General features: G+C 64.0%; 45 protein-coding genes and 1 pseudogene (1 of these 46 running past the window's edge). 18 read left to right on the top strand and 28 right to left on the bottom strand.

Translation table 11 applies throughout. The annotated features are described in order from the left end of the window. Positions 1-399: 399 nt before the first annotated feature. Positions 400-1,440: an arginine N-succinyltransferase gene (locus GE027_RS14555; protein ID WP_153557940.1), complete on the bottom strand. Its 1,041-nt coding sequence runs from the start codon at positions 1,438-1,440 to the stop codon at positions 400-402. Positions 1,441-1,623: 183 nt separating this feature from the next. On the opposite strand from GE027_RS14555, the gene GE027_RS14560 reads away from it, so the two are divergent. After that, positions 1,624-4,209 (top strand): DUF3656 domain-containing U32 family peptidase, encoded by a 2,586-nt coding sequence (locus tag GE027_RS14560; protein ID WP_153557941.1) that lies wholly within the window; start codon positions 1,624-1,626, stop codon positions 4,207-4,209. 106 nt (positions 4,210-4,315) lie between these two features. On the opposite strand, the gene GE027_RS14565 is transcribed toward GE027_RS14560, so the two are convergent. Genes GE027_RS14565 through GE027_RS14575 form a run of 3 tightly spaced genes read right to left on the bottom strand, consistent with a single transcriptional unit; the run spans position 4,316 to position 8,808 of the window. Next, on the bottom strand, positions 4,316-4,771 hold the full coding sequence (locus GE027_RS14565; RefSeq protein ID WP_153557942.1) for an SRPBCC family protein: 456 nt from the start codon (positions 4,769-4,771) through the stop codon (positions 4,316-4,318). A gap of 13 nt (positions 4,772-4,784) precedes the next feature. Further along, positions 4,785-5,405 carry a class I SAM-dependent methyltransferase gene (locus GE027_RS14570; protein ID WP_153557943.1) on the bottom strand — a complete coding sequence of 207 codons (621 nt, stop codon included), beginning with the start codon at positions 5,403-5,405 and terminating at the stop codon, positions 4,785-4,787. A 4-nt stretch (positions 5,406-5,409) separates the two neighbouring features. After that, a complete protein-coding gene (locus tag GE027_RS14575) occupies positions 5,410-8,808 on the bottom strand; it encodes a DUF4332 domain-containing protein (RefSeq protein ID WP_153557944.1) in 3,399 nt (1,132 codons plus the stop codon). 348 nt (positions 8,809-9,156) lie between these two features. On the opposite strand from GE027_RS14575, the gene recG reads away from it, so the two are divergent. Further along, on the top strand, positions 9,157-11,358 hold the full coding sequence (gene recG, locus GE027_RS14580; RefSeq protein WP_153557945.1) for an ATP-dependent DNA helicase RecG: 2,202 nt from the start codon (positions 9,157-9,159) through the stop codon (positions 11,356-11,358). 549 nt (positions 11,359-11,907) lie between these two features. Here the strand turns inward: recG and GE027_RS14585 are convergent. The 7 genes and pseudogenes from GE027_RS14585 to aroF all read right to left on the bottom strand — a co-directional run bounded on the left by GE027_RS14585 (position 11,908) and on the right by aroF (position 16,621). Next, positions 11,908-12,456, bottom strand: coding sequence for a flavoprotein (locus GE027_RS14585; protein ID WP_153557946.1), 549 nt, complete (start codon positions 12,454-12,456; stop codon positions 11,908-11,910). Next, positions 12,453-12,716 (bottom strand): DNA-directed RNA polymerase subunit omega, encoded by a 264-nt coding sequence (locus tag GE027_RS14590; protein ID WP_153557947.1) that lies wholly within the window; start codon positions 12,714-12,716, stop codon positions 12,453-12,455. The genes GE027_RS14585 and GE027_RS14590 overlap by 4 nt, the downstream gene beginning before the upstream one ends. Continuing rightward, positions 12,701-13,338: pseudogene (gene gmk / locus GE027_RS14595) on the bottom strand (guanylate kinase). The gene GE027_RS14590 and the pseudogene gmk overlap by 16 nt, the downstream one beginning before the upstream one ends. Continuing rightward, on the bottom strand, positions 13,313-14,197 hold the full coding sequence (locus GE027_RS14600) for a YicC/YloC family endoribonuclease (protein WP_153557948.1): 885 nt from the start codon (positions 14,195-14,197) through the stop codon (positions 13,313-13,315). The pseudogene gmk and the gene GE027_RS14600 overlap by 26 nt, the downstream one beginning before the upstream one ends. 47 nt (positions 14,198-14,244) lie before the next feature. Then, positions 14,245-14,769 (bottom strand): preprotein translocase subunit SecG, encoded by a 525-nt coding sequence (gene secG, locus GE027_RS14605; RefSeq protein WP_153557949.1) that lies wholly within the window; start codon positions 14,767-14,769, stop codon positions 14,245-14,247. Positions 14,770-14,828: 59 nt separating this feature from the next. Further along, positions 14,829-15,584, bottom strand: a complete 756-nt coding sequence (gene tpiA / locus GE027_RS14610) for a triose-phosphate isomerase (RefSeq protein ID WP_153557950.1) — start codon at positions 15,582-15,584, stop codon at positions 14,829-14,831. Next, positions 15,581-16,621 (bottom strand): 3-deoxy-7-phosphoheptulonate synthase, encoded by a 1,041-nt coding sequence (gene aroF, locus GE027_RS14615; protein ID WP_153557984.1) that lies wholly within the window; start codon positions 16,619-16,621, stop codon positions 15,581-15,583. Before aroF ends, tpiA begins: the two co-directional genes overlap by 4 nt. A 245-nt stretch (positions 16,622-16,866) precedes the next feature. On the opposite strand from aroF, the gene GE027_RS14620 reads away from it, so the two are divergent. The 6 genes from GE027_RS14620 (at position 16,867) to GE027_RS14645 (ending at position 21,215) form a co-directional block, all read left to right on the top strand. Further along, entirely contained in the window at positions 16,867-17,286 is a 420-nt protein-coding gene (locus tag GE027_RS14620) for a heavy-metal-associated domain-containing protein (RefSeq protein WP_153557951.1), read from the top strand. A gap of 55 nt (positions 17,287-17,341) precedes the next feature. Next, on the top strand, positions 17,342-18,178 hold the full coding sequence (locus GE027_RS14625; RefSeq protein ID WP_153557952.1) for a sirohydrochlorin chelatase: 837 nt from the start codon (positions 17,342-17,344) through the stop codon (positions 18,176-18,178). A 117-nt stretch (positions 18,179-18,295) separates the two neighbouring features. Beyond that, positions 18,296-18,874: a DJ-1/PfpI family protein gene (locus GE027_RS14630; protein ID WP_261344055.1), complete on the top strand. Its 579-nt coding sequence runs from the start codon at positions 18,296-18,298 to the stop codon at positions 18,872-18,874. Positions 18,875-19,074: 200 nt separating this feature from the next. Then, positions 19,075-20,076: a sugar phosphate isomerase/epimerase family protein gene (locus GE027_RS14635; protein ID WP_153557953.1), complete on the top strand. Its 1,002-nt coding sequence runs from the start codon at positions 19,075-19,077 to the stop codon at positions 20,074-20,076. A 27-nt stretch (positions 20,077-20,103) separates the two neighbouring features. Then, entirely contained in the window at positions 20,104-20,304 is a 201-nt protein-coding gene (thiS, locus tag GE027_RS14640; protein ID WP_153557954.1) for a sulfur carrier protein ThiS, read from the top strand. Positions 20,305-20,306: 2 nt separating this feature from the next. Further along, positions 20,307-21,215 (top strand): thiazole synthase, encoded by a 909-nt coding sequence (locus GE027_RS14645; RefSeq protein ID WP_153557955.1) that lies wholly within the window; start codon positions 20,307-20,309, stop codon positions 21,213-21,215. 114 nt (positions 21,216-21,329) lie between these two features. On the opposite strand, the gene GE027_RS14650 is transcribed toward GE027_RS14645, so the two are convergent. Together GE027_RS14650 and GE027_RS14655 are read right to left on the bottom strand one after the other, a co-directional pair. Continuing rightward, on the bottom strand, positions 21,330-22,229 hold the full coding sequence (locus tag GE027_RS14650) for an ATP-binding response regulator (RefSeq protein ID WP_153557956.1): 900 nt from the start codon (positions 22,227-22,229) through the stop codon (positions 21,330-21,332). Positions 22,230-22,316: 87 nt separating this feature from the next. Beyond that, on the bottom strand, positions 22,317-23,273 hold the full coding sequence (locus tag GE027_RS14655; RefSeq protein WP_153557957.1) for a coiled-coil domain-containing protein: 957 nt from the start codon (positions 23,271-23,273) through the stop codon (positions 22,317-22,319). 296 nt (positions 23,274-23,569) lie between these two features. Here GE027_RS14655 and GE027_RS14660 point away from each other — a divergent pair, with 296 nt between their 5' ends. Next, positions 23,570-24,367, top strand: coding sequence for a hypothetical protein (locus GE027_RS14660; RefSeq protein ID WP_153557958.1), 798 nt, complete (start codon positions 23,570-23,572; stop codon positions 24,365-24,367). A 229-nt stretch (positions 24,368-24,596) separates the two neighbouring features. Here GE027_RS14660 and GE027_RS14665 read toward each other — a convergent pair whose 3' ends face one another. Next, positions 24,597-25,367 carry a hypothetical protein gene (locus tag GE027_RS14665; protein WP_153557959.1) on the bottom strand — a complete coding sequence of 257 codons (771 nt, stop codon included), beginning with the start codon at positions 25,365-25,367 and terminating at the stop codon, positions 24,597-24,599. A 99-nt stretch (positions 25,368-25,466) separates the two neighbouring features. Here GE027_RS14665 and GE027_RS14670 point away from each other — a divergent pair, with 99 nt between their 5' ends. The 3 genes from GE027_RS14670 to GE027_RS14680 all read left to right on the top strand — a co-directional run bounded on the left by GE027_RS14670 (position 25,467) and on the right by GE027_RS14680 (position 28,205). Continuing rightward, positions 25,467-26,201, top strand: a complete 735-nt coding sequence (locus tag GE027_RS14670; RefSeq protein WP_153557960.1) for an RsmE family RNA methyltransferase — start codon at positions 25,467-25,469, stop codon at positions 26,199-26,201. Positions 26,202-26,617: 416 nt separating this feature from the next. Next, complete coding sequence (locus tag GE027_RS14675; RefSeq protein ID WP_237607555.1) at positions 26,618-27,097, top strand: EVE domain-containing protein; 480 nt, start codon at positions 26,618-26,620, stop codon at positions 27,095-27,097. A gap of 103 nt (positions 27,098-27,200) precedes the next feature. After that, positions 27,201-28,205, top strand: a complete 1,005-nt coding sequence (locus tag GE027_RS14680; RefSeq protein WP_237607556.1) for a hypothetical protein — start codon at positions 27,201-27,203, stop codon at positions 28,203-28,205. 246 nt (positions 28,206-28,451) lie between these two features. Here the strand turns inward: GE027_RS14680 and GE027_RS14685 are convergent, their stop codons facing one another. Together GE027_RS14685 and dnaG are read right to left on the bottom strand one after the other, a co-directional pair. Continuing rightward, positions 28,452-30,062, bottom strand: a complete 1,611-nt coding sequence (locus tag GE027_RS14685) for a sigma-70 family RNA polymerase sigma factor (protein ID WP_153557988.1) — start codon at positions 30,060-30,062, stop codon at positions 28,452-28,454. A 155-nt stretch (positions 30,063-30,217) separates the two neighbouring features. Further along, positions 30,218-32,419 carry a DNA primase gene (dnaG, locus tag GE027_RS14690; protein ID WP_237607557.1) on the bottom strand — a complete coding sequence of 734 codons (2,202 nt, stop codon included), beginning with the start codon at positions 32,417-32,419 and terminating at the stop codon, positions 30,218-30,220. 311 nt (positions 32,420-32,730) lie between these two features. Here dnaG and GE027_RS23440 point away from each other — a divergent pair, with 311 nt between their 5' ends. Together GE027_RS23440 and GE027_RS14700 are read left to right on the top strand one after the other, a co-directional pair. Continuing rightward, positions 32,731-33,156: a hypothetical protein gene (locus GE027_RS23440; protein WP_237607558.1), complete on the top strand. Its 426-nt coding sequence runs from the start codon at positions 32,731-32,733 to the stop codon at positions 33,154-33,156. A gap of 177 nt (positions 33,157-33,333) precedes the next feature. Then, on the top strand, positions 33,334-34,308 hold the full coding sequence (locus GE027_RS14700; protein WP_153557961.1) for a serine O-acetyltransferase: 975 nt from the start codon (positions 33,334-33,336) through the stop codon (positions 34,306-34,308). A 454-nt stretch (positions 34,309-34,762) separates the two neighbouring features. Here GE027_RS14700 and GE027_RS14705 read toward each other — a convergent pair whose 3' ends face one another. Next, the gene (locus GE027_RS14705; RefSeq protein ID WP_153557962.1) at positions 34,763-37,603 is read right to left on the bottom strand and encodes a 2-oxoglutarate dehydrogenase E1 component; all 2,841 of its coding nucleotides are present in this window, start codon (positions 37,601-37,603) and stop codon (positions 34,763-34,765) included. Between the two features lie 346 nt (positions 37,604-37,949). After that, positions 37,950-38,381: a cytidine deaminase gene (cdd, locus tag GE027_RS14710; RefSeq protein WP_153557963.1), complete on the bottom strand. Its 432-nt coding sequence runs from the start codon at positions 38,379-38,381 to the stop codon at positions 37,950-37,952. A gap of 172 nt (positions 38,382-38,553) precedes the next feature. On the opposite strand from cdd, the gene GE027_RS14715 reads away from it, so the two are divergent. Continuing rightward, complete coding sequence (locus tag GE027_RS14715; RefSeq protein ID WP_237607559.1) at positions 38,554-39,804, top strand: S1C family serine protease; 1,251 nt, start codon at positions 38,554-38,556, stop codon at positions 39,802-39,804. Positions 39,805-39,900: 96 nt separating this feature from the next. Here the strand turns inward: GE027_RS14715 and GE027_RS14720 are convergent, their stop codons facing one another. The 5 genes from GE027_RS14720 to GE027_RS14740 form a co-directional block, all read right to left on the bottom strand. Beyond that, on the bottom strand, positions 39,901-40,905 hold the full coding sequence (locus GE027_RS14720; RefSeq protein ID WP_153557965.1) for a PIN/TRAM domain-containing protein: 1,005 nt from the start codon (positions 40,903-40,905) through the stop codon (positions 39,901-39,903). Between the two features lie 117 nt (positions 40,906-41,022). Further along, complete coding sequence (locus GE027_RS14725; RefSeq protein WP_153557966.1) at positions 41,023-42,192, bottom strand: right-handed parallel beta-helix repeat-containing protein; 1,170 nt, start codon at positions 42,190-42,192, stop codon at positions 41,023-41,025. 94 nt (positions 42,193-42,286) lie between these two features. Next, positions 42,287-43,555: a protein kinase domain-containing protein gene (locus GE027_RS14730; protein ID WP_153557967.1), complete on the bottom strand. Its 1,269-nt coding sequence runs from the start codon at positions 43,553-43,555 to the stop codon at positions 42,287-42,289. Positions 43,556-43,564: 9 nt separating this feature from the next. Continuing rightward, complete coding sequence (locus GE027_RS14735) at positions 43,565-44,599, bottom strand: type II secretion system F family protein (RefSeq protein ID WP_162006744.1); 1,035 nt, start codon at positions 44,597-44,599, stop codon at positions 43,565-43,567. A 160-nt stretch (positions 44,600-44,759) separates the two neighbouring features. Continuing rightward, positions 44,760-46,169, bottom strand: a complete 1,410-nt coding sequence (locus tag GE027_RS14740) for a redoxin domain-containing protein (RefSeq protein ID WP_162006745.1) — start codon at positions 46,167-46,169, stop codon at positions 44,760-44,762. Positions 46,170-46,429: 260 nt separating this feature from the next. Here GE027_RS14740 and GE027_RS14745 point away from each other — a divergent pair, with 260 nt between their 5' ends. Beyond that, entirely contained in the window at positions 46,430-47,584 is a 1,155-nt protein-coding gene (locus GE027_RS14745; protein ID WP_153557970.1) for a DegT/DnrJ/EryC1/StrS family aminotransferase, read from the top strand. Positions 47,585-47,931: 347 nt separating this feature from the next. Here GE027_RS14745 and GE027_RS14750 read toward each other — a convergent pair whose 3' ends face one another. After that, positions 47,932-48,822 carry a WecB/TagA/CpsF family glycosyltransferase gene (locus tag GE027_RS14750; protein WP_153557971.1) on the bottom strand — a complete coding sequence of 297 codons (891 nt, stop codon included), beginning with the start codon at positions 48,820-48,822 and terminating at the stop codon, positions 47,932-47,934. 156 nt (positions 48,823-48,978) lie between these two features. Here GE027_RS14750 and GE027_RS14755 point away from each other — a divergent pair, with 156 nt between their 5' ends. Both GE027_RS14755 and GE027_RS14760 read left to right on the top strand, forming a co-directional pair. Then, positions 48,979-50,205: an alkaline phosphatase family protein gene (locus tag GE027_RS14755; protein ID WP_153557972.1), complete on the top strand. Its 1,227-nt coding sequence runs from the start codon at positions 48,979-48,981 to the stop codon at positions 50,203-50,205. Between the two features lie 135 nt (positions 50,206-50,340). Beyond that, on the top strand, positions 50,341-52,641 hold the full coding sequence (locus GE027_RS14760) for an AMP-binding protein (RefSeq protein WP_153557991.1): 2,301 nt from the start codon (positions 50,341-50,343) through the stop codon (positions 52,639-52,641). Between the two features lie 790 nt (positions 52,642-53,431). Here the strand turns inward: GE027_RS14760 and GE027_RS23600 are convergent. From GE027_RS23600 to rlmN, 4 genes are all read right to left on the bottom strand, one after another. Then, positions 53,432-54,586, bottom strand: a complete 1,155-nt coding sequence (locus tag GE027_RS23600) for a prepilin peptidase (protein ID WP_315852916.1) — start codon at positions 54,584-54,586, stop codon at positions 53,432-53,434. A gap of 355 nt (positions 54,587-54,941) precedes the next feature. Beyond that, entirely contained in the window at positions 54,942-56,075 is a 1,134-nt protein-coding gene (ispG, locus tag GE027_RS14770; protein ID WP_153557973.1) for a (E)-4-hydroxy-3-methylbut-2-enyl-diphosphate synthase, read from the bottom strand. A gap of 43 nt (positions 56,076-56,118) precedes the next feature. Next, complete coding sequence (locus GE027_RS14775; protein WP_153557974.1) at positions 56,119-57,285, bottom strand: hypothetical protein; 1,167 nt, start codon at positions 57,283-57,285, stop codon at positions 56,119-56,121. A 106-nt stretch (positions 57,286-57,391) separates the two neighbouring features. After that, a protein-coding gene (gene rlmN / locus GE027_RS14780) for a 23S rRNA (adenine(2503)-C(2))-methyltransferase RlmN (RefSeq protein ID WP_153557975.1) crosses the window boundary here: on the bottom strand, positions 57,392-57,671 show its end. Its footprint extends 797 nt past the window's final position; the window shows 280 of its 1,077 coding nt (coding positions 798-1,077); its start codon lies off the right edge, out of view — the gene reads right to left on this strand; it ends in the stop codon at positions 57,392-57,394.

Here is a 57,671-nt window from a genome sequence, read left to right on the forward strand (position 1 = left end):
TGCTGACTCCGGCGGAATCTGTGTACGGCTCGGAGCGATAAAAGACAACGTTTTCTCCCCTCTCCCCCGCTGCGCCGCGAGCGTCAGCGAGTGAAGCAGTGGTGGGAGAGGGGCCGGGGGTGAGGGGGCTCGGGTGCAACAGAATGACTGTTTGTGTACGCCTTTCCGATTCCCGCACCGCATCGAGATACGGAAATGGTGCTGCTCTGCTGGTCCCCCTCACCCCCAACCCCTCTCCCCCGAATCCTGACTCGCTTAGGCTCGCCAGGCTTCGGGGGAGAGGGGAGTAAACGTCTTTTTTTATGCATAGATTCCGCCGGAGCCAGCAAATCTCAAATCTCAAATCTCAAATCTCAAATCTCGACTCACCCCAAACTCTGGCGCGTTCGGCTACCGCAACTACCCATGGGGGCTCAGGCACCAGACGCTTTGGCCCTGCTCGATGCCCAGGGCGGCGGCCGTGGCGGGCGCGATCGCCAAATGCTCCGCCTCCTCCGGCTCGGCGACCGGAGCCAAAACGGCCCGGAACCCGTCTTGCATGCTGCTGACGATGTGCTGCGGCGCCGACGGATCGACGGCCCCGTCCAGCACGGCGGTGCGGCGGCGGCAGCGACGCACCGCGGCGATCTGGTCCACCGGACACTGCAGCACCGGGCCGGCGTCGAAGATGTCGATCAGATCGGTGGTCGCGAATCCTTCCTGTTCGAGCAGCGCGACGGCCGGCCGCGTCTCCTCGTGCACCTGCCCCACGGTCTCTCGAGCCTCCGCGGGCAGCAGATCCAGATACAGCGGGTAACGCGGCATCAGGTCTTCGATAAACGTCTTGGAAACGGTGCTGAGCGCGTCGGCTTGGGGAAAGTCGATGCCGAAGAAGGGACGCATCACGTGTTCCCAGAACGGACTGTAGCCGTGCACATCACAGCGGCCTCGCATTTCGGCGATGACGCGGTTGGAGAATCGATGGGGCCGCTGGGCCAATAGCGCGAAGCGCGACAGCGATAGCAACCGCCCGCGGCCCCGGCCCCGGTACGCCCTCAGCAGAAACAGGCTGCCGATCTCGCTGGGCCCGTCGTAGATGCGTTCCAGGTGCAGGGCCGTGTGCTCGCGCACCGTGTGCTGGAGGCCCGGCCGCTGCAGGCCAGCCGTACTGTGGTAATCGGTTCGCAGCCGGTAAGCGTAAAACGGTTCGTAGCCGCCGGTCTTGGCGTACAGCGTGGCCGTGCCCACCAATTGCCCGCTCTCGCTGTCCTCCATCACCAACACGTACGGCTCCCCCGAGGGCGACTCGCTGCGGCGGGTAAACGCGAAATGCGAGCGTTCGATGCGCTCGAGCAACTGAGCCTTGTTCAGCTGCAAACTGGTCAATCCCAGCGTGGCTTGGCCGGTCAACGCCGACAGCGCCGGCAAGTCGCTCAACTGGACGGCGCGAACGATTTCCATAACCGTAGCTGCTGACAGAAAAGGATGGTCTGGGACGACAAACGAAGGCGACCGGGCGAGGCCGCCCTGGCGAGGCACAAAATGCCCGTTTTGGCTCTGTCTGAAAACGCGAGCCTAGCGATACTATAGAACAGTTCTGGCCGCCGCTGGCCGTCCCGCAGCTCCGCGTACCTCCGAACCGCTATGTCGCCCGCTGAATCGCCCTCGCCTGAATCGCCCACGCCTGAATCGCCCACGGCCAAACTGCCCAGACCCGAGCTGCCCAGGCCCGAGCTGCTCGCCCCGGCAGGCCAGTGGGATTGTTTGACGGCGGCCATCGAGAACGGTGCCGACGCGGTGTACTTTGGGCTGGACTGCGGCTTCAACGCCCGGGCCCGCGCCAGCAACTTTCACGTCGACGAACTGGACCGCGTGGTCGAAACCCTGCATCGTCGCGGCGTGGCGGGCTATGTGACGGTCAACACGCTGGTCTTTGCCGATGAACTGCCGCAGTTGGAAAAGGTCCTGCGGCGCATCGCTCGCTCGGGCGTCGACGCGATCCTGGTGCAGGATTTTGGTGTGGCTCGGCTGGCTCGCGAGGTGTGTCCGGATCTGGACATCCACGCATCGACTCAGATGACGCTGACCAGTGCGGAAACCATCGCCGTGGCCCAGCGGCTGGGAATCAAGCGTGTCGTGTTGGCTCGCGAAATGTCGCTCAAGGAAATTCGACAGGTCCGCGGGGCGACCGAGATGCCGCTGGAGGTCTTCATCCATGGTGCGTTGTGCGTGGCCTATTCCGGGCAGTGTCTGACCAGCGAATCGCTGGGCGGCCGCAGCGCCAATCGCGGCCAGTGCGCCCAGGCCTGCCGCTTGCCGTACGAATTAATTTGTGACGGCGAGGATCGCGATTTGGGCGACGTCCGCTACCTGCTCAGCCCCCAAGACCTGGCCGGCTATGCGGCGATCCCCGACCTGATCGATGCCGGCGTATGCTCTCTGAAGATCGAAGGACGACTAAAAACACCGGAGTACGTTGCCAACATCACGTCGCACTATCGCGACGCCATCGACCAGGCCATGCAGTCGCGTGCGGTCAACCTGTCGCCGCAGGCCGTGGACGAGATGGAGCTTTCCTTTTCCCGTGGTTTTTCACTCGGTTGGTTGAACGGTTGCGATCACAAGATGCTGGTACCCGGCGAAGATTCGGCAAAACGCGGTATCCTTCTGGGCGTTGTCAAACGCGTTACCAATCGTTCGGTGGTGCTGGAGTTGTGGCGTCCGCTGTCGTTGGGGGACGGCTTGGGGTTCGAAGGCGGGCGCGAAGACGGCACGCAGCAAGGCGGTCGTGTGTTCGGTTTGCAGCGCGGTGGCAAAGCGGTCCAGCGGGCCGACGGTCAGGATCGCGAGGTCGAAGTGTTGTTCGGCAAGGGCGGCATCGATTTCAACCAGCTGTACGTCGGACAACGGGTGTGGAAGTCGGACGATCCGGATCTGAACCGGCGGCTGCGCAAGTCGTATCAGAATGAGGATCCGCAAACCCGCCGCCCGATCGATCTGGAAGTCCACGCGGTCGCCGGGGAACCGCTGCGAGTGACGGCCCGCGACGCTTTTGGACGCACCGCCACGGCGGTCGGTGACGCGGCTCTGGAGGTCGCGCGCAACCGAGCGGCCGACGAAGCCGCGCTGGAAGAAAAACTGGGGCGGCTGGGCGGCACGCCGTATCGTCTGGGCCGGCTGGCCGCTCGCATTCAGGGCGGTCCGATGGTTCCGGTCAGCCTGCTGAATCAACTTCGCCGCGCCCTGGTCGCCGATCTGCAGCAGCAAGCCGCGACGCCGCCCCCGCGGCAAGTCCGCGAGGGCGTGCTGGCAGACCTGCGGGCGACCGCCGAACCGACGCGGCAGGCAACGGATGCGTCGGCCGAGAGAGGGCCGCGGCTGGCGGTGATGTGCCGCAATCTGGAACAGTTGGCCGCGGTCGCCCAAGCGGGGATCGAAACCCTGTACGTCGACTTTCACGACGTCCGGCAGTACGGCGAAGCGGTCAGCATCGCGCACGCCAACAACGCTCGACTGGCCATCGGTTCGGTGCGAATCCAGAAGCCCGGCGAGATGGGGCTGCTGAAAGTCCTGCGTCGTCACCAGCCCGATGGCATCCTGTGTCGCAATCTAGCAGCGATTCAATTTTGTCAGGATGAAGGCATCGAAGCGATCGCCGATTTTTCGATGAACATCGTCAATGATTTGTCGGCTCGTTGGATGCGGTCGTTGGGCGTCAGCCGGATCACGCCGTCCTACGATTTGAACCGCGAACAATTGATGGACTTGGTCGACGCCGTACCGGCGGAGTGGTTGGAGATCGTGATCCACCAGCACATGCCGATGTTTCATATGGAGCACTGCGTGTTTTGTTCGGTGATGTCGCCGGGAACCAACAAGACGAATTGCGGTCGTCCCTGTGACCGGCACGTGGTGCAGCTTCGCGATCGGATCGGCACCGAACATCCCCTGCATGCCGACGTGGCCTGCCGCAATACGCTGTACAACGCTGTGCCTCAGAGTGCGGCGGAAGCCACCGGCGAGTTGGTCGCCGGCGGCGTGCGGCAGTTCCGTATCGAGTTGCTGGAACAGTCACCGGCCGAAGCCGTTTCGATCGTCAATACCTATCGTCAGCTGTTGGCCGGCGAGAAGAGCGGATCGAATGTGTGGCAAGAATTAAAAGCGCTCAACCGAGTCGGCGTCACCCGCGGCACGCTGGAAGCCAAACGCAATCCCCTGGCGATCATCTAAGCACGTCGGAAAGATGGAACCGTGGGCTAGCGCCCTTCGGCTGATGGGAAAAACCGTGGACTGGTGCCCAGACACATAATGCGATCCTTTCGCTGATCGGCGAGTTCTACTGCGAGGGGGCGCTGGCGTGACCGCTTTCGAGTTTTTCCTTCAGGCTTCGCAGTTCCTTGGCAACAGCGTCACAGCCCTGTTTGTTCATGAGCCAGCCGAACAAAAAGAACACGATCCTGAGGAAGCCCTTGCCCGTGACGGTGGATTCCTGAGTCACTCGCGTGCGACCGTTTAAGTCGTCGAAGCGATACTCGGCCTCGATGTCGAAGCTCTTTCCGGTTAGGTGGATCGCGGATTTGGTGGGCGGTTCCCAAACCGTGATGACGCCGTCGAATTCCATCCGGCGTCCTCTCTCTTCGGTGACGCAGCGAAACGTCGTGCCAACGCCATCGTGGTCCTCGAGCACTTCACTCTCGACGACCGTCAGGCTCCACTCCGCGACCTTGTCGTTGGTGTAGGCGAAGACTTCATCGATGGGCCGATCGATCTCGATACTGGCTAGACTGTGCATGTGCCAATGGACCTTAGCGTTTTTGGTGGACTTGGATGTCGTAGGGGCCGCGGAAGCTGACCAAGAGCGCTCCGGCGGCGGCGTGCCGCAGAAACACCTGTTCAAAAAAATCCGCTTCGCCGGGCCAAGGATACGCGAAGACGACGTCGAAGTCGTCCAGCGCCAGGTCCAAGCGATCGTAGAGGGACTCGGCGGCGTGCCCCAGCGAGGGCAGATAGGGATCGTCCGCCAGGCGTTCGGCGCGGCGGGGCAGAAAATTGCCGTGCTGCAGTTCGACCGGTTGTTGCCAGAGGGCGACGATCTGGCGGGCTTCTTCGAGCAGAGCCGCTTCGGCTTCCACGGCCACGACGTCCCAGCCCAAGCTGGCGGCCACGCAGGCGTTGACCGCCAAGCCGCAGCCCCACTCGATAAATCGGTTGCCCTGGGGCAAGCGAGCTTCGGCGATCCAGTGCAGCGTTTGATAGACCAGACGATGGTCGCTGGCAACAAACTGTTCGACCTTGGTCGAATCCAGCCGGTCGTGAAAGGCTTGGGTGACCGCAAACGACCGATCGAGCAATCGCCCGACTTCCGAAGAAATCGGGCGATCGGCCAGGTTCTCCGGCACTTCGATACGATGCAGTCGCGGCCTCACCGAATCAGGCGGCGCGCAGTTCGCGATGGTGGCCGGCGTACTCGATCCACGCGGTGATCTCCTCGAGGTCCGGGGCATCGGAGCCGCGGAGGATTCGTTTGCCGGCGGTGGTATCGACCACGGCGGTGATCTCCGAGAGCAGGGTCTGCGGATCGTAGCCGATCAATTGTTCCGGTTCGTAGATCCCGGCGGCGACCAACAACTGGGCGTCGTGCCCACGCAGCATCGGGATCCGGCAAACCAGCGCGGACTGACGTTGCCACGAGCGGACTTCTTCGCCATCGATGCGACGATTGTTCAATTCCATCGCCACCTGTTCGGCGTCGGCTGTGAGCAGGTCGTCGACCGTGTACAGGCCGATCTTTTCCAGCTTGTTCGCCGTGCGTGGTCCGATCGTCGGAGCGTCGACGATGGGGCTTTTGCGTTCCAGATAGAAACGCCATTGCCGCTCGGTGCCCGACGTCGCCGAGGCGACCTCGGTTTCTTCCGTCGCCCGCGGCGACATGCTGACGACGTCCTGAGCGATCTCGTGGCGCTGGCCGGATTCGCTGCTGCGGCGTCGACGGCGTTGGCTGCGGAGACGTTCTTTGCGCGAACGTGACGAGCCCGCAGGGCGGTCCTGCGTACCGTCGTAACCGCTGCGGTCAAAGCCTTCGGCGTCCCGCGCGGCCGGGGCGAAGCGGTCGGCTTCGGCGGCCGGACGCGGCGCTCCGCTCAGCGATGCCGACGCGCGGTTGTTGTTCGTGCTCGGCGAGTTCTGGTGCCGCGGGGCGCGGCGACCATGCCGACCTTCGCGAGCCACCGAACGGTTCGCTGCGGCGATCCAGCTGGTGATCCGCGACAGTTCGCTGCTGCTGCCGCTGCGGAGGATCTGACGACCTCGCTCGGTCGCGAAGAACGCTTCGACTTTCTCGAGCAGTTCGCCCGGATGCATGCCGGCCAGGCGTTTGGGATCGGTGATGCCGCAGCCGACCAGCACGCGAGCGTCGAAGGCGCGCAGCTGGGGCACGCGGCACATCAGTCGAGCTTCATTCTGCCAGCGCCGCACGGCGTGTTCGTCCACCTGTGGCATTCCCAGCGAGTCGGCCAAGCGAGCCGGATCGGCCGCCATCAGTTGGCCGATTCGCGACATACCGACGTCGCGCAGACGGGCCGCCGCGACGGCATCGACCGATGGGGCCTGATCGACGGGGCTGTCGGCAGTCAGGAAGAACGGACTGGGAGCCGCATCGCGGCGCGGCGACGTATCGGCGGGCCCGGCGGAAGCGGCCGGTTCGTAGCGGCGAGCCGAGAAGTTTTCGGGATTGGGATACGCCGAGTAGACTTCCAGCGGCGGTGTGGTCGTGCGAGGCGCCGGATCGGCGGCGAAGCCGATGTAGGCTTCGCGCCAAGCCATGTCCAGATCGCGGTTGATGTCCAGCGGGGCGTACCGCGGCGCCGACGGCTGGATGACGGTGCGGTGTCCCTGCGAGCGCAGGTGGTGGATCGTGCCGCCGCGAAGCGACACGCGGTCGGCCACTTGGCGGCTCCGCGTCAGCAGGATCGTTTGATGCCCGGCATCGGCAAAGTCCAAGACGGTTTCCAACCAACGCGGCAACGCGGCACTGTACTCGTGCCGGTACTCGCCATAACCGTCGTCGTAACGGACGGTCGTCTGAGAAAGCGAATCGAGCAGGCTGGGCGTTTCGATCAACAGCGGTACGCCGTGGCCGCGGCGGGCCAGTTCGTCGACGGCGGCCAGCCGAATCGCCAAGGCGGCGATGTAACGATCGTCGTTGGGCAGGTAGTTGTCGCTGCGGCCGTCGATCGAGATGCCCTGGCCGATCGCCGGTTCGTAATGCGTCCCGGCGACCGTCGGTTCGGCGCCGCGCCAACGGATGTCCTGGTAACGACCGCCGGACAGTCGCTGCAGCCAATGGCTGGCACGCGGGGCGAGCGACGATTGATGCGTGGTGACCGGACGACGCAGGCGGGCGATCTGCTGCAAGCAGGTTTCCCGCTGACGCAGGTAGTCGCCGCGGCGGGTGTCGCGGGCCAGCAGGTCGCGGACGTGATCCAGTTCCCGCACGATCGCGGCACGCTCTCGCAGCTGCGGCCGCGGGGTTCGTTCCGGCAACCGGGCACGCTCCGAACGCAGCCGGCGCAGTTCGGTGAGGCTGGTTTCCAGGCGGTTGAGCGTACCGTCCAGCTCGCGGGCGGTCTCCGTGCGGTCGTTCTCCAGGCGTGCGATCCGCCGCTCGTGGGCGTCCCGATCACACCACTGCGCGGAGCAGCCTTCGCTGAGCAACCACTCGTACAGGTGCGGATGGTCCTGGCACTGCCGCCAGTCGCCGAAGGTGGCCTCGATCTGCTCGTGCGAGACGTGGTGTTCGGTGGCGATCCGCTTGAGCATCTCGCTGCGATGGCGGACCAGGTGATCGATCTCCCGCTGGGTCGCTTCCAGTCTCGCTTCCAGGGCATGCAGCGATTCTTGTTCAGGCGTCGCGCCACAGCGGCAGCCCGATTCGTGCTGGAGGTCCGCGTCGAGGCGATCGCGGAGCTGGCGGATGTCCCGCAGGGTGCGTCCCCAGCGGAGCAGTTGACCGTCCAGGTCTTCCAGTTGCCGGCGATGGGTTTCGGCGATCGCCCGGCGGGTGGAATCGACGCGAGGGACGCCCGCGTCGGCCTTCAGTTCGGCGTCGATCTCGGCCAGAACGCGTCGCAATTCGACCTCCTGCTCACGCAGCCGCCGGATATCGCTGTCGACATCGGCTTCGCACTCCAGCAGCCGCAGCCGCTGGGCGTCGTGTTCGGCGCACTGTTCCTGCTCGGCGGCCAAGCGATCGATCTGGGCCAGTTCGGCAATCAATTCCGTTCGGCGTCGCTCCAGGCCGGGAATCGGTTCGGCGTCCGGTTCCAGGTCGGCCAGCAGGCGATCGAGTTCGGCGATACGACGTTCGAGACGGGTGATTTCGCCGTAGTGCGTCGGCGCGGCCATCACGGTCGTGTCCAAGCCGGCTCGCTGGGCCGCGACGACGGCCGAGAGGATCGACTGATGGTTGCTGGTGGTGACGATTCCGTCGATGATCGCCGGCGACCAGGTTTCGAAACCGGTGTGGGAGGCCGGCTGGGACGAGAGCGAACGGCCGCCTCGCGGTTCCAGTTGGGTGCTGTAGCGTCCATCGGAATCGCGAACGCAGTGCCAGAGGCCATCGCGGGCGGCCCACACGACGCGTCCCCGCTGGGGGTCGGCCAGATTGCTCAACCGACGATCGCCCTGCATCATCTCGCGCAGGAAACGCAGGACCGTGGTTTTACCCGAGCCGGAGGGGCCGAGAACGGCGTTCAGTTTGGGAGAGAAGGGTCCCAACTGCACTCGCTGCAGCGGTCCCTGTTGGTCGATATCGATCCGTTCCAAATACATGTGTCTGGCTCCTCCTTGGCCGACAAAGGACTGGGGTGCCACCCGAAACGTCGCAGCCAGCGGCGACCGGGGGGCGGTCGAGTCAGCTAGCACGCGGGAAGGCGGCCTCATGCGGGTCTGGAACGGAACCGTTCGTTGGGTCGATGGCATCGGAATCCATTCCGTCGGGGTAGGCTAGCGAAAGCGCCAACGGCGGGGATAGAGCGATCCGGGAAAATTTTGTCATTTTGATTCAAGTCGTCCGAGCGGACTTGCGCCGTAGCTGAAGTCGCCAGACTTTGGATGGTTGCTGGTGTCTGGTTGCGGTATAAAACACCGATTCCCTTCGCCGCTCTTTCGTTGACTGCGATGTCCGAACACTCCACTGCCCCGCCGGCTGACTCGTCCGATTCCGCGGCACCGCTGCAGCTGTCCAGCGACTTGCAGTACTTGCCGGGCGTTGGGCGCGATCGAGCTCGCTTGCTCGCCCGGCTCGGCTTGCGGGCCGCCGGCGATGCCCTGTTCTTTTTTCCTCGCGACTACGAGTTTCCCTCGGCCCTGACGCCCCTGAACCAGCTCCGCGAGGGCGTTCCGGCAGCGATCGTCGGGACGATCGCCGAGATGGAAATGCGGACCGCGGCGGGCGGACGCACGACGCTGGGCATCCTGATCGAGAACGAACTGGGCGCGGTGCGAGTGATGTACTTCAACCAGCCCTATCGCCGCGAAAACCTCCAGCGCGGCATGCGCGTGTTGGTTTCCGGGACGCCAAAACTGTCGGGATTGCGGATGCAGTTCACGCATCCCCAGCTGACGCCGCTGGCCCTGGACGAGCCGCCTCCGGCAGGCCAGATCCTGCCCCTGTACCCGTTGACCGAAGGCATCAAGCAGCCGCAGCTGCGACGCGTGATCGCCGCGGTGGCCGGCGAGCTGGCCGGTCAGGTCCCGGAGGTGCTGCCGGAGGAGCTACGCCGAGACGCGGGAGAACGGCTGGGAACGCCGCTGCCGGAGATCGGCGAAGCCCTGCGCCAGATCCATGTGCCGGACAACCGCGAGCGTTTGACGGCCGCTCGCATGCGGCTGGTGTTCCAGGAATTGTTCGTGCTGCAGTTGGCGCTGGCGCTGCGCCGGCGGCGGCTGACCACCGACTTGGCCGCTCCGCCCCTGTCGCCCAGCCCCGCCATCGACACCCGCATCCGTAAACGCTTTCCCTTCGCCCTGACCGGCGACCAACAGCGGACGATCGACGAGGTGGGGCGCGACATGGCGCGGCAGTTCCCGATGAACCGCTTGGTGCAAGGCGACGTCGGCAGCGGCAAAACCGTGATCGCGCAGTACGCCATGCTGTTGGCCGTGGCCCACGGGCATCAAGCCGTCATGATGGCCCCGACCGAGATCCTGGCTCGCCAACACTTCGCGACGCTACAGAGAGCGATGGCGGGCAGCCGCGTGCGGTTGGGTTTGTTGACCGGGACGCTGCGCTCCGCCGAGCGACAGCAGGTTTTGGACGCGATCGCCGCCGGCGACGTCGATGTGGTCGTGGGCACCCAAGCCCTGCTGTACGGCGACCTGCAGGCGGCGAAGCTGGGGTTGGTGGTGATCGACGAACAGCACAAGTTCGGTGTGGGCCAGCGGGCGGCGCTTCGCAGCGGTGGGCTCGACCCCCATTACCTGGTCCTGTCCGCCACGCCGATTCCCCGCACCATGGCGATGACCCTGTTCGGCGACCTGGACGTCAGCACGCTCCGCGAAAAACCGCCGGGACGCAAAGCCGTCAACACCTACCTCGCCCGCGACGGTTGGCGCGACCGCTGGTGGCAGTTCGTGCGGCAGCGGCTGGACGAAGGCCGCCAGGTGTACGTCGTGACGCCACGGGTGCGCGACGGTGGCGATGAGCAGACGTCCGACGAAGAAACGCTCGGAGCGGATGACTTCGCCGGCGACAATGGTGCTGCGGATAACGTTTCGGCGGCCGAGGTGGTGTACGACCAGCTTCGCGAAGGACCGCTGGCCGATTACCGCGTGGGGCTGCTGCACGGGCGGATGAGCGCTGCCGAGAAGGAAGCCGCGATGCAGCGGTTTGCCGAGGGCCGGACCCAGGTATTGGTCAGCACGACGGTGATCGAAGTGGGGATCGATATCGCCAATGCCACGGTGATGACGATTCTGGGCGCCGAACATTTTGGGCTGGCCCAGCTGCATCAGCTCCGCGGACGCGTCTCGCGGGGGCCGGTGGCCGGGCACGTGTGCGTGTTCACCGACGCCGAAGGATCGCCCGAGGAGAACGAGCGGTTGCAGGTATTTGCCGACACGTCCGACGGATTCGATTTGGCCGAAGCCGATTTTCGGCTCCGCGGTCCCGGCGACTTGCTGGGCACGCGGCAAAGCGGGATGCCACCGATGCGAATCGCCGATCTGCAGCGCGACCAGGCCATCCTGCAGGTGGCTCGGCAATTGGCTCAGGAGATCATCGACGCCGATGGCGACCTGTCCGACCCCGCCTATGCGGCGCTAAAGAAACAAGTCCTGCGCCGCTACGGCAAAGTGCTGGAACTGGGCGACGTGGCGTAGGGTTGTTGGTTGTTGGTTGTTGGTTGTTGGTTGTTGGTTGTTGGTTGTTGGTTGTTGGTTGTTGGTTGCCGTAGCTGAACTCGCCAGAGTTTGGAAGTTCGAGTTTGAGTGGCGAGTGGCGGTTTAAATCGTGCTCGTGCTCGTGCTCGTGCTCGTGCTCGTGCTCGTGCTCGATTTGCGATTTGCGATTTGCGATTTGAGATTTCCTGGTTCTAACGGAATCTATGTAAGGGGTGCGAAGCTCGGGCGCAGCAGCCACGCCAGTGGCGACATGTGGTAGCCCCAGACGCGAGCCTGGGGTGCCGCCCCCACACCCGCGCGCCAGTCCCAGAGGGACGACACGAATTCCAGGGCCAGACTTCCTGTCGCCCTTCCAGGGCTTTTGTTCGTGGTGTTTACGTTTCCCCAGGCTCGCGCTTTGGGGCTACCACAATCAATCGCTCCGCGATTTAGGAACATTCGTTCCCATACATCGAATCAGCAAATTGACAATTGGCGGTTTGCAATCAGCGTTTGGGACGCTTGCTGTCCAAACTCGGGCGAGTTCGGCTACGGCTCGCTGAGCAGGGCTTCGGCGGCGGCTTGGATCGCCTCGGGTTCGCTCATCCGGCCCGCGCCGCGCTCGCGGCAGCTCAGCCAGCCCTCGTCGGGACCGACGAAGTGGACGCCGTCGGCGCGGAGCTGGGCGACGTTGCGCTGGACGGCCGGCTTTTCCCACATCACGTTGCTCATCGCCGGCGCCAGCAGCGCCGGGCACGCGGCCTGCAGCCAAAGGGTGGACAGCAGGTTGTCGGCGATCCCGTGGGCGAATTTCGCCATCAGATCGGCCGTGGCCGGGGCGACGATCAACAGGTCGGCGTCCTGGACGACTTCGATGTGGGCGCCCAGGGGATAGCGAGCCGGATCGAAGCTTTCGCCGGCCACCGCAGCGCCGCTGAGGGCCGAGAGCGTCGAGGCGCCGATGAAGTGCTGGGCCGCGGGCGTCATGACGACGCGAACCCGATGCCCGGACTGGACCAATTGGCTGACCAGCGTGGCCGTTTTAAACGCGGCAATCCCCGCGCCCACGCCCACGACCAGTTTGCCAACGCGGCTCATAAGTCCATCGATTCCAGATCCGGACCTTCGCTGGCGGAAGCCATCTCTTCCAGCGAAATCACTTGGTTGTCCATGTTCAGCATGATTTTGTCCTGCATGATTTCTTGCAGCACGATGGACATTTTGTCATGCGTGTCCACGTTGACCAGGGCGCGGCTGCCCTGATTCAGCTGGACCATCCGCTTTTGGATCAGCGTGCTCAGCTTGAAGCGGCCGCCGACTTTCTTGACGATCTCTTCTTCTTTCAGTTCTTCCAGCATGGCGTCAGCCGTCCTGATATTGTTTGAGAATGGTGCAGATCTCGTCGACCGCCCGTTCGACTTGATCGTTGATGACGAGGTGTTGGTAGTACGGCAGGGCTTCGTATTCGGCGTCGGCGGTGGCCAGTCGAGCCGCGATCTGAGCGTCGGTTTCGGTCTTGCGAGTCCGCAGACGTCGCTCCAGTTCCTGGCGGTCGCCGGGGTGGATGAACAGCGTAATCGGATCCAAGTCGCAGCGCATCACCTCGAGAGCGCCTTCGACGTCAATCTCCAAAATTACCCAGTTGCCGGCTTTTAGGCCAGAGGCAACCGGCTGGCGGAGGGTTCCATACCAACGGCCGAGGCCGAAAACCTCCTTGCATTCCAGGAAGGCGCCCTCGCTGCGCAGCTGGGCAAAACGCTCGGGCGTCAGGAACTGGTACTCGCGTCCGTCGACTTCGCCGGGCCGCGGATGACGCGTGGTCGCCGAGACGCTCAACTCCAGCGGCAGCGGGCACTTCTGCAGCAAGCGCCGGACAACCGTCGATTTTCCAGCACCGCTGGGGCCGGATATGACAATTAAACGGCCCAGGGCGGTCTGCCGCACCTGCTCGGGTTTACTCAATGTTTTGGGCCAATTCACGCATCCGCTCCAAAGCGCATTTCATTTCAACGACGTGTGCGGAAATTTCGCTGTCCGAGGCTTTGCTGCCGATCGTATTGGTTTCGCGAAACATTTCCTGAATAACAAAGTCTAGCTTACGGCCGTTGGCGCCCGGGGCCCCCAGATGAGCGGTGAAAGCGTCCAGGTGCGCCTCCAGACGAGTGGCTTCCTCGCTGATATCGCTGCGATCGACAAACAGCTGGACCTCGCGAAGAATATCCAGCTGGGCGACTTCCAGGCCCTTTTCGGCCAGGTAAGCGTCGACGCGGCTCTGCAAGCGATCGCGATAGGCGGCCACAACCTGGGGAGAGCGAGCGACGATGCCCTGGAGGTGTTGGGCGATCGTGCGGCAATCGGCCTCCAGCGATCCCTGCATCGCCTGGCCTTCTTGGTCGCGCATCTCATTGAGGTTCTCGATCGCCGCTTCGAGCACCGTCTGCAGCTCCGACCACAGCGCCTGCTGGTCGTCCTCTTCCGCGTCCCGTTCGCGCACCGCCCCGGGCAGGAGCGCCAATTGGGTCAGGTCGATGGGCGCCGCGGCGTACAGTTCGCCGTGCAGCTTGTCCAGTTGCTGGTAGTAGCCTTTGACGACCGACGCATCGATCTCGTAGCGACTGGCCTGGTCGGTGCGCTCGCGTCCGGCTCGGCACTGCACCGACCCGCGGTGCAGACGCCGCCGCAGCAGCGCTTCAACGCGCGCCTCCAGCCCGCCGAGCGTCTCGTCGAGTCGCGTGGTCAGTTTCAAGCCGCGGTTATTGACCGTTCGCAATTCGACACTGATCAGGCCGAACTCGCCGCTTTGGCGGGCCTGACCCTGGCCGGTCATGCTGCGTGGCATCGCGTTGCCTCGTCGTCCGCTGGGGGGCTCGTTGCCTGGATCACGACTCAGGGTTCGGAGGTTTCGCTTTCGGGGGCTTCGTCGGCCTCCGCGGCGTCGTCACCCGCGGCGTCGTCACCCGCAGCATCGTCGCTAGCGGCGGGGGTCAGCGTGACGTCGTCGGCATCGCCCGCCGCGTCGGCGTCGTCCGTTTCGAGAGCGCCGAGGCCGGGTTCGCCGAGGTCGGTATCGGTGGGTGAGGGGAACGAGAGGGTCGTCGCGTCTTCGGGTTCACGGCTGATCAGCCCGGGAACGTCCTCATCGAGGTCGTCTTCGGTCAACTGCGGTTCGCCCAGCGAGGCGGTTGCCACGGCGCACAGTCCGATCCAGACCAGGGCCACGACGCTGGTGATCTTGGTGAACATGTCGCCGGCTTTGCTGCCGAAGGCGCTCTGGCCGCCGGGGCCGCCGAGGGCGCCGGTCAGACCGCCCCCGCGTCCGCGTTGGACCAGGACCAATAGAATCAGGAAAATCGACAACAGCGACATGGTCCATCCCAGGAACATGCCGACGAATCCGAAAACAGGCGTCATGACGAAAGGGCTCCCCTGTGGCAGGGATCGATGGGATGCGGGACGGTTTGGTTTAAACGTTAGGCTGCAGCAATGATTTGCAGGAAGTCTTCGGCTTTCAAGCTGGCGCCGCCGACCAGGGCACCGTCGATGTTCTCTTGGCCGAGCAATTCCTTGGCGTTGGCCGGTTTGACGCTGCCGCCGTACTGTAACCGGATTTGGCCGGCCACGTCTTCGCCAAAATCTTCGGCCAGCAGTTTGCGGATGAAGGCGTGCACGGCTTCGGCCTGTTCGGGGGTGGCGGTCAGCCCCGTGCCGATGGCCCAGACCGGTTCGTAGGCGATCACGATGCCGGCGGCCCGAGCTTCGTCCAGTCCGGCCAGCGAGCCCTTGACCTGCTCGCGGACGACCTGTTCGGTTTCGCCCGTTTCGCGTTGCTGCTGGGTTTCGCCCACGCACACGATCGGAATCAGGTTGCCGGCCAGGGCGGCGTGCAGTTTCTTGCTGACGTCCGCATCGGTTTCGCCGAACAACTGACGGCGTTCGCTGTGGCCGAGGATCACATAGCCGCAGCCGATATCGGTCAGCATTGCCGCGTTGACTTCGCCGGTGAAGGCTCCGTCGCCTTCGGCGCACAGGTTCTGGCCGCCCAGGGCGACATGGGTGCCGACGACGCATTCTTCCACCGCGGCCAGGTACACCGACGGCGGGCAAAGGACGACTTCGACATCGGTCGAATCGCTCAATCCGTCGACGACGCCTTTCGCCAGGGCGGCGGCGGAGTCGCGGCGGGTGTTCATTTTCCAGTTTCCGGCGATCAGGGTGCGACGGGTCACGCGGCGGCCTCGGGGTTAGGTGGTGAGATGGTTTTGCCAAGCAGTTCGGCCATGCTGCGCATGCGCTGGGCCAGTTCGGCGTATTGATCCGGCAGCAGCGCCTGGGGGCCGTCACTCTTGGCGACTTCGGGTTGGTCGTGAACTTCGATATGAACCCCATCGGCACCGGCGGCCAATCCGGCCAGGGCACAGGGCGGAATCAGGTCCGGTCGCCCGGTGGCGTGGCTGGGGTCGACGATCACCGGCAGGTGGGTCAGCCCGGCCAGGACCGGAACGGCGGCCACATCGAATAGGTTGCGAGTGCAACTGTCAAAACTCTTGATCCCCCGCTCGCAGAGGATCACGTTGGGATTGCCCTGGGAAAGCACGTATTCGGCGCTCATCAGCAGGTCTTGGATCGTGGCGCTCATGCCCCGCTTGAGCAGGACCGGCCGCGACGATTTGCCGACCTCGGTCAGGAGCACAAAATTCTGCATGTTTCGGGCTCCCACCTGCAACACGTCGGCGTACTCGCTGACGACCTCGACGTTGCGGGGGTCGGTGACTTCGGTGACGACGGGCATGCCGTATTTCTGGCCGACGTCGCGAAGGATTTTCAGGCCCTCAACGCCCAGCCCCTGAAAGGCGTAAGGGCTGGTGCGGGGTTTGTAGGCGCCGCCGCGAAACAGATTCGCTCCGGCCGCGCGGGTGGCTTTGGCGATCCGGTCCATCCGCTCCGGTTCCTCGACCGAGCAGGGGCCGGCGATCATGCCCAAGTGACCACCGCCCACCTTCACGCCGCTGATGTCGATCACCGAGCGCTGCGGATGGGCTTCCAGGGAAGCCAATTTGTAGGGCGGCAGGACGGGAATCACCTGAGCGACCCCGGGGATCGAACGCAGGGAATCTTCGGAAATCTTGTCTTCGTCACCGATAATGCCAACAATCGTGCGGTAGGTGCCACGGCTGAGGTGCGCCTGCAGCCCTAACGCTTCGACGCGTTCGACGACGTGGTCGACCTGTTCTGTAGAGGCACCGGTTTTGAGGATCAGGATCACGGCGTTTTTGGGCGGATTAGGGGAGTGTTTGCGATAATGCTCGGGCGGATATAATGACGCCTTGGCCATCGATGTCATAGGTTCCCGCGGCACGGTGGGGAGCCTAGTGGGTCGTATAAACGGCGTAATGTAGCAGCGCAGCGGTAAATCCGTCGAGGCCGCCGCCGGCTGGCCGTCACAACCGGCCGCAGACCACCTTTGTCCCGTGTCCGATTTTTTTCTTTCCGCCAACGAGGACCCCTCCCATGCGTCTTGCCGCCTATATCGTGGCCATCCTGGTCGCCGCCGGACTGATCTATTACGTCAGCCAGAGGCCCCAAGGGCCACCGGTCGCCGAGAGTTCACCAGCCGAAGTGGCGGTCGACGCCGCGGATCAAGCCATGGTCGACCAAGTTGACGGCGAAGCCTCCGCCGCAGCCGGTCCGACCCAGTTGGTGACCCTCAGCGTGCCCAAGATGCACTGTGCCGTGGGTTGCTACCCGACCGTCAAGGAAACGCTGGAAAACGAGGCCGGCGTGGTCGAAGTCGAATTGGCCGAGCAGAAGGAAGAAGGCGTGATCGACAATCGCCAGGTCAACGTCAAGGTCGCCGACGGGTTTGACCCCCAGTCCGCGATCGAGGCCCTGGCCGAAGCCGGCTTTGGCGACTCCAGCAAAGTTAATTAGGTCCTGCCGAGTAGCTTTCGGCGGGCCGTCGACCCCCCAGTCGCAGACCTCTTCCATGAACGCTCGCCACGCTGACTCGCCCGGCGGTCTGTTGATCGTCGGGCACGGAACCCGCTGTGAGCAGGGGGCCGCGCAGTTCGCTCAGCTGATCGAACGGCTGCGGGGGCGGCTGCGGCAGCGGATCGATGACCGCCCGGTCGAAGGCTGCTTTCTCGAGCTGCGGCCTCCCGATATCGCCGAGGCGTGGCAGCGGCTGGTCGCGCAGGGCGTCCGGCGCATCCACGCGGTGCCGCTGCTGTTGTTTTCCGCCGGGCATGCCAAGCGAGATATCCCCGCGGAGCTGCATCGTTGTGCGTCCGCAACGCCCGGCGTCGCGTTGGACTTTGGCCGCGCCCTCTCGCGGCGTCCCCAGGTGATCCGCCGCAGTTGCCAGCGGGTGCTGCAGGCGGCTGAGAGATTCGCCGGCGCAGCGGGCTCGGGCCGCGAGGGCGAGTCCGGCAAGGCGGGGCGTTCGGTGCTGGTGATGGTCGGCCGCGGGACCCCGGATGTGTGTGCCCAGGCCGATATGCGACTGTTTTCGGAGTGCGTCTTTCGCACGCTCCGCGATCACCATGCCGCCGGCAATCGCGGCGGATTCGCGGCGGTTCGTACGGCGTTTTATGCGATGGCCCAGCCCGCCCTGCCGGGCGTGCTGGACGCGGTCTGCCGCCGGTATCCGGACGCCTCGGTCGTGGTCCAGCCGCATCTGTTGTTCGCCGGTCAGCTCGAGCGAGCGATCGAAGGCCAGGTCGCCGAAGCGCGGCGGCGCCATCCCGGCTGTCGCCTGGTGGTCGGCCGTCCGCTGGGGCCGCACCGCCTGATCGTCGACGCGCTCAGCTCATGTGGTTGTTAGTTGTCGGTTTTTGGTTGATGATCGTCGTAGCTGAACTCGCCAGAGTTTGGGGATAGGTTTTAGTGGCGAGTGGCGAGTAGATTTGAGACCCAGCAACCAGCTTGAGGCTAGAGAACATTGAGCCCTTCCAAACCCAAAGTCTTGATCATCATCGGCGATGCGGCCGAGACGCTGGACACGATGTACCCGTTTTACCGTTTGCAAGAAGCCGGGTTTCAGCCGGTCGTGGCCGCGCCGCAGCGGCGGCGGTATCAGATGGTCATGCACGAGGTCAAACCGGGCTGGACGATCACCAAGGAGTGGGAGGGCTACACGATCGAAGCCGATATCGCCTTCGCCGACGTGGATCCCGAACAGTACGCCGGAATCCTGTTCTCCGGCGGTCGCGCTCCGGAGTACATCCGTTACGACGAGGATCTGGTGCGGATCACCAAACATTTCTTTGCCGCGGACAAACCCATCGCCAGCGTGTGTCACGGCGTCGAGATCCCAGCCTATGCCGATTGTGTGCGCGGCCGGCGGATGGCGACGGTCGCCAAGTGCCGGTTCGACTTGGAGGTCTGCGGCGGCGTGTTCGTCGACGAGCCCTGCGTGGTCGACGGCAACCTGGTCTCCGGGCGAACATTCCACGACAACGGACACTACGTCGGGCCCTGGATCAAGTTGTTGGAGAAAGCCTGTCAGCCAGTGGCATAGGCTTCCAGCCTGTGAAAGTAGCACGGCTGTCTCAGCCGTAAAAAAACCGCTTCTCGGCTGGGACAGCCGAGCTACTCTGTGGCATAGGCTTCCAGCCTGTGAAGAAACCAGTGGCATAGGCTACCGTCCTTGAAAGGCGCCCCCGGGGCGGTCAGAATGCAGCGGCTGGGCCAATCAACCTTTCAATGGAGTTTCACGCCATGCCACGTCCGGTCACCTTGTTCACTGGTCAATGGGCCGATCTGCCGTTCAGCGAGATGGCTCAGATGACCAAGGATTTCGGCTACGACGGAATTGAGTTAGCCTGCTGGGGCGACCACTTCGAAGTCCAGCGAGCCAACGAAGAGGACGGGTACTGCCAACAGAAACGCGAAGCCCTGGACCAACTGGGACTGCAGTGCCACGCGATCAGTGCTCACTTGGTCGGCCAGGCGGTGCTGGACAATATCGACCAGCGGCACAAGGCCATCCTGCCGGATTACGTCTGGGGCGACGGCGACCCGGCGGGCGTCAACGAGCGGGCGATCGAGGAGCTGAAGGCGACCGCTCGGGCGGCTCAGAAGTTCAACGTCGACGTCGTCAACGGCTTTACCGGCAGCAGCATCTGGCACCTGCTGTACTCCTTCCCGCCGGTGCCCGAGTCGATGCTCGAGGCCGGTTTCGAGCTGTTGGCCGAGCGTTTCAATCCGATCCTGGATGTGTTCGGTGAGTGCGGGGTGAAGTTCGCTCTGGAGGTGCATCCCACCGAGATCGCCTTCGACATCCACACCGCGCGGCGAGCTCTCGAGGCGCTGGACAATCGTCCGGAGTTCGGCTTTAACTTCGACCCCAGTCACCTGATCTGGCAGGGTGTCGACCCGGTGCAATTCATCCGCGAATTCCCCGACCGGATCTATCACGTGCACATCAAAGACGCCAGCGTGACCCTGGACGGCCGCAGCGGCATCCTGGCCAGCCACTTGAATTTCGGGGATCCTCGGCGCGGTTGGGATTTCCGATCGCCCGGTCGTGGCGACGTGAACTTCGAAGAGATCATCCGCGCCTTGAACGTGATCGACTACCAGGGGCCGCTGTCGATCGAATGGGAAGACAGTGGCATGGAGCGAACCTTTGGGGCCCGGGAGGCTTGCGAGTTCACCAAGAAACTGGACTTTGCTCCCAGCGGTCGCGCTTTCGATTCCGCTTTTGACGACGGTACTTGAGCCCTTCGTACTGAATGGGACAGCGTAATGAATGTGACAGTAAACGGCGTGGCGGCCGAGTATCCCGACGGCGTGACCATCGAGCGACTGGTCCAGTTGGCCGATGTGCCGCCGAATTACTTGGCTGTGGAAGTCAACAAGGACGTGGTGCCGCGTGAGCAGCACGGCACGCATAGGCTGCGCGACGGAGACACCGTGGAAGTCGTGACCCTGGTGGGCGGGGGCTGATTTTGAATTCGCACCCCCCCCGGCCGGACTCTTCAGCCTGCGACGCGGCGACGCCCGGCGAAAGCGGCAGCGGCGACGACGGTTTCGAAGTCGCCGGCCGGCGGCTCGACAGCCGACTGATCGTGGGCACCGGCCGCTACGACACGATGCCCGCCATGCGGGATTCGCTGGCGGCCTCCGGCGCCCACTGTGTGACGGTCGCCGTGCGACGGGAAAAATTGTACGACCGCAGCGGTCAGAACATCTTGGACTTCCTGGATCTGGATCGCTACATCCTGCTGCCCAACACGGCCGGCTGTTACAGCGCGACCGATGCTGTCCGGGCCGCTCGCCTGGGCCGCGAGATCCTGCGGACGCTGGAAAACCCCGGCCAGGACTGGGTCAAGCTGGAGGTGCTGGGCGACAGTAAAACGCTGCTGCCCGATCCGGTGGAAACGCTGCGAGCCTGCGAGCAACTGGCCGCCGATGGCTTTGATGTGCTGTGCTATACCAGCGACGACCCGGTCACCGCGCGGCGATTAAAAGCCGCCGGTGCGGCCAGCGTGATGCCGGCGGGCAGCCCCATCGGTTCCGGCCAGGGGCTGCTGAACCCGAACAACCTGCGGATCATCCTGGAGTATTTGAAGGACGACGATCCGGATTACCCGGTGATCGTCGACGCCGGGGTGGGAACGGCCAGCGACGTGGCCGAAGCGTTCGAGTTGGGCGCCGACGCGGTGCTCCTCAATACGGCCATCGCGCACGCTCGCGATCCGGTGCGGATGGCCCGGGCGATGGGTGCGGCCGCGGCGGCCGGCCGCGACGCGTATCTCGCCGGCCGGATCCCCAAGCGGTTGTACGCCACGGCCAGCAGCCCCGAAGAGGGCGTCATCAGCAGTCGGCCCTACGGCAGCCAGCCCGTGGGCGAATGAGATTTGAGATTTGCTGACTGCGGCGGATTCTATGTAGGGCGTGCGAAGCTCGGGGCGCAGCAGCCACGGCAGCGGCGACATGCGGGAGCCCCAGGCGCGAGCCTGGGGTGTCGCTCACTCCTCTTCTTGTTCGCCGCTGTGGCGGTGTTTGATCATCGTGATCTCGTTGCCCCGCTCGTTGTGGTGGACTTCGTCCATGAAGCTGTAGATCAGCATTAGGCCGCGACCGTTTTCCCGCATCAAGTTCTCGGGATCGGTCGGGTCGGGGATGATCGAAGGGTCGAAGCCGCGACCTTCATCGGCGACGATCATCTTGATCTGATCGGTGGTCAGCTCCACGGTCAGCGTCACGCGGCGGTCGCGGTAGGGCGGCGTTTCGCAGCGCTCCTGACGCAGTTTCATGTACGCCTCGTGATCGGTGCGAAGGTCCGAGGACAGTTCCAGGTTGCCGTGGTCCATGGCGTTGAGCACCGCTTCGGTCAGCCCCATCGAGATCTGAAACAGGCCGGTTTCGTCGCCATAGTCGAACGTCCGCAGGTCGGTCTCGAGGTGCTGGACGAGGATCGGGACCAGGTCCTGGTTGTTGCCCAGCACGAATTTCGAGCGCGACTCGACCAGCGTGTTAAGGATCTGCTGGCGGGACTTTTGGGCTTCGAGCAATTCGACGATGCCCTGCAGGGTCGACAGCAGGGCGGTTTCCATAAAGCGTTTGGGGATGTAGCTCGCCGCGCCTTTCTGTAAGGCTTCGGCCGCGATCGTCTCGGTCCCGTCGTGGGTGATCAGGATGACCGGGATCGATTCGTACCGGCGACGCATTTCCTCGACCAACTGCAGCCCGTTCATGTTGGGCATATGCAGGTCGGTCAGGACGACGTCGCATCGCTGTCGCTCGAGCGCCTCGAGGGCGAGCAGCCCATCGGCAGCCGTGACCGCTTCGTAGCCCGCGTCCTCCAGCATGATGCGGATTTGCGTGGCTTGGGTGGGGCTGTCCTCGGCGATCAGGATTGAAGTCATGGGGATCCGTCGCGGTGAAGCAGAAACAATCAACCGTGCGCGGCGTTGGCCGGCCGCAAACACGATTCTAATTCATGCGTCGAGCTGTTACTTGCCTTGTTTCTTGCGAGCGGCATTTTCTCGTGGTCGTTTGTCGTTGGCTTCGGCGTCTTCGACGCGGATCGTAGCCTGGAAGGATTCTTGTTCCAGTCGTTCCAGATCGCGCTGACGCTTTCGCAATTCCTCGGCCAGCTCCCGCGCGCGGTTGTTCGCTTCGTTTTCCATCGCTCGTTCGCGGTCACGAAATTCCTTTTCCATCGCTCGTTCGCGGTCACGGAATTCCCTTTCCATGGCTTCGAGGCGGTTGCGTAGTTCCTCGCTTTGCGTTTCGGCTTGCCGCCGCGCCTGCTGGGCGGCTTCTTGCTGCTCGCGGAGCTTTTCAAGGAAAGCGCGCTGGTGTTCGCCAATCTCGGCGTGCATCCTGCGTTCGTGTTCTTCCCGCTCGCGCTGGATGCGCGTCTGGCGTTCCTGCTGGGGGCCCGGGGGGCGATGCGAGCCGCGGACCTGGTCGAGCAGTTGTTCGGTGCGTTGTTGCAACGAGCGCTGGACCATGTGCAGTTGCTTGTGAACTTCGCGCAGCCGTTGCTCGGTCGCCTCAAGCTGCTCTTGCAACCGGGCTTCGCGTTGCTCTGCGACTTCCAAACGCAAGTCGCAGATCTCTTCCTGCTTTTCCACGGTGGCTTGCAGATGGGCGTTCTCGCGGATCAGTTCGACCATCCGCTGCCAGTGTTCGCTGCCCGGTTGCAGCCATCCGCTGGGATCACCATCGTCGTCGGTGGCGTTGGCGGGCGCCACCGGCCGGAGAGCCTGCTGGATGGGCGCCGCCGCGACGAAGGGCACGCCCGGCGCGGGCACTGCAAGGGCGTGCGAAGGTGCGCGGGACAGCGGCGGAGCGGAATAGTTTTGCGCGGTCGCGGTGGACAAACCCGGCCCGTCCGGCGGCAACCCGACCAGCAGCGCCCAGCTCACCAGTGCCCAGCCAACATTGCGAAGCAGATTCGTCATCGGACCCATCCAGTACGAAAGAGGGAAAGCACAGCGGTGGTACGAAACATGCAGCCCGCTACGGCCGCTATTGTGGCGCTTCCGGCGGAGGGAAGCAAACACGGGAGCGGATACGGCGAATTTGCGAAATGCGGCGATTTTTGGAAAAAAAGAGAATCCCTGCTGGTCCGGCGAAACTCCGGCCGTCGGATCTGGTTCAATAATCAGTCGTGCCCAGCAAATTCCCGTTGGTTATCGGGGGTGCTGGGACCGCACGCTGTCTTCTAGTCTGACTGTTCTTGTTGGGAATGAATGTAATGAAACGAATGATTCTTGCTGCTGCGGTGGTGTGCTTGGCGGTCCTGGCGACGACTCCGGTATTGGCCCAACGCGGCGGGCGCGGCGGTGGCGGCCGCGGGATGCAGCCCAACGCCGACATGATCATGTTCGGCCTGCTGCGCAGCGAGGCCGTTCAAGAAGAGGTCGAGATCATGCCCGACCAGTTCGAGGCGCTGCAAAAGATCGGCGAGAACATGCGGGGCGAGCGGCCGGACATGAGCCGGATTCGCGAAGCCAGCGAAGAGGAACGCGAAGAGATGTTTGCCGAGATGCGCGCCAAGGTGGAAGAGCGCATGAAGCAAGCTCGCGAGGACGTCCAACAAGTCCTCCTGCCCGAACAGCTCGAGCGGCTGAATGAAATCGCCCTGCAGCTGATGGGCCCGGCCGCTCTGGCCGACCCCAAGGTCGCCCAGGAACTGAAGATCACCGACGAACAGAAAGAAGAGATGGAGGCGATCCGGGAAGCGACGCGGGATTCGTTCCGTGAACTGTTCCGCAGTGGCGATCGCGATCAGATCCGCGAAAAGATGACCGAAGCGCGCGAGCAGGAACAGGAAAAGATCCTGGCCGTGCTCTCCTCCGAACAGAAAGAGAAATTCGAAGCGATGAAGGGCAAACCGTCCGAAGCCGTGACGCAGATGCGCGAGCAACGCGGCCGCGGTGGTTTTGGCGGACGCGGCGGTGATGGAGAGCGCGGCGGTCGAGGCGGTCGCGGTGGCCGCGGTGGACGAGGCGGCGATGGCGGTGGCGAACGCTCGCGTCCCGAAGCCGAATAGCACGCGCGGCGTGCGGCCTGTCGATTCAATGAGCCGTTTGGAACGCTGGTCTTTGGTTTGGTCAGCAGAGAACCGAGCCTAGCGCCTAAACGGCTCCATTTCTTTTCACAGGCTGGAAGCCTATGCCACTGGTTCTTTCACAGGCTGGAAGCCTATGCCACAGGTTCTTTCACAGGCTGGAAGCCTATGCCACAGGTTCTTTCACAGGCTGGAAGCCTATGCCACTGGTTTAGGCGGCGCGGACGAATTCTTCTTGGACCGCTTCGATCAGCTGGGCGCCGATTTCGCGGACGCCGTGCGATGCGGCGGCCGACATCGCCAACTCGGCCAAGTGGCTGATCACGCCCACGCTGCCGTCGCCCAGCTCATGCAGACGCACCAGGGCGCTGTCGCTGAAGATCGGCTCGCGAGCTTGAGCTTCGTTCAAGCGGTGCCGAATGAACTGCATCGTATCGCTGAGGGCAAACGGAGGCAGGTCGATCCGCAGCGGGCACAGCCCTAGTTCCGCCGCGACGCTGCGAGCTCGCTCGGGTTCGGTGGCCGCGATCACGGTCATCCAGCGACAATCCGAGACCAGCGACGCGGCCAGGCGAGCGACTTCGGTCGTGGCGTCGTCGATCAACCACAGCGTGCGCACTTTCTGCCGCGCCGAAGCCAGGACGCGTTCGCTGATCGCACGCCATAGATCGCCCGCCGGACTGGCGCCCAACTGGGTGGCCAAGGATCGCAGAACCGGTTCGCTGCCGCGTTGGCCACAGCCGGTCAGCGCCACCTCCACGGCCGTGTCGCCGAACCCGCGGCTGGAGGCGACCTGTTTGAGCAGCACGGTCCGGCCGCTGCCCATCGCGCCGAACAACAGTCCCGCCGCGTGCCCGTTTTCGACCACATAGTGCAGCCGCGCAAAGGCCTCTCGTTGTGGACGCGCCGCAAAGAACTGTTGCCCCAGTTCGCTGGCGCCAAACGGGACGCTGCGAAGCGACCAGAAGGAGTGATACGACATAGCACCTGTCACCGCGTTGGTTTTGCTGTACAAACTGCCGAAAAATCAGCTTATCCCTTACTATCGTCTCCTCCATCACGACTCTTCAGCGAATCCTCCATGACCCAACGTTACTATGTCCCCGACTTGCCGGCCGCCGGAGGCGTCTTGGAATTGCCCGAAGCCGAAGGCCATCATGCGCGCACCGTGATGCGACTTCGCGTGGGCGACGCGGTGGAACTATTCGATGGACGCGGCACCGTCGCCACGGCCGAGATCACCGCGGTGAGCAAACGCCAGGTGACCTGCGAAGCCCAGCCCTGCCGGAGACGGGGCGAAACGCCGCGCCGCAGCGTTACGGTGGCGGTGGGAATGCCCAAGGGTGACCGAGCGAAATTCCTGATCGAGAAACTGACCGAGCTGGGTGTCACGCGCTGTGTGCCCCTGCGCTGCCAGCGTTCGCAGTGGACCGTCTCCAGCGGCGCTCTGCAGAAATGGCAACGGGCGATGATCGAAGCCTGCAAACAGTCCGGCCGCAACGACCTGATGGAGATCGCGGCGCCGGTCGCGGCCGAGACGTGGTTGGCGGCCGCTGGCGAAGCTGCCGCGTGGCGATTGTTGGCGCATCCGGCCGCGGCCGAAGGCGGTCAGTTGGCCGTGGGATTCACCCAGGCGGGTCAGCCGTCCTCGCCGGAGCAAGGTGTCGCAATCGCCGTGGGGCCCGAAGGTGGGTTTGTCGAAGAAGAAGTTCGGCTAGCGACGCAGGCCGGTTGGCAAGCGGTCAGTCTGGGCGAGTTGGTGTACCGCATCGAAACGGCGGCGATCGTCCTGGCCGCTCTGGCGATGCACCGCTGAGGCGCCGGGCTAGTGGATTCGTCTAGGTTCATTTTAGGGGCAGCTGATCTCGCCAGAGATGGGACTGAAGCGGCGCGACGGTCCAATCTCTGGCGACTTCAGCTACGGCCAGACCCTAAGATCAAATCATGACGCAGCTCTAGCGGTCGGCGACCAGAATTTGTCCCACAAGAACCCAGATGCTCATGAAGGCGAGGCCCAGAGCGGCGTGGATGACGTCGACAGACATAGCAGGTATCCAGAAAAGGGATGGCGTCCACATGCGTTGGCCGACATCCCTGGCCCGAATTGCTAGGAATTAAGACCGCCGTTGCGGACGTAATCCCTCCCTGCTTCGTCCCTTATCGGCTGGACCTTCCGCTCTGCTGCAGCTAAAACGCGAACTTTTTCGCATCCTTTTTAGAGAACCAACGAACATGGCTGTGCGCTACTGGTTGATGAAGACCGAACCGGGGACCTACTCGATCGACGACCTGGTCGCCGAACGCGACCAGACCACGTGCTGGGAGGGCGTTCGCAACTACCAGGCTCGCAATCTGCTGCGCGACGAGATCCACGAGGGCGACCGTGTCCTGTTCTACCACAGCGCTTGTGCCCAGCCCGCGGTGGTGGGCACGGCGACGGTCGTCCGCGGCGGCTACCCCGATCACTTCTCCTGGGATCGCCGCAGCAAGTACTTTGACGAGAAAAGCACGCCGGAGAATCCGCGCTGGTTCATGGTCGACATCCGCCTGGACAAGGTGTTCGACGCGCCGGTCACGCTGGCCGAGCTGCGCGGCCGCGCCGACCTCGAAGGCATGGAACTGCTCCGCAAGGGCAGCCGCTTGAGCGTCCAGCCGGTGCGAAAAAAGGAGTTCGATACGGTGCTGAAGATGGCCGCCGCCGCCGAAGCGTAGCCGGTTTGCGCTCAAGTGCTGGTCCGGCCGTGCCGATTGTTCCGATTACAGGGGGGCTCGAATGCGTCGAGCCGAAAGTCCTTTCAGCACGGGTCAATCGAAGATGAAGCGGTTTGCGGTTCTCGCCGGTACGGCGTTGCTAACGATTACCATCTCCTCGGCACAAAACGCGGCCGAGGCCCAGCGTCCGGTGGTTCCCGGAACCGGGACGTTGCTCTCGGGCGTCGGAGACGACTTCGAGGACCCGAACTGGAACTACGTTCCACGGAATCCCAAAAGCACCGAAGACATCGACGAGAACCAGCGGGGGCCGATGGGCCGGACCACCAATGGCCGCTGGTACGAAGGTGTCAAACGAGGCCATCCGGACATCGTCGAACGCGTTCCGGTGCCCGCCGGTGCCCTGCCCGGCAGCACCCACGGAATGCTGCTGCGATCAAAGTTCACCGGCATTCCAGGCCGGCCCAGCGGCAAAATGCACCAGGACGATTTCGTCGCCAACGTCCAGTACCGCCTGAAGCGGCGCTTGAGCGTCGACGAGGTGCCCAGCGTGGTGACCCGCGTGTTCCTGCCGCCGGTCGACGAGTGGGAGAACCGCAGCGGACCGCATTTCGGCTTCCGCCTGGCCCTGGAAACCACCGCCATGGTCGAGAAGGAGATGCTGTTCGGGCTGAAGAAAGAAGAGATGGGCAACGAGATCTACTGGCCCGGCCTGTTCGTGGAATTTGAAAGCAAACACGCCAGCGGCAAGGAACACGATTACGCCTACTGGCGGATCCGCAGCAACCGCCGGGGCGGCGATTTTCGCGGGCCGCAAATTACCACGACCGGTTGGTGGACACTTGGGATGTCGGTCACGCCCGACGGCATGGTGCACTACTACGCGCGTCCCGGTGTGGAAGATTTGACCGAGGAGGACTACATCTCCAGCCAGCTGCCCTACGGGTACCGCGCCGAACGGTTCCGCACGTTCTTCTTCAACGTCTGCAGCGCCGACGACGGCCGCCGCTGGAGCACCAGCTTCATCGTGGACGATTCGCACGTCTACGCGGCTCGTCCCCGCGGTAGTCTGGCCCGGCAAAACGGCCAGAACACGCGGCGACGATAGCGGTCGTTGGCAGACAGATTCGTAGCCGAAGTCGCCGAAATTTGGGACTCCAGCGCGGGGGCGCTGGAGTGTAGCCTTTAGGCGATTCGGGGACTCGCGAAAACGCAAATTGCAAATTGCAAATTTTCAATTTCAAGTTTGCATTGTTCATTTTGCAATTTTCACCACCGCCAAGCGGTTAGGCTCGCGACGGCTCGCGTCGAGGCCACCAAACTCTGGCGACTTCCGCTACTTTGGGCCGCACCCCTACGCGGCTTTGAGAAAGCCGGCCAGGCGGTCGCTGCGGTTGGGGCTTTGCAGCTTCTTGACCGCCTTGGCTTCGATCTGCCGGACGCGTTCGCGGGTGACTTTGAAGATCCGGCCGACTTCTTCCAGCGTGTAGCTGTAGCCGTCGACCAGGCCGTAACGCAGGCGGATGATTTCGCGTTCGCGGAAGGTCAGCGTTTTCAGCAGGTCATCGATGCTCTGCCGCAAGATACCGTTGCCGGCGGCGCGGACCGGGTTGTCGTGGTCCCCGTCCTCGATGAACTCGCCAAAGCTGCTCTCTTCGCCCTCGCCCACCGGACGGTCCAGGCTGACCGGGTGCCGGCCGATGTCCATCACCCGGCGGACCTCTTCGATCGAGACGTCGGTGGCCTGAGCGATTTCTTCGTACGTGGGCTCGCGGCGCAGTTCCTGAACCAGGCGTTTCTGAGCCTGACGCAGCTTGCTCAGCACGTCGATCATGTGGACCGGGATCCGGATCGTGCGAGCCTGGTCGGCGATCGCCCGCGTGATGGCTTGACGAATCCACCAGGTGGCGTAGGTGCTGAACTTGAATCCGCGGCGGTACTCGTACTTGTCGACCGCTCGCATCAGGCCGGTGTTGCCTTCCTGGATCAGGTCCAGGAAGGACAGTCCGCGGTTGCGATACTTCTTGGCGATCGACACGACCAGCCGCAGGTTTCCGCTGCTCAACTGGCGTTTGACCGCTTCGTGCTCTTCGAAGTGTTTGCGGAATTTGCGGCAGCGGTTGGCCAGGCTGGTGGGGCTTTCCTGGGTCAGCACCATCAACTCGCGCAGCTCCTGCTTCAGGTCCGCCCGTTCGTCTTCGCTGACGCTGTCATTGCCCAGTTCGACCAGCCGCGAGCGGATGAAGGTCATGCGAGCGGAGATTTCCTCCAGCTGTTTCATCAGCGGCACGACGCGGCGGCTGCGGAGGCTCAGCTCTTCAACCAATTGCAGGCATTTGCGGCGCGAGCGGATAAAACGCTGGCGGGCCGCGGCGCGTTGTTCGTCGCTGCTGCTGCGGCGGATCAGGGTGGCGAAGTCCTGTTTGTTCTGCAGGACCAGCACGTCCAGGGTCCGCAGGTTGTGCGGCATGCGGGCGGAGATTTGTTCTTTGGTCAACCGTTCGGTCAACGAGACTTTGATCGTGCGGTCAAAGGGCAGGCGTCCTTCGTGAACCTTGTGCAAGCAGTCCACGGTGGCTCGCAGGGCGTAGTCCGATTCCAGGATCGCTCGGCGGAAACGGCGGCGGGTGATTTCGATCTTCTTGGCCAGCGAGATCTCTTGTTCGCGGGTCAGCAGCGGGATCTCGGCCATTTGGCTGAGGTACATCCGGATCGGGTCGTCGCTGGCCTTGGGCAGTTCGCTGGCGACCACTTCGGGCGCCGGTTTGGCCGCCGCGCCGGGGTCATCGGGAGCTTCTTCGACCAGTTCGATGCCGGTCGCTTCGATTGCCTGCAGCAGGTTGTCCAGCTTTTCAGGATTGGTGTCTTCGTCGGGCAGATAAGTGTTGACCTGGTCGTAGGTCAGGTAGCCCTGCCCTTTGCCGAGTACGACCAGGGCCTTCAGATCCGTATCCATCAATTGCAGATTCATGACAAACCTCCTTTTTGTCACAGGCATCGATGAACCGTCTCGACCGGTTCTGGGAAAATCGATACCGTGCGTCCTTGCACTGGTTCCATGGCCACTGTGCATGCGGGAAAAAGCAAGCGGCCATACGACTTCAATTCAATTGCGTTTGGTTAAGCGGACTCCGACGAGGTCGGCGCTTGGTCACCGGCATCTAGCATGCTGGGGGGCGGATCCGAAGACTCCGCAGGTGGACGATTGAGCAATCCTTTGCGTTCTTTCTCACCTTCGAATAAGTTTCGCAACAACTCGGTTGCTTCGTCGTCGGACACTCCGGCCGCATCCAATGTGGCCAAGTGCCGTTGACGCTGGACATTCCATTGTCGTTGTTGAAAGCGGTCGTGGACGTCGCGGTATCGCTGTTCGGGCGAAGCGGTCAATTGACCGGCCCGCCGCTGCACACGTTCGTCCATCGTGACGATCATGTTTCGCAGGGCGTCTTCCTCCACTGTCAACAGCAAAGATTGTACGTCTAGCGCCCGGCCCGCCAAGTCCAATTCTTGATACGCTTCCAAGATTTTTCGGGCAGAATCCGTTTCTAAGCTATCAATGTCGAAGGTCTCGATCGCCATCGGCGCCAGGTCCGGCTGCTCGATCAGGATCTCAAACAGCTCGCGGTCGATGCCTTCGATCGGTGCCCAACGCGGGCCCGCCGGCGCCGCCGGCACGTCGACCGCTCCGCTGGCCGCGCCGGCCGACGGCGGCAAACCAAAATCGTCGTAGGCTTCGGCCGATTCGGCAAACGCGGCGTTGGGGTCCCCGCCCGGACTGGGCCCACCCCGATTCGGCCCACCTCGATTCGGCCCGCCTCGATTCGGCCCACCCCGATTCGGCCCGCCCTGCGAACCGGTGCGGGCCGGCGAACCCGCTGGGCCGCCGCCGCCGGGGCCGCGCCGAACGGCGCCTCGGGCTGCGGAGCCGCCGGGGATCGAAGCCGTCGCGGGAGGACGAGAGCGTTTGGGACGGCGCCGCGATTGTTCGATGCGGATCTGTTTCAGCCGCGCCGCCAGCGAGTCCTTGGCCGTGCCAAAAACGCGGGACAAGCGCAGCAGGATCTGGTCGATCCGCAGGTCGCCCGCCCCCTGCGGCGCTTTGGCAATGATCGACAGCATCGTTTCGATCGCCGACGCCGCCCGGTGCGTGTCGGTGTGCAGGTCGACGCCGTCGAGCAGTCCGGCCAGTTTGTGTTCGATCGCATCGGGCGCCTCGCCGGCCAGCGTCTCGAAGCTTTCGCGGCCGTGGGCGTTCAGGTAATCCGCCGGGTCCATGCCATCGGGCAAGGTCAGCACGCGGAGGTCGAGATCGGCGCGAATAAATAATTCCAGGACTTCGTCGGCTCGCGTCCTGCCCGCTTGATCGCCGTCCAGGACCAGGATCACGCGTTCGGCAAAGCGTTTGATCAAGCGCAGGTGGCCTTCGCCCAGGGCCGTGCCGAGCACGGCCACGACCGGTTCGATGCCGTGCTGGCGGGCGGCCACGACGTCGGTATAGCCTTCCATGACCATCACCTGACGCGATTTGACGACCGCCTCGCGGGCCAGGTTCAATCCGTACAGCTGGTGCGATTTCGAATACAGCAGCGTGTCGGGGCCGTTGAAATACTTGGCCCCGGCGTACTGGTCGGCGATCGCCGGCAGCAACCGGCCGCCGGCGGAAATGGGCCGGCCCTGCAGGTCGAAGATGGGAAACATGATCCGCCCGCGGAAGAAGTCGTAGGGCGGCCGCTGGGGCTCCTTGCGACGCGCCAGCCCCGCCGCTTCGATCACCTCGGGTTTGAAACCCGCCGCGGCCGCTTTATTCAGCAACCACTTGAAATCATTGGGGGCATAGCCGATGCGAAACCGCTGGCGGCTCTCGTCGTCGATCTGACGCTCGGCCAGGTAGCGCCGAGCCGTTTCGGCTTCCTCGCCCCGGCCACTCTCCAAGAATTCATAGAACGCATCGGCGGCGAATTTCATCGCGGCAAACAGCGTCGCGCGGTCGTCGGGCGAGCCCGGTTCGGTTCGCTTGCCTCCGCGCTCGGGCATCTCGATGCCGGCTCGCTCGGCCAAGATCCGGACCGCTTCGGGAAACGAGACGCCGTCGCGCTGCTGGACAAAGGAGAACACGTCGCCGCCCTTGTCGCAGGGCCAACATTTCCAGGTCTGACGCTCGGGGTTGACCTCAAAGGACGGCCGTTTGTCGGCGTGAAAGGGACACAGGGCCACGAACTTGCGACCCTTGGGCCGCAGCTCCAGCGACTGGCCGATCACATCCACGATGTCGACGGCCGCACGCACCTGCTCTTTGACATCAAAATCCCCGGGCAACGACAATGCTATGGCTCCATTTCGAAATAACCGCGGGCGGTTTCGCCCTCGGGCTGATCCTACCGCCGAACCCCCAAGCTAGCAAATATGCATTGGGGAAACGGGTTGATTCTAGGGGGAATAGGTTGTTTGTGATGCGGGGTGGTCGAGAGGATCAAGCGGGTTCTAACGATTCGCTGGTCCGCGGCGGGACCGCCCGCCGATGCTCAGTTGCGAAGAGCCCCGGAGGGTGTGCATGCACAAGCATCAGGGGCGTCACATGGACGCAAACTTCAACCATTGTCTGCGGCGTACCAGACCGCTGAAGGGTAACCTCGATGAAACCTATTATGACGATCGCCCTGTTCGCGGGGCTGCTTGCTTTCACCGGTTGCGCGACGCATCGAGCCGGCGGCAACTGTAACCAATGCCACGCTCACCACGGCCACGCGGCTTGCCAGGACGACTGCCACGGCCATCGCGGGGGTTTGCTCTCGCGCTTGAAAGGCCCCGGCGCGGTCTGTGAAAGTTGCCAGGGCGGCGTCCCGGTGGGCTGCCGTCCCGGGCCCCTGCACTGGCAACAGGGCGGGTTGGATTACAGCGCCGGACTGGCGACCGGTTTGGCCGGACACCGTGCGGGCCGGGTGATGGCGGCCCAGCCGGTCGCTCCGGGACCGCCCTCGGGCACCGTCGGCTATCCCTATTATACGACTCGCGGCCCCCGGGACTTCCTGCTGGACAATCCGCCGTCGATCGGACGCTAGATCGGAAGTGTTCGGGGCAACTGAACCACTTCACCCGCGCTGCGGACGGTTTGGGGGGGACTCGCCCGACCGGCCGCTGCGTTGTTCGACGAGGACCGTCTGCGTAGGATACGTTGCGCAGACTCGCTGGTTTGGGCCTATCGGCCTTTCGTTCACTCGTTCCCAGGATCCGCTTCGATGGCCTCCGATTTCAGGCTGAAGCAACAGCTGCCGGAATTGACCGAGCAGATCGTCGCTACCTACACCCCCGACGACGTGATCAACCACCTGGGCCACTGTCCGCTGCCCAGCTACGACGCGGTCATCAACATCCTGGCCGACCTGAAGGACGTGTTGTATCCGGGCTACCGCCGCAAGGTGGGACTGCATTCGGGGAACATCCGTTATCACGTCGGGGGAACGATCGACCAGTTGCACGATTCGCTGACCACGCAGATCGGTCGGGCCCTCGAGCACGAGGACCGCGTGCGCAACAATCACAACGATTGTGAAAGCCAGATCGATTTCGAAGCCAAGGGGCAAGCCATGGCGATCGAACTGCTGCGGCGGATTCCGCAGCTCCGCGAGGTGCTGTCGACCGACGTCAAAGCGGCGTTCGAGGGAGACCCGGCCTGCCAGACGACCGACGAGATCGTGTTCTGCTATCCCGGTTTCGAAGCGATCACGGTGTACCGCATCGCCCACGAGCTTTTGCATCTGGGCGTGCCGTTCATCCCCCGGATGATGACCGAATGGGCGCATCAGACCACCGGGATCGACATCCACCCCGGCGCCACGGTCGGGAACCACTTCTTCATCGACCACGGCACCGGCGTGGTGATCGGCGAAACCTGCCAGATCGGCAACCACGTCAAGCTGTACCAAGGCGTGACGCTCGGTGCGCTCAGCTTTCCCACCGATGCCGACGGGCAATTGATCCGCGGCCGCAAACGTCATCCGACGATCGAAGACAACGTGGTGGTCTATGCCAATGCGACGATCCTGGGCGGTAAGACGACCGTCGGTCACGACAGCGTGATCGGGTCGAGCGTCTGGATCACGCGGTCGGTTTCGCCGTTCACGACCGTGACGCTGGAAAAGCCCCAGTTGCGGGTTCGCGGATCGGCCGTGGCCAATAGCCAGCAGGACCACGAGCTGAATTTTCAGATCTAAGCTGCGCTCCCCCGTAGCTGAAGTCGCCAGACGTTGGGGGGAATCGGGTAGCTGAAGTCGCCAGACTTTGGGGGGGAATTTGCAATTTGCTGACTTTAACGGATTCTATGTACAGAGACGAACGTCCTCGAATCGCGGAGCGATGGCATGTGGTAGCCCCAGGCGCGAGCCTGGGGACACGGAATACATACAAGCGAAAGCCCTGGAAGGGCGACATGAAGTCTGGCACCGGATTTCGTGTCGTCCCTCTGGGACTGGCGCGCGGGTGTGGGGCGGCACCCCAGGCTCGCGCCTGGGGCTACCACATGTCGCCACTCCGTGGCTGCTGCAAACGAATATCACAAGCCGTACATAGATTCCGTTAGAGTCAGCAAATTGCAATCGAATCTTCCGCGGATCGCCGCCCCGCCAACCACACTCTGGCGAATTCGGCTACGGCGAGTTCGGCTACGGCTTAGCTATCCAGATCTTCGAAGGCTGCGGTCAGCAGGTCTTCCTGTTCCAGTTTGTGGGCGCTATGGCTGCCGGTGCTGGGGCTGGCCGATTCGGCTCGCGTCACGGCGCTCAACTGGAACCGTTCGATCAGGGCGTCGACGAACTTCATCTTCAGGTAGGGCCACACGCCCATGTTCATCGGTTCTTCCTGGATCCAAATCAGCTCGGTGCCCGAGGCGTACTGCTCGAGCGCCGCCATCAACTCTTCGACGCTCAGTGGATACAGTTGCTCGATGCGGACGATGGCGACGTTGTTCAGTTCGAGGTGCTGGCGTTTTTCCAGCAGGTCGTAGTAGACCTTGCCGGTGCACAGCAGGATCCGGGTGGTGTCCTCGGGCCGCACGTCTTGGTCGGGAAGGATTTTGACGAAGCCGCCCTGGGTAAAGGCTTCCAGCGGGCTGGTCACCAGCGGATGCCGCAGCAGGCTCTTCGGGGTCAGCGTCACCAGGGGTTTTCGCCAGCGTCGCTTGACCTGTCGCCGCAGCAGGTGGAAGAACTGGGCCGGGGTGGAGGGCTGGCAGACCTGGATATTGTGTTCGGCCGCCATGGCCAGAAAGCGTTCGACGCGGGCGCTGCAGTGTTCGGGCCCCTGGCCTTCGAAGCCGTGGGGCAGCAACATCACCAGGCCGCTGAGCCGTTTCCATTTGTCTTCGGCGCTGGCGATGAACTGGTCGACGATCACTTGCGCGACGTTCCAGAAATCCCCGAACTGCGCCTCCCAGACGATCAGGCCTTCGGGACAATCCAGTGAGTAGCCGTATTCAAAACCCAACACGCCGGCTTCGCTGAGCGGGCTGTTGTAGATTTCGACCAGGGTATCGGTATCGGGCAGGTGTTTCAGCGGCGTGTAGGTTTCGCCGGTCTTGGAATCATGCAGGACAGCATGCCGATGGCTGAACGTGCCGCGTTCGCAGTCCTGGCCGGACATTCGCAGCGGGTGGCCTTCGTGGAGCAGCGTTGCGAACGCGGCGGCTTCGGCGGCGGCCCAGTCCAGGGGACGTTTGCCGGCGGCCATCTCGCGGCGGAACTTCATCGGCCGCTTGAGTTTCTTGTGGGCCGCAAAGCCTTCGGGCAACCGGGTCAGGCTGTCCAGCAGCGTGCTGAGCGTTTCGCCGTCGACCCCCGTTTCGGCTCGGCCCGCATCGGGTTCGGGGCCCCCGAAGTAGTCCGACCAGGTGCCCTCGAGGGTTTGCACATCGGGAACGAACTGTTCGGTGTGGCTGGCTTCGAATTCCCGCTCCAATTTCTCGGTCCGCACGGTCTGGATGTCCTGAGCTTCTTCGACCGTCATCTGCCCCAGCTTCAGCAGCCGTTTCAGGTAATTGTCGCGGACGCTCTGGCGGCGATCGATTTCGGCGTACAGGCGGGGTTGGGTGAACCGCGGTTCGTCGCCCTCGTTGTGGCCCCAGCGGCGGTAGGCGTACAGGTCCACGACCACGTCGCGGCGGAATTCTTTGCGGAAGTCCATGGCCAGCGAAACGACTTGGGCCACCGCCTCGGGGTCTTCGCCGTTGACGTGGAAGATCGGAACCTGCAGCATTTTGGCGATGTCGGTGGCGTAGGTCGTGCTGCGGCCGTCCTCCGGTTCGGTGGTGAACCCGACCTGGTTGTTCAGGACGATGTGCAGCGTGCCGCCGGTCTTGTAGCCTTCCAGTTGGCTGAGGTTCAAGGTTTCCTGCACGATGCCTTCGCCGGCGAACGCGGCGTCGCCGTGGATCAGGATCGTCATCACTTCCTTGCGCTGGCCATCGCCGCGACGATCCTGTTTGCTGCGGCAGCGTCCCAGGGCCACGGTATTGACGAATTCCAGGTGGCTGGGGTTGAAGCACAGGGAGATATGCAGGTGTTCGCCCGAAGCGGTTTTCCAGTCGCTGCTGTAGCCCAGGTGGTAGCGGACGTCGCCGCGGCCACGGTTCAGTTCGGGATTGGGGTCGTCGAAGGACCAGAAGATGTTCATGGCCCGTTTCTTCATGATGTTCGCCAAGACGTTCAACCGGCCGCGGTGAGCCATCGCCAGGACGACCTCGCGAACCTTGTGCTGGCAGGCTTTCTCAAGCGCCAAGTCCAACATCGGGATCAGGCTCTCGGCCCCCTCGAGCGAGAAGGTTTTCGCGCCGACGAACTTGCGCCGCACGAACTCTTCGAAGATTGACGCGTCGGCCAACCGCGTGTAGATCCGCCGCTGGACCTCGTGGGCCAATTCCAGACGGTTCTCGGTCATCTCCATCCGCCGCTGCAACCAGTCGCGGATGTTGCGGTTGTCGATGTGCATGAACTGGGCCCCGATGCTGCGGCAATAGGTATTGCGCAGCCGGCGGAGCACGTCGCCGATGGTTCGGTTGGTCGCCTCGGGGACGTTGGTGGCGGTGTAGGGCCGCGTCAGGTCGCTGTCGGTGACGCCGTAGATCTCCGGGTTCAGTTCCGGACAGGCCGGGCGAGCCAAACCCAGCGGGTCCAGTTGGGCGATCAAGTGCCCTCGGACGCGGTATTCGCGAACCAGTTGGTCGACCCGCGCCTGGACGTTGGCCACGTGTCGCAGTTGATCCGGGTCGCCGATCGTGACCGGAGGTCCGGCGGCGGTGTGCGGCCGCCCGTTGTCGCCGTCCTGATCCTCCTGGCCGCCGGTCGCCCCCTGCCCGCCGGTCGCCGCTCCGTCGCCCTGCGGACCCAATTCCAAGGCGGCGTCGGTAGAGACGAGAAACTGTTCGAAGTAACGCCGCCAGGTTTCCGACACGCTGTTCGGTTCCTTGACGTATTGCGCGTAGAGGTCGTCGATGTAATCGAGGCTGTAGGTATTCATTACGTGCTTTAAGGGCGACAGCGCTAGGTGCCGAGAGAGCAGGAGAATCGGCGGGTCGGGGTCGACGTCGAGTCCAGCCGATAAGGCGTGTCTTCAATTCTATCGCGTCTGGAAACCCTGCATACATCCAGGTGCGACTTTTCCCGACAGCTTTTGAGCGGGCGTCCTCGCCCGTCGCTCTGCTCGTCACCGTTCGGTGGGCGAGTGGGCGAGTGGCGAGTGGCGAGTGGCGAATTTGAGATTTGCTGACTCCGGCGGATTCTATGGTTGGCGTGCGAAGTTCCGGGCGCAGCAGCCACGCCAGTGGCGACATGCGGTAGCCCCAGCCGCGAGCCTGGGGTGCCGCCTACGGGGTGGGCGGCTTCGGCGGGCCAGCTTGCAGGTCTCGACCGGAGAAGCCGTGCGGGTACAGCTGCTGCAGCTGGTAGCGATGGGGCGGGGCCGTGGGGCGATCGGTGTCGATCGCCAGGATCAGCAGGTCCTCGGCAAACTCGCTCAGGAATTGGCGACAGATCCCGCAGGGGGTGCCGCCACCGGGAAGCGCGATCGCCAGGGCCTGCCAACGCCGGTGGCCGGCGGCCACCGCCGCGGCGGCGGCTACGCGTTCGGCACAGAGGCAGCCGCCGTAGGAGGCGTTCTCTACGTTGCAGCCGGTGAACAGCTGGCCGTCGGCGGTGGCGACAGCCGCGCCGACCGCAAAGCCGCTGTAGGGGGCGTAGGCCATCCGCCGGGCCGCCACGGCGGCGTCGGCCAGGTGAATTAATTTTTCGGGACGCATCGCCTGTCTCCTTCGCTGGGCATGTCTCCTCCACTGGGCATGTCTCTTCTTCGCTTGGCAGGGCCCTCTATAATGCACCATTGCCCGTGCTGTGTCCGCTAGGCCAGCCCCCTTGTGATCGCCCGAACCAGCAGGAAACACCATGATCCTCCGCACCCTCTGTTGTCTCACTGTGGCCTTCGTTTCTTTTGCGGCCATCCCGCCGGCGGTTCTGGCCGACGAGGCGTTGACCGGCCCCAAGGCGCTCTCGCGAGCGTTTCGTGATGCTGCCCGGCAAGCGACTCCCTCGGTCGTCACGGTGGTCGCGTACGGTCAGGTGGACGATCCCGACGAGACGCCGCGGCTGCTGGCGCCCTCGCCGGCCGAGCCGATGCCGCGCACGCGCCCCGACGGCGATGGCGAATCGCTCCGCGCCACCGGCCTGGGCTCCGGCGTGGTGCTGTCGGCCGACGGGACGGTCGTGACCAACAACCATGTGATCGCCGGGGCGGACAAGGTGATCGTGCGGCTGCAGGACGGTCGCGAGCTGACCGCCGGCGAAGTGCATGGCGACTCCGACAACGATATCGCTACGTTGCGGCTGGAGGTGGGGGACGTGGAACTGCAAGCGATCGAGCTGGGCGATAGCGACGCCCTGGAGATCGGCGATTGGGTCCTGGCCATCGGCAGCCCGTTTCGTTTGGAGGCGACCGTCAGCGCAGGGATCATCAGCGCCAAGGGGCGGACCCTGGACCGGATCCGTCGCGGCAGCCTGCTGCAGACCGATGCGGCAATCAATCCCGGCAACTCCGGCGGCGCCCTGATCGATCTGGATGGCCGCCTGGTGGGGATCAACACGGCGATCGCCACCCGCAACGGCAGCTACCAAGGCATCGGCTTTGCCATCCCCATCGCCCAGGCGCGGTGGGTCGCCGACGAATTGCTCCATCACGGGCGGGTCCGCCGGGCCGCCTTGGGGATTCGCCTGGCGGAGCTGAACGCGTCGGTCGCCGCCCGTTTGGACTTGCCCGTCGGGCTGGGCGTGTTGGTTTATCAGGTCATCAAGGATTCGGCTGCCGAAAAAGGCGGCATCCAGCCGCTGGATGTGATCCTGGAGTTCGCCGGAACCCGGGTGCGGGAACCGATCGAGCTGCAGAATGCCGTCGAACGCATGCCCATCGGTTCCACGCAACAGGTCAAGGTGTACCGCAAGGGCGAAGAGGTCGAACTGGAGATCGTCCTGGCGCCGCTGGATGACCCGACCCAGGTTCCCGCCGAAGAGCAGGAAGCCGAAGACGGTGGGGACGCCGAAGCGGGTGAAGAAGCCGAAGCGGGCGAAGAAGCCGAAGCGGGTGAAGAAGCCGAAGCGGGCGAAGAGGCCGAAGCGGGCGAGGACGAGGGCGCCGCGGACCAGGGTCAAGCAAGCGGCGACGGTCGTTCGTAGCCGAGCTCGCCGGAGATTGGATCGAGGCGGCGAAGAGGTCCCAAGTCTGGCGACTTCAGCTACGGCCAGACCCTGAGCTCAAATGTTGGCCCAGCACTAGTCTTCGGTCTTGGCAAAGATCATCCGGCCGGCGTTGGTTTGCAGCGTGCTGGTGACCACGACGCTCTTGTGTTTGCCGATCGCGTGGCGGCCGCCTTCGATCACGACCATCGTGCCGTCGTCCAGGTAACCGACGCCCTGGTCGGCCCCTTCGCCGGGTTTGATGACCTGCACCTGGAAGGTCTCGCCGGGCAGGTACAGCGGTTTCAGGGCGTTGGAGATCTCGTTGAGGTTGATCACCGGGACGTTGTGCAGCTTGGCGACTTTGTTCAGGTTGAAGTCGCCCGTGACGACCTTGCCTTCGAGGTGCTTGGCCAACAGCACCAGTTTCAGGTCCACCGTCTGCCCGGTCATTTCGGGCAGTTCGCGGTCGTAGATCTGCAGGTCCACACCGTCGTTGCCGCGGAGCCGGTTCAGGACATCCAGGCCGCGACGACCGCGGGCTCGGCGGAGTTTGTCGTTGCTGTCGGCAATCGCTTGCAATTCGGTCAGGGCGAACCGCGGGATGATCAGTTGGTTGTCAAAGATGCCCGTGTTGACCAGGTCCTCGATGCGGCCATCGATCACGACGCTGGTGTCCAGTACCAGTGGTTTAAACCCTTTCACCTCGCGGACAAATTCCACGTAGGGAATCAGAAAGCGAAAGTCGTCTTTGGTTTGCAGCAGAAAACTGGTGCAGATATAGCACAGCACCATCGCCCCGACCAATTGCCACCAGATCGCGTCGGCGCTGCGCATCAGGGGCGCCGCGGCGATCGACAGGATATAGGTCAGCAGCAACCCGATCAGCAACCCAAAGTACACCGACGAGATCGTGCTGAGGTCTTTCTTGGCGATAAAGATGTCGCCCAACAGCACGGCGACCGAGATGCCCAGGGTGGACAGAAAAACCCCCCAAGGAACCCAGGTGTCGACCTTGTCAGCCGTCAGATTGTGGTTAATTAATTGGCTGATTCCCAGCGCACAGGCCAGAAACAAACACCGTAGAATGATCAGTGCCATATTTGCTGCAGTAAAAACAGAATCGGTAGGGCGATCCTAAACATGGTAGTCTAGACAACGCCGCTGCAGCTCCCCAGGGGGCGGGGACGGTTTTCGCTGCGGACTCTGCACCGGTTTCTACTGTTCGGCCGGTTCGGGCTGCTGGCGGGGCCGCAGGACGTTGCCCGACTGGACGATGTTGACGCATTCGCCCTGTTGCCGGACCGCTTCGGTCGAGAGCCGTGAGAAGACGTTGCCGGTGATCGCGACGCTCTCGCACCGCTCCAACAGGATCCCGGCGGCTTCGTTGGGGTTCTCTTCGATCCGGCTGGGCTCGTTGCCGCGCCGCTGTTGGGGCTGGCCGTCCGCATCGTCGCCGATCCAGGTGTCGCTGAAATTGTTTCCGGTCAGGGTGATACTGCCCGAGTCGGGCCGTACGGCCACCGCGATGTTCTTGACGATCGTGAACGTATTGGCCGAAACAGCACAGCCGTGGGCGTCGCGCAAATCGATCCCGCCGGCGAAATCGTGGGCGATCACGTTGGCCGAAATCGTGATCCCATAGCAGTCGCGATCCAGCACCACGCCCCAGCCCTGGCACTCCTCGATCATGTTCCCGGCCAACACGCTGCCGTAGGTGTTTTCGATGACCACGCCATCGCCCAGATGGTCGTCCAGGTTGTTGCCGTTCATGGTCAGGTTGTAGGCGTCGATGCAGCGAAGCCCGTCCTGGTTTTCTTCGAAATGGTTGGCCGCGACGATGATGTCGTGACAGCCGTAGATATGGACGCCGGAGGCCTTGTTGTAGGTGAACAGGTTGTCACAGATTCGCGGGTCTTCGTTGCAGTAGACCAGATGCAGCCCGTCGCCGCCGTGGTAGCTGCTCGAAACGCCGTCGATCATGATTTCCTGGATGTAGCGAGCGTCGATGCCGGAGCCGCTTTGCTCGTTGCCCGTAACCCGCAGGTCGGCCAGACAGATTCGCCACAGCCGCTCCTCGCGCGGTGGGGCTTGGTCGTGGTAGTCCGCGTGCTCGATCAGGATGGCGGGTTGGCCATCGGTGTTCTTGTTCACCAGGTGGGACGCGGTGCCGGCGCCGACGATTCGCGTGTCGCCGGTATGGATCCGCAGCGGTTCGGTCAATTCGTAGGTTCCCGGTGGGATCCGCAGTTCGCCGCCGGAGGCCGGGATGGCGTCGGCCGCGGCTTGCAGGTTGGGGTAGTCGCCGGCGTCGATGATCGCGTCCTGGGCGTGGGCGGCGACCGCAAGCAGGCTGGTGAGGCTGAGGGCGCAGAGCAGGCGTTTCATGCTGGGAGGGCTCGCGGGTTTGGTGGGAGAGAAACAGGGGGAGGGGGAAACCGAGGCAGACCAACTTAGCAGCGCCGCCGCAGCGAGGCGGAAATCAAGCGTTCTCGGTCGTGTCCGAAGTCCCGCCCGATCGCTGGCGGCGAGCCAGGAAGTCTCGCAGGGCCTGGGCCATCGCGCCGGCGCTCTGGTAGCGCTGGTCGGGATCTTCGTGCAGCGCCTTCATGATAATCGCTTCCAGAGTGCGGCTGAACTTTGGGTTCAGCGACGTCGGCGGCTGGACGTGTCCCTCGGCGATCTGTTTGATGGTTTCCCAGCGTTCTTTGGAAACCAGTTTCTGGGGATGGCGGCGGAGCAGCATCATGTACAGCACCACGCCGACGCTGTAGATGTCCGAGCGCTCGTCCAGGCGTTCGTTCTCGCCGCGGGCTTGTTCGGGAGCCATGAACAGGGGCGAACCGATGACCGCGCCGTCGAGCGTCTCGGCGGAATCCTCCGAAGCCGGCGGCCAGAACATGGTTTTGCTGAGCCCGAAGTCGACCAGTTTGGCCCGCCGATCCCGGTCGACCATGATGTTGGAGGGTTTGAGGTCGCGGTGGATGACGCCCTGGCCGTGGGCGTGGTGCAGCCCGTCGCAGACGTCGGCGATGATCGCGATCACGTCCAGCCCCGGCGGCTTGTGCTTTTTGATATAGCGGTCCAGCGTGTCGCCGTGGATCAAGTCCATCGCATAGTAGCCCAGCCGTTGGTCGATCCGGCTGTCGTAGATATGGGCGATATGGGGATGGTCCAGCCGTTTCATGACTTCGATCTCGCGGGCGAAGCGGCCGAAGACGTCTTCGGTGGCCAGATCGACCCGCAACACCTTTAGTGCCACCCTCGGCGGATCGCCCTCGCGGGTGGCCTCCCAGACGGTCGCAAAGGCTCCCTTGCCGATCAACCGTTCGACCTGGTAGCCGGGCACCTGGGGCTTGGTCCATTCCTTGGGCGGGACGGCTTCGACGATCCGCTTGGCGGCTCGCAGGCGGCTGCCCAACACCGCGGCGTCGACGGGTTTGGTCAGGTAGTCGTCGGCGCCGGCGTCCAGCCCGGCCACCATGTCCTCCTTGGCGTCGCGACTGGTCAGCAGGATGACGTAGGTGAAACCGCGGTTCTCGTCCCGCTTGATCCGCTGGCACACCTCCAACCCATCCATCTCGGGCATCTGCCAGTCCAACAGGACCAGCCGCGGGGCGTCGTCGCGGCAGAGGATTTCCCAAGCTTCTCGGCCGTTGTCCGCAACCACACAATCAAAGCCGAACCGCTGGAGATTCTTCACCAGCAGGTCTCGCCAAACTTGATTGTCTTCTGCGATCAAGACCTTCATCACGCGTTCCTAGATCGGCTGAAGGGCATCGTAGTACGGCTGGTAGACGCGCATCAACATGTTGATGATCATCCCCACGAACACCACGATGATGACCAACCAGATCAGCACCGAGAGGATCCCGCTGAGCGTCTTGACGGCCAGCTTGGCTTGCTGCTCGTACTCTAACGCCAGCGCCTGCAGCGATTCGGCATCGGTCCCCGACAACTCGGCGACTTCCATCTGGACCAGGAAATCATCGGGCAGCACCTCGGTCGCGCGCAGCGATTCGGTCAGGCTCTGTCCCTGCTCGATCGCGGCGGTCGCCGGCCGGATTCCGCCGCGATAGTAATCGCTGCCGGTGCTGTCCAGGGCCAGCGTCACGGCGCGAATCGCATCCAGGCCGGTGTCCAAGGTCAACGCCAGGACCCAGGTAAAGCGGGCCAGGGTGATCGTGCGAATCGCCGGCCCCAGTTTGGGAAGCATGTAGAACAGCGGGATCAGGTTGTGGCATCCCAGCACGTTCCGGCGGAGGCCCACGACCACACCCGCGAGCGCCGCAAAGCACAGTCCGACCAGCAACAGAAAGATCAACGCCCCGCTCGGGCCTCGCAGGCCGAAACCGGTGATGTCCATCATCTCCTGGCCACCGGGTTTCAGCAGCCCCAGGATCAGGATCAGCAGGGCGATCACGAGAATGCCGGCGACCAACTGCAGCAGCGGCCAGGCGATGCTGATCCAGAACGCCCGCCGCACCGAAACGCGATGGTCGTAGTGATCGGCCAACAGATACATCGTGCGCTCAAAACGCCCGGTGGTCTCGCCCACGCGGGTCATGCCGACCAACAGCGGCGGAAAGTAATCCCCGTACTGCTGCATCGACTTCGATAACGGGACGCCCTGTTTGACCCCGTCGATCAAAGCCTCGATGGCTTCGCGATGACGGATCGATCCGCTCTTGACCTCGGCGCCGAGCAGCATCAACAGGTCCGCTCCGGCGTTGTGCCCAGTCGCCAGTCGGCGCGTCAATCCGGCGGCGGTGCCGATGTCCATCTGTCGTGCCACAGCAAGTCCACCCGGAAAAACGCAGGAAATCATAGTAGCTCGGCTGTCCCAGCCGAGTCGCATTCCACATCGTAGCTCGGCTGTCCCAGCCGAGGCGAACTCTGCAGTATCACCCTTCGCTTCCAGCCGAGCGAAAGCCAGCCCGGGCCAGCGGCCGCTATTACTCTTTTTCCGCGGCTTCCTCTGCCGGCTTCTCCTCTGCCGGCTTCTCTTCCTCCGCGGCTTTCTCCTCCTCTGTCTCTGGCTCGGGGGCCAGCCGCTGGCCTTTGACCAGGGCGGTCAATTCCTCGGTCAGGGTTTTCTCCATTTCCTCGGCGCCGCCGAAGCCGACGTGGACGACTTCCACGCGTCCGTCCTTGCCGATCAGGACGGTCTGGGGGATGGCGTTTGCGCCATAGGCCGAGGCGATCTGGCCTTCGGGGTCCAGCAACACCGGCAGGTCCAGTTCCTGTTGCTTCAAAAACTCTTGAATCCGCGCCTTCTCTTCGCCCACGTTGACGGCATAGAACACGACGCCTTGGTCAGCGAACTGGGCGGCGGTCTTGGAGATCAGCGGCAAAGCTTCGATGCAGGGTCCGCACCAGGTGGCCCAGAAATCCAGCACGACCACGTGCTTGCCGCGATGCTTTTCGAGGGCCACGTCGCTGCCGTCCAGCTGTTTGGTTTCCAGCGGCGGTGCACTCTGGCCCACCAGCGGATGCGGCCCCTCGCTTTCGTCGGCCAGCGAATCGATGAACGCGTCCAGCGAAGTAAATTTCTCCGCGTCGGCTTTGGGTTCGTAATGAAAGACCTCTTCGTCGATTTCCGTGTTGGTTTCCCAGTTCTTGAAATCCAGCTCCATCACATAGGTGAAACCTTCGGGCAGTTGCACCTGGTTCATGCGGACCAGCATGCCGGTCAGGTCGACGGCCAGCCGCACCGGAGCCGGGCTGTCGCCGCCGCGGACCCACAGATCCCAGACCACCCCGTCACCGCGGCGAACGTGAATCCGCGTCGTGCCGGGCAGCTCCTCTCGCTCGCCATCGCTGACGCCCATTCCGGTTGCGGTGCGAAAGTAAGCCGGGTACGCGTCGACGCCGGCCAGGGACAGCGAAAGGATGTATTCGGGAAACGGACCGAAGGGCGTCTCCAGGTCTCCGGACAGGGCTTCCAGTCGCTGTGGGGCGGGCAGCTCGATATAGGTGCCCGGGATCAGCGAGTAGAATAAATGTTCGCCGTCGGAGACCATCTGGGATTCCTGGTCGGCACCTTTCAATAGCGCCGAGACGCGGTTCGGGGTGGCGGAAACCACGCGGTACGTCCCGGTCTGCTCCTGCATCGTTTCGCCCTGGACCGCGGCGGTCAGCCGCATTTCGGCGGTCACGCGCAGGCTGTCGGCCTGGTGGATCGCCTTGAACAGCGGCGCGACGGCGGACTTGACCTCGTCGGTCATCGCGATCGCGTCCCCGCCCGGAGCCAAAACGCCAACCGGCGGGTCCGCCGCCGACAGCCGGCCGGTGGACAGGGGCGTTACCAACAACAGGGCCAATGCCCAGTGGCAAACGGAAACGGCAGGGAAGGTGCGAAGCACAGAAAGATCTCCTGGAAGGTGAGCGGGAGGCAGACAGCGTTTTATCATAGGTCGCGGGCCCGCACGGGTCGACAAGGCTGATCTTGACCGCTCGCTCGCTTCCGACCTACTCTCCCCACGCCCAATGTCACCTCGCGCCCGATGTCGCTCGACGACCGGTGTCGCGTTCCCGGAAAGCCGACTTTTCGGGGAACATTTGAGCACAACTCAAACCCACCAATTCGTTCGCTACGTCGTTAGCGGTAAAGGAATCGACAGTTATGAGCGATGGATCGTCTTCGGTGCCGTTGTTGGATGTCGCGCGCGGAAATGACCCCCTGCGCGACGCCTTTATGGAAGCTCTCGAGCAGGTGGTCGACAGCGGCCGCTTTCTGTTCGGCCCCGATGTAGCTCACCTGGAACAAGAAGTCGCCGCCTTCTCGCAGGTCGACAATGCCGTGGGCTGTGCCAGCGGCAGCGATGCCCTGCTGTTGGCCCTGATGGCGCTGGACATCGGGCCGGGCGACGAAGTGATCGTGCCCAGCTTTACGTTCTTCGCCTCGGTCAGCTGCATCACCCGCGTCGGCGCCACGCCCGTGTTCGTCGACATCTGTCCCGACACGTTCAATGTCGATCCCGCGGCCATCGAAGCGGCCATCACCGACAACACCAAAGCGATCATTCCGGTACATCTGTTCGGCCAGTGCGCGGCGATGGATCGGATCTGCCGCATCGCAGCCCAGCGGGATATCCCGGTCATCGAAGACGCCTGCCAATCGATCGGCGCGGCCTACCACAGCCGTCCGGCCGGCAGCTGGGGCCAAGTCGGTTGCTTCAGTTTCTATCCCACCAAGAACCTTGGCGGGATGGGCGACGGTGGGATGATGGCCGTCCGCGACGCCGGCCTGGCCGATCGCCTGCGTCTGTTTGCCGGCCACGGCATGCGACCCCGCTACTATCACCAAGTCGTGGGCATCAACAGCCGCTTGGATTCGTTCCAAGCCGCGGTGCTGCGAGTCAAGTTCCAGCGGCTGCCCGAAGCGATCGCCGGACGTCAAGAGAACGCCGCTCGCTACGACCGGCTGTTGGCCGACGTCGCCGACGATGGCCGCATCGCCTTGCCGCAAGCCGATCCCGACGCGTACCACGTCTGGAATCAGTACAGCATCCGCGTTCGCGACGGCCAGCGTGATGAACTGCGCGCCTTCCTCGGCGAGCATGGCGTGGGCACGGAAATCTATTATCCGATTCCGGTCCACAAACAGCAGTGTTATCGCGACGAGCCGTTTGCGAGAGTATCGCTGCCCGAAACCGACGCCGCCTGTGCCGAAATCCTGAACCTGCCGATGTTCCCGGAACTGACCGAACAGGAACAGGAAACCGTGGCAGAGAAGCTCCAGCAGTTCTACGCCCAGTCCTCACGCTCGGCCGCGTAGCCGGGGTTGGTTGCCGTAGCTGAACTCGCCTTCGTAGCTCGCGTCTTAGTCCCGAAGGGACGGCAGGATGTAGCCACGGGCGTCAGCCCGTGGTGGCGTTTCCGTACCATGGGCTTGAGTCTGCGTGCGAGGACTCGCACGCGAGTAGGCCCAAGGGGCCGGCCCTAGGTCAGCCCAGGGCAACGCCCTGGGATAGGTCTCCAGGCTCGCCTTTTGCGTTACAACATGCCATCTCGCCGCGATTCGGGAACGTCCGTTCCCGTACATAGAATCCGTTAGAGTCCAGCGAATCTCAAATCTCGCTACTCGCTACTCGCCACTCGCTACTCGCTACTCGCCACTCGCCACTAACCACGACCCACCAACTCCCGCATCAGCGTTCGCCCTAGAAAGGCGGCGTTGCCGGCGTAGCGGGGCAGCAGTCGCCGGGGGTCGTGGGCCATGCGGTACGCCCATTCCATACCGGTTCGCTGGATCAGCCGCGGGGCGCGCCGAGCGGCTCCGGCGACGAAATCAAAGGACGCGCCCAACTGGATGCTGACCGGCACGCCCAACTGGCGGTAGTGTCGGTGGATCCAGCGTTCGCCTTTGGGTTGACCAAACGCGACCAACAAAATGTCCGGCGCCGCGTCGCGGATCCGCTGGTGCAGCCCAGCCTCTTCCTCGCTCGACAACGCCCGGAACGGCGGCGATTCGACGCCGGCGATCTGACAGCCCGGGTACAGCTGGCTCAGCCGTTTCGCGCAGCGCTGGGCCACGCCGGGAGCGGCGCCAAGAAAAAAGATCCGCCAGCCTCGCTGGGCCGACCGCTCGGCCAGACGATAAATCATCTCACTGCCGGCGACGCGCTCGGGCAGCCGCTCGGCGTGCAGCTGCGAGCGCCACACGATCGGCTGGCCATCGGCCAGGATCAGAGCGGCATCGCGATTAATCGCAGCCATTTCTTCGGCTCCGTGCGACAGCATCACGTAGTTCAAGTTCGCGGTGATCACATACCGCGGCTGGCCGTCGCGAATCATCGCATCGATCGCGTCGAGCGAACCGTCGAGGGTCAGCTGGGAAAACGGCAGCCCCCAAACCGGGACCGTGGCCGGCGGCCGGAAGCGGGCGGGTTGCTGGGCGGGTGCCGAGGCGCCGGTTGCGGAAGCCTCGGCCGCGCCGGACCCCGGCACCGTGGGCGACGGATCGGCCAGCGAAGAAAGCGGCGATGCGGGCGGCGTGGAGGAAGCAAACGACATGGTGGGCAACTCGGTACGCAGTGTCGGTACGCAGGGGGGCAAGACGGCTCACCGCAACCCTATCTCTCCGTTAAACTTGCGGGCGGAAGGTCGACGCGGGTTCGGCCGGCAAACAGACTCGCCACGCATCGGTCGTAGCGGATAGCACGGAAAATCATGCAACCTCGCTCTGTCGTTCTCTCTCTGGAAGGCTTCGCCACCGCCGCCCTCGGGCCCTACGGATGTTCCTGGAATCAAACGCCGATGTTGGACATGCTCTCCGCCACCGGAACGACCTTCGATCGCTGCATCGTCCCCAGCGATGATCCGGCCGTGGTGCTCGAGCGTTGCCTGGGTGCCCTGCCGGCCGCCCGACCGCTGTACTGGCTCAGCGACAGTCGGCCGGCGATCGACGTGGCCGCCGCGCATCGGCCGCGCCATCTCCAGCACCTGGACTTCGGCGGCTCCGGCGAGGTGGCCGCCGACGTGGTCGACACCGCGCTGGCCCAAGCGGTCGCCGCCCTGCTGGATGTCCTGCAGGACGAATCGACGACCGCCGACGACGCCGCCAACGAATCAACCTCCGCCGCCGCCCCGCTGTTCTGGCTGCACAGCGACGTCTTGCTGCGCCGCTGGGACGCCCCCCGTGATCTGGTGCCCGAGGAAGCTTGGGAGGAGGAGCCGTGGGAGGAGGAACCCGAAGCGGAAGAAGCGTGGAGCGAAGCGCCGTGGCAGGAGGATTCCTGGGAGCCCGAAGCGGAGGACGGCCCGGCTTGGCAGGAAAGCGACTCGACCCCTGAGGCTCAAACCGCCGGATCCGACTCGACCGCTTCCACTGGCGTCCAGCCGCCGGCCATTGAATTGCCTCCGGACCACGACCCCGACGTCACGCTGGCTTGGATGCAGGCCTACGCCGCTCAGGTGCTGTTGGTCGACCAGTTGGTGGCCGTGCTGCGCGACGCCACGGCCGACCGGCCCACGCGGATCATCGTGCTGGGCACCAGCGGTCTGGCGCTGGGCGAACGGCGTCACATCGGCGCGGTGGGGCCGCTGTACAGCCCCCGCATTCAGGTGCCGTTGATGGCCGGCGGGCCCGGCCTGCCGATCACTCGCTGTGCCCTGCCCTCGACGCCCGAAGCGGCCCTGGCGGCCGTCCTCCAGCCAACCCCCGCAGCCGCTGGGCTGCTCTCGCCTGCCCAGTGGGCCGCCGACGCCCAGCCGTTCGAATCGGCCGTTCGCACCGAGGGCCGCGATGGCTCCCTGGGACTTACCACGCCCCACTGGTATTACCACCGCCGCGGCGAGGCGGAACAGTTGTTTGTTAAACCGGACGATCGTAACGACATTAACGATGTTTCCAGCCGCGTCCCCGAAGTGCAGCAGAGCATGCGGGCAAAGCTATGACCCCTGTCGAACTTGGCCGAAGGAAAAAGGAAAGGGAATGGCCACGCAAAAAACAAAAGCCAATCGCGACCTTTTTTTCGTTAAACTCGCCCGTCGTCTGGGCTCGGTAGAAGCCTGGGAGGATGAAACACTGTGATGTTGTTTGCGCTCAGTTCCGTGACGTGGACCATCCTGGCTGTCGCCGCGGCAGTCGTGTTGGGGCTGTTGATTCTGGCGGTGGTCAGCCCGCGGCGATTCGTCCGCGGCATCGTGCGACCGGTTCTAGAGGTCCTGTATCGCAAACGCGTCATCGGGGGTGAAAACCTGCCCGAGCAGGGTGCGGCGGTGCTGGTCTGCAACCACGCTTCCTGGCTGGACGGCATTCTGATTCTGTGGATGCTGCCGCGCAACGCCCGGTTCATCGTCGACGGCGGTAACTTCGATACCCGCTTTACCCGTTACCTGGCCGGCGCCTTCGACACGATCCTGATGTCGCCCAATCCCAAGAGCATCGCGCGGGCGCTGAAGAGCGGCCGCCAGGGGTTGAAGAGCGGCGACCTGATCGCGATCTTTCCCGAGGGCACGATCTCGCGCAACGGACAACTGCAAGCGTTTCGGCCGGGCGTGACGAAAGTCTTAAAAGGTACCGACGCCCCGGTCATCCCGATGTGGCTCGACGGCATGTGGGGCAGCATCTTCAGTTTCTCCAAAGGGCGTTTCTTCTGGAAATGGCCCTCGCTGCGACGCCGGCAATTGACCCTGTACATCGGCAAACCGCTGTCCCACGACGTGCCCCTGGAGCGGATGCGCAGCGAGGTTCAACGGTTGGGCGCTCGGGCGATGATCGAAAGCCGCCAGCAGATGCCCGTGTTGCCGCGCCGCATCATCCGCGTGTGGAAGCGTCGCGGCGGGCGGCTCAAGTGCGCCGACTCCAGCGGCGCCGAGGTCGGTGGCCGGCAGATGTTGATGCGCACGGTGATCCTGCGGCGGCTGTTGCTGCGCGAGGTCTTGGGCGATCGAGCCGGCGAATCCACGGTCGGGATCCTGCTGCCGCCCAGCGTCGCGGCGGTGGCGACCAATGTCGCCCTGGCCTTCGACCGCCGTACCTCGGCCAATCTGAACTACACCGTCAGCAGCCCGGTCCTGAACCAGTGCATCCAGGCCGCGGGCATCCGCCACGTACTGACCAGCGAAAAGTTCATGGACAAAATGGACTTCCAGCTCGACGCCGACGTGGTGCTGTTGGAACACTTAAGGGACAAGGTCCGGCTGGCGGACAAGATCATCGGCGTCGTGGCGGCTTACCTCACCCCGGCTTGGCTGCTCGACCGCCTGATGGGGCTGCACAAGATCTCCTGCGACGACCTGCTGACGGTGATCTTCACCAGCGGTTCGACGGGCACCCCCAAAGGCGTGATGCTGACCCACGCCAATATCAGCCACAACGTGGAATCGATCGACAAGGCGGTCCGCCTGAATCGCGACGACGTCGTGCTGGGCGTGCTGCCGTTCTTCCATTCTTTTGGTTATTCGGTGACCTTGTGGGCGGTGCAAACCCTGGGACCGGCCGGCGTCTATCACTTCAATCCGCTGGACGCCCGGCAAGTGGGCAAACTGGCCGAGAAGTACGGGGCGACGGTGTTGTTGGGGACGCCCACGTTCTTGCGCGGGTACCTGCGACGGATCGAACCGCATCAGTTCGCCAAACTGGACGTGGTGGTTGCGGGCGCGGAAAAGATGCCGGCCGACCTGTTCGACGCCTTTGAAAACCGCTTTGGCGTGCGGCCCGTCGAAGGCTATGGGACGACGGAGCTGAGTCCGTTGGTGTCGGTGAACATCCCGCCGACCCGCTCGGCCGCCAAATTCCAACGCGACCGCTTCGAGGGTTCCGTCGGACGTCCCTTTCCCGGCATCAGCGCCAAGGTGGTCTCGCCCGACGACGGAACGGAGCTGGCCGCGGGCGAAGACGGGATGCTGTTGATCACCGGTCCCAACGTGATGAAGGGCTACATGGGACGCGAGGATCTGACGGCCGAAGCGGTCAAGGAAGGCTGGTACATCACCGGCGATATCGCGCATGTCGACAAAGAAGGTTTCCTGCACATCACCGGTCGGCTCAGCCGGTTCTCGAAAATCGGCGGCGAGATGGTCCCGCACATCCGCATCGAAGAAGAACTGGCGCGGATGCTGCAGAGCGATGAAGACGACGACGTGTTGCGGGTCTGTGTGACGGCCGTGCCGGACGCCAAGAAAGGCGAACGCTTGATCGTGCTGCATCTGCCCACCGATCGCGATCCCGACCAGCTGCGTCAGGGCCTGGTCGAAGCCGGTTTGCCCAACCTGTTCATTCCGGCAAGCAGCTCGTTCATCGAAGTCGAAGAGATCCCGCTGCTGGGCACCGGGAAACTGGACCTGAAAGGCGTAAGGGACCTGGCGGCGGAGAAGGTTGCTCTTTGAGGGCTGCCGTAGCTGAACTCGCCAGAGTTTGGTTCGAGTGGCGAGTGGCGAGTTTATGGTGCTCGTGCTCGTGCTCGTGCTCGATTGAAGATCTGCTGGCCGTAACGGAATCTATGCGCGGCTCGGAGCAATAGAAAGCAATGTTTTCTCCCCTCTCCCCCGCGGCGCCGCGAGCGTCAGCGAGTGAAGCAGTGGTGGGAGAGGGGCCGGGGGTGAGGGGGCTCCGGTGCAACGGAATGACTCATAACGGACGATCCCCAGGGCCGTGCACCGCATCAAGATACGGCCATGGTGCTGCTGCTCTGCTGGTCCCCCTCACCCCCCACCCCCTCTCCCCCGAAGCCTGGCTCGCTTAGGCTCGCCAGGCTTCGGGGGAGAGGGGAGTGAACGATTCTATGTATGGCGTGCGAGGCTCAGAACGCAGCAGCCGCGGCAGTGGCGACATGTGGTAGCCCCAGACGCAAGCCTGGGGTGCCGCTCCCCTCTCCCCCGCGGCGCCGCGAGCGTCAGCGAGTGAAGCAGTGGTGGGAGAGGGGCCGGGGGGTGAGGGGGCTCCGGTGCAACGAAATGACTCATAACGGACGATCCCCAGGGCCGTGCACCGCATCAAGACACGGCCATGCTGCTGCTGCTCTGCTGGTCCCCCTCACCCCCACCCCCTCTCCCCCGAAGCCTGGCTCGCTTAGGCTCGCCAGGCTTCGGGGGAGAGGGGAGTAAACGATTCTATGTGCGGAAACGTCCGTTCCCGTACATAGAATCCGCCGGAGTCAGCAATCTCAAATCTCAAATCTCAGATCTCAGATCTCCGCTCCGCTCGCAGCCACCATCCGGCGGCCAGGACGACAAAGGCGGCCGTGAGGATCACCCAGGGGGCGGCGTGCGTTCCAGGCCAGTACGTCTGGGCGTCGAGCACGCGCCACAGCAACAGCTGGATCGTCAGCGCGACCGGCATCGCCACCGCTAACGCCCCCAGGGCGTCGCCCGTGGGCAACCGCCGCCGCAGTCCGATGGCCAACGCGCAGGCCAGCACCAGGACGCTCAGTAACGCCTGCCAGCCGACGACGATGCCCGCCAGGGCCGTGATCGCGATCAAGTCCATCAGCCGTCCGGTGTCTTTGCCCAGCGGATCCAGTTTGATGTTCGCCGTGGGGAACAGCGAAACGGCCAGGGCACGCGCCAACACGCCGGCGGCCGCGGCGCCGGTCACCACGCGCAGCACGGCCGAGAGATGGCTACGGGGCTGCCAATCCGCGGCCGCTCGCACCTCCCACGGCACGACCTGCAGCGGTGGCCACAGCAGCATCGGCACGATCACCAGGCCCAAACACCACCACACCAACCGCCGCGGAAGACGCACGCCATCGACGCGGACCAGACCCAGCGCCCAGCTGCACGCCAGCGCGATCACGTGGTAAATCCCGATCGCAAACCCAGCCGTCCAGATATGCGGCATGTGCAGGGCGCCCCAGGTGATCGGCCGAGAAGCCACGTAGGGCAGATTCACCCCGGCCAAATACAACTCCGCCACGCCGACCAGCGTCAGCGACAACCCCACGGCCAGCTCCACCAGGGGATAGCGGGGCGAGATCGGCAGCCGGCACCTCCGGCAGCGACCTCGCAGCGCCAACCAGCCGAACACCGGAACATTGTCCCGCCCCGCGATCGGCGTCGCACAAAATGGGCAGGCCGAGAAACCACCCACGCCCCGGCCCAGCGGCAAACGGTAGGCGACCACGTTCAAAAAGCTGCCGATCGCCGATCCGACCCAGAACAACCATGCCACCACGATCAGGTCGACCAGACGCGGGACGAGCAGATCCGTAAACGGCATCGCGTACCGCTGCGACAGCCACAGACTCGTGCCCACGGCATACAGGGCGGCAACCGCCGCGATGGCAAACAGTGCCGTCCACAGCGGCCGATTCCAACGACGTCGCTTGGTCATAAAAGGACTCGTCTACTCCCCTCTCCCTGCCGCTCCTGGGCAAGTGGAGCTTGCCCAGGACGGCGGGGAGAGGGGTTGGGGGTGAGGGGCCTCCGGCGCAATGACCTGATTCCTTGCATCGGATTCAACTGCCGCGTCCAGCATCAAAGTGAGGAAAGATGATAGGGGCGTTGCTGCTCTGCTGGGCCCCCTCACCCCCAACCCCTCTCCCCCGAAGCCTGACTCGCTTAGGCTCGCCAGGCTTCGGGGGAGAGGGGAGAAAACGTCTTTGTCGAACCATCGATTCCGCCGGAGTCAGCAAATCGCAAATCTCAATCTTTCCCGACTTCGGCTACGGTTTTGGGCGACGCTCTCGCTAACGGGCGGCGATCAATTGATCCAGTTCCTGCTTCAGCCGCGGCAGGATCTGGTCGTAGGGAAAGGCGCCCACGGTTTCTTCGCCGCGCTTCAGGTTCACGACTTTCGGGCCGCACCACAGTCCCAGGTCGGCGTCGTCGGTTTCGCCCGGGCCGTTCACGCGGCAGCCCATCACGGCGATCGTGATCGCGTGTTGTTGGGCGTAGCGGGTCAGTTCCTTGACGTCGGCGGCCAGTTCCACAAAGGCTTCGTTCTCCACCCGGCTGCAGCTCGGGCAACTGATGATGTTCAGCTGGTCGCGGTTGAGCCGCACGACGCTGCGGACGCGGCCCGCGGCGATGTCTTCGATGATCTGGCGACCGGCGGCGATCTCTTCGGGTTTGCGGTCATTGGGCACGGTCAACGACACGCGGACCGTGTCGCCGATGCCTTCGCCGATCAACTGCTCGAAGGCGATCCGGGTCTTGATGATCCCGTCGGGCGGCATCCCGGCTTCGGTTACGCCCAGGTGCAGCGGCACGTCGGGTCGCTGGGCCGCGAACCGCCGGTTGACCTCGATCACCTTGTCGGGGTCGCTGTCTTTGAGGGAAACGACGTAGCGATCGAAGCCCAGCGAATCGACGAACTCACAGTGCTCCAGAGCGCTTTCCAGCATCGGCGTGATCGAATCCGCCGCGTCGTATTTCTCCTTCTTGGCCGGGTCGACGCTGCCGCAGTTCACGCCGATGCGGAGGGCGCAGTCGTGCCGGACCGCCTGATCGACGATGAAGCGGACCTTGTCCTGCCAGGGTCGATCCTTCTGGTGGTGGTACAGGTGCCCGGGGTTGTAGCGGATCTTGTTGACGTGCGGAGCGACCCGCTCGGCCAGACGAAAGTTTTCCTGCAGGTCCACCGCCAGATTGGCCGGCGTATGGCGGCGCAGCTCCGCCAGCGCTTCGGCGTCTTTGACGCTGTCCACGGCCACGCGGACGACCCCCGCACCGGCCTGGTGCAGGGCGTTGGCCTGAGCGGCGGTGGCGGCCACGTCCTGGGTCTTGGTGGCCGTCATGCTCTGCACGGCGATCGGATGCCCGTGGCCCACCTGGATCGTCCCGATAGCGACGCTGCGAGTCGGATTACGCTGTATGGTCATTGTGGCGGTGGGGTTGCTGTTTTTATAAGTGTTCTGATGGGGTCTAGTGCGTTTTCGTGCTTTGCGTCTCGGGGCGATCGCGAAGCCGGTCGCTGACGCGTTTCAGGACAGCTTTATCGGCGGCCGACAGCGAGTCTAGTCCATGCTCGTGGAGCCGCGTCAAGATAGCGTCCAGCTGTCCCTCATCGGCTGCTTCGCGAAGCTCTCGCTGCCGCACCGCTCGCAGCCGTCGGCGGCGGCGCCAAGCCTGCCACGATTGGAGCGGAGAAACCGGCCGAGCGAAAGGCGGCTTGCCGGGAAAGTCCGCGGCGGCAGGTCGATCCGCGGCGGCAGGTCGATCCGCGGCGGCAGGTAAATCCGAGGGGCTGTATCCATCCGGCGGCGCGGCCGCCAACGGGACCGCTTCGGCTTCGCTGCGCCGCGACAGCCAACAGGCCACGCCCACCAGGAACATCAGCGGCCACCAGGGGTCGAAGGCCGGGGCGTGCAGAGCCAACCCGATCAGGGCCGCCATCATCCAGCCCACCGCGATTCCGCCCAGGGTCCAGCGTACCGCTTGGGCGCGTCCCCGCCGCCCCTGTCCTTCGCACCACCAGTCGACCACGGCCACGATGGCTTCGCGCCCGTGGCATCCGGGCAGCGGCAGGGTTTGCACGGCCGCTTGCAGGGTCAGGATCCAGGCACAGGCAACCAGGACCGACACTCCGGTCAACTGGCCGGTCAGTTCCGGCGGCAACAGCGAAAGTCCTCGCCAGCCCTGGCCGTGGGGCGGCATCGCGGCCAGCGCGGCCGCCAGCGCCAGGCAGAGCAGCGGCACCGAGACCCCCAGCGTGAACCGCTGGGCGCTGGACCCCCGGCAGCGTCCCCAGCTGCCGAAGGCGCGCATCGTGATCTCCTCGCACTGGCCCCCCGCACCCTGGCCACCGGCCAAGCGTCCGATCCACAGCCGCAGGATCACTTGGTACATCGCACCCCCGACCAGCGAGACGCCCAGGATGCCCGCCAGCACCGGCAGGTCGGCGTTTCCGGGCCGCGTCTGCCAGAACCAGCCGGCGGCCAGCAGCACCGCGACGGCCACCGGCAGGCTGTAACCGATGCGGATCCGGGACCCGCCCCAGTAGCCCACCGACAAGGGGTGCATCAGCGCGGCCAGGCGCACCGGCAGCGGGGAATCGGAAAAGGAATCGTCGCGATTGCTGACACGAGCCATACAAGTGGGCGGCCCGGCAAGACTCGGGCATCGCCTGAGTCGAAGCCGACAGAGGAAAACGGGTGAAGGCACGGTCCATTGTACGCAGCCTGCCACCGTTGGTCCGTCAATCCTCGCGGTGCCGGCGCAGTTGGCCGCAGGCCGCATTGATCTCGCTGCCCTTTCGCTGGCGAAATTGCACGTTCACCCCGGCCGACTCCAGCGTCTGCCGAAACGTTTTTATTTGGGCGTCCGAAGGCGTTTGGTAGGGCAGACCGGCCACGGGGTTGTAGGGAATCACGTTCAACAGCACCGGCCGCCCACGCAGCAGCGCCGCCAACTGCGCGGCGCAGGTCTTGCTATCGTTCACGCCGCCCAGCAGAACGTACTCGAAGGTCAGCCGCCGG

Source organism: Roseimaritima sediminicola (assembly GCF_009618275.1).
Classification (GTDB): domain Bacteria; phylum Planctomycetota; class Planctomycetia; order Pirellulales; family Pirellulaceae; genus Roseimaritima; species Roseimaritima sediminicola.

Excerpts from the sequence above, each read along its gene's own strand:
- GE027_RS14555 (WP_153557940.1), bottom strand. The coding sequence starts at position 1,440 with ATGGAAATCGTTCGCGCCGTCCAGTTGAGCGACTTGCCGGCGCTGTCG.
- GE027_RS14560 (WP_153557941.1), top strand. The coding sequence starts at position 1,624 with ATGTCGCCCGCTGAATCGCCCTCGCCTGAATCGCCCACGCCTGAATCG.
- GE027_RS14565 (WP_153557942.1), bottom strand. The coding sequence starts at position 4,771 with ATGCACAGTCTAGCCAGTATCGAGATCGATCGGCCCATCGATGAAGTC.
- GE027_RS14575 (WP_153557944.1), bottom strand. The coding sequence starts at position 8,808 with ATGTATTTGGAACGGATCGATATCGACCAACAGGGACCGCTGCAGCGA.
- recG (WP_153557945.1), top strand. The coding sequence starts at position 9,157 with ATGTCCGAACACTCCACTGCCCCGCCGGCTGACTCGTCCGATTCCGCG.
- GE027_RS14585 (WP_153557946.1), bottom strand. The coding sequence starts at position 12,456 with ATGAGCCGCGTTGGCAAACTGGTCGTGGGCGTGGGCGCGGGGATTGCC.
- GE027_RS14590 (WP_153557947.1), bottom strand. The coding sequence starts at position 12,716 with ATGCTGGAAGAACTGAAAGAAGAAGAGATCGTCAAGAAAGTCGGCGGC.
- GE027_RS14600 (WP_153557948.1), bottom strand. The coding sequence starts at position 14,197 with ATGCCACGCAGCATGACCGGCCAGGGTCAGGCCCGCCAAAGCGGCGAG.
- secG (WP_153557949.1), bottom strand. The coding sequence starts at position 14,769 with ATGACGCCTGTTTTCGGATTCGTCGGCATGTTCCTGGGATGGACCATG.
- GE027_RS14620 (WP_153557951.1), top strand. The coding sequence starts at position 16,867 with ATGCGTCTTGCCGCCTATATCGTGGCCATCCTGGTCGCCGCCGGACTG.
- GE027_RS14625 (WP_153557952.1), top strand. The coding sequence starts at position 17,342 with ATGAACGCTCGCCACGCTGACTCGCCCGGCGGTCTGTTGATCGTCGGG.
- GE027_RS14635 (WP_153557953.1), top strand. The coding sequence starts at position 19,075 with ATGCCACGTCCGGTCACCTTGTTCACTGGTCAATGGGCCGATCTGCCG.
- thiS (WP_153557954.1), top strand. The coding sequence starts at position 20,104 with ATGAATGTGACAGTAAACGGCGTGGCGGCCGAGTATCCCGACGGCGTG.
- GE027_RS14650 (WP_153557956.1), bottom strand. The coding sequence starts at position 22,229 with ATGACTTCAATCCTGATCGCCGAGGACAGCCCCACCCAAGCCACGCAA.
- GE027_RS14655 (WP_153557957.1), bottom strand. The coding sequence starts at position 23,273 with ATGACGAATCTGCTTCGCAATGTTGGCTGGGCACTGGTGAGCTGGGCG.
- GE027_RS14660 (WP_153557958.1), top strand. The coding sequence starts at position 23,570 with ATGAAACGAATGATTCTTGCTGCTGCGGTGGTGTGCTTGGCGGTCCTG.
- GE027_RS14665 (WP_153557959.1), bottom strand. The coding sequence starts at position 25,367 with ATGTCGTATCACTCCTTCTGGTCGCTTCGCAGCGTCCCGTTTGGCGCC.
- GE027_RS14670 (WP_153557960.1), top strand. The coding sequence starts at position 25,467 with ATGACCCAACGTTACTATGTCCCCGACTTGCCGGCCGCCGGAGGCGTC.
- GE027_RS14675 (WP_237607555.1), top strand. The coding sequence starts at position 26,618 with ATGGCTGTGCGCTACTGGTTGATGAAGACCGAACCGGGGACCTACTCG.
- GE027_RS14680 (WP_237607556.1), top strand. The coding sequence starts at position 27,201 with ATGAAGCGGTTTGCGGTTCTCGCCGGTACGGCGTTGCTAACGATTACC.
- GE027_RS23440 (WP_237607558.1), top strand. The coding sequence starts at position 32,731 with ATGAAACCTATTATGACGATCGCCCTGTTCGCGGGGCTGCTTGCTTTC.
- GE027_RS14700 (WP_153557961.1), top strand. The coding sequence starts at position 33,334 with ATGGCCTCCGATTTCAGGCTGAAGCAACAGCTGCCGGAATTGACCGAG.
- GE027_RS14705 (WP_153557962.1), bottom strand. The coding sequence starts at position 37,603 with ATGAATACCTACAGCCTCGATTACATCGACGACCTCTACGCGCAATAC.
- cdd (WP_153557963.1), bottom strand. The coding sequence starts at position 38,381 with ATGCGTCCCGAAAAATTAATTCACCTGGCCGACGCCGCCGTGGCGGCC.
- GE027_RS14720 (WP_153557965.1), bottom strand. The coding sequence starts at position 40,905 with ATGGCACTGATCATTCTACGGTGTTTGTTTCTGGCCTGTGCGCTGGGA.
- GE027_RS14725 (WP_153557966.1), bottom strand. The coding sequence starts at position 42,192 with ATGAAACGCCTGCTCTGCGCCCTCAGCCTCACCAGCCTGCTTGCGGTC.
- GE027_RS14730 (WP_153557967.1), bottom strand. The coding sequence starts at position 43,555 with ATGAAGGTCTTGATCGCAGAAGACAATCAAGTTTGGCGAGACCTGCTG.
- GE027_RS14745 (WP_153557970.1), top strand. The coding sequence starts at position 46,430 with ATGAGCGATGGATCGTCTTCGGTGCCGTTGTTGGATGTCGCGCGCGGA.
- GE027_RS14750 (WP_153557971.1), bottom strand. The coding sequence starts at position 48,822 with ATGTCGTTTGCTTCCTCCACGCCGCCCGCATCGCCGCTTTCTTCGCTG.
- GE027_RS14755 (WP_153557972.1), top strand. The coding sequence starts at position 48,979 with ATGCAACCTCGCTCTGTCGTTCTCTCTCTGGAAGGCTTCGCCACCGCC.
- GE027_RS14760 (WP_153557991.1), top strand. The coding sequence starts at position 50,341 with ATGTTGTTTGCGCTCAGTTCCGTGACGTGGACCATCCTGGCTGTCGCC.
- GE027_RS23600 (WP_315852916.1), bottom strand. The coding sequence starts at position 54,586 with ATGACCAAGCGACGTCGTTGGAATCGGCCGCTGTGGACGGCACTGTTT.
- ispG (WP_153557973.1), bottom strand. The coding sequence starts at position 56,075 with ATGACCATACAGCGTAATCCGACTCGCAGCGTCGCTATCGGGACGATC.
- GE027_RS14775 (WP_153557974.1), bottom strand. The coding sequence starts at position 57,285 with ATGGCTCGTGTCAGCAATCGCGACGATTCCTTTTCCGATTCCCCGCTG.